This is a genomic window from Paenibacillus sp. fava2 (assembly GCF_058313675.1).
This window is the reverse complement of the sequence record NZ_CM177755.1, coordinates 4,089,024-4,146,055: the sequence shown is the minus strand read 5'-3', so window position 1 is coordinate 4,146,055 and position 57,032 is coordinate 4,089,024. Positions and strand designations below refer to the sequence as shown.

At 50.4% G+C, this 57,032-nt stretch carries 61 protein-coding genes and 1 riboswitch (2 of these 62 cut by a window edge); of the genes, 46 read left to right on the top strand and 15 right to left on the bottom strand.

The window, feature by feature from the left end; translation table 11 throughout:
• On the top strand, positions 1–669 hold the 3' portion of the coding sequence (locus AC4G46_RS17950; RefSeq protein WP_491123928.1) for a 3D domain-containing protein. It extends 6 nt beyond the left edge of the window; only the last 669 of its 675 coding nucleotides appear in the window; its start codon lies beyond the left edge, outside the window; the stop codon is at positions 667–669.
• Positions 670–737: 68 nt separating this feature from the next.
• On the opposite strand, the gene AC4G46_RS17945 is transcribed toward AC4G46_RS17950, so the two are convergent.
• A complete protein-coding gene (locus tag AC4G46_RS17945) occupies positions 738–1,622 on the bottom strand; it encodes a polysaccharide deacetylase family protein (protein ID WP_491123927.1) in 885 nt (294 codons plus the stop codon).
• Between the two features lie 194 nt (positions 1,623–1,816).
• On the opposite strand from AC4G46_RS17945, the gene AC4G46_RS17940 reads away from it, so the two are divergent.
• From AC4G46_RS17940 to AC4G46_RS17895, 10 genes are all read left to right on the top strand, one after another.
• Positions 1,817–2,857, top strand: coding sequence for an NADH:flavin oxidoreductase/NADH oxidase (locus AC4G46_RS17940; RefSeq protein WP_491123926.1), 1,041 nt, complete (start codon positions 1,817–1,819; stop codon positions 2,855–2,857).
• Positions 2,858–2,943: 86 nt separating this feature from the next.
• Positions 2,944–3,648: a dihydroorotate dehydrogenase electron transfer subunit gene (locus AC4G46_RS17935; RefSeq protein WP_491123925.1), complete on the top strand. Its 705-nt coding sequence runs from the start codon at positions 2,944–2,946 to the stop codon at positions 3,646–3,648.
• A 4-nt stretch (positions 3,649–3,652) separates the two neighbouring features.
• On the top strand, positions 3,653–4,585 hold the full coding sequence (locus AC4G46_RS17930; RefSeq protein WP_491128916.1) for a dihydroorotate dehydrogenase: 933 nt from the start codon (positions 3,653–3,655) through the stop codon (positions 4,583–4,585).
• A 63-nt stretch (positions 4,586–4,648) separates the two neighbouring features.
• Complete coding sequence (gene lpdD, locus AC4G46_RS17925) at positions 4,649–4,987, top strand: prenylated flavin chaperone LpdD (protein WP_491123924.1); 339 nt, start codon at positions 4,649–4,651, stop codon at positions 4,985–4,987.
• 70 nt (positions 4,988–5,057) lie between these two features.
• Positions 5,058–5,726 carry a PspA/IM30 family protein gene (locus AC4G46_RS17920; protein ID WP_277469159.1) on the top strand — a complete coding sequence of 223 codons (669 nt, stop codon included), beginning with the start codon at positions 5,058–5,060 and terminating at the stop codon, positions 5,724–5,726.
• A 126-nt stretch (positions 5,727–5,852) separates the two neighbouring features.
• Positions 5,853–6,263: a DUF350 domain-containing protein gene (locus AC4G46_RS17915; protein ID WP_491123923.1), complete on the top strand. Its 411-nt coding sequence runs from the start codon at positions 5,853–5,855 to the stop codon at positions 6,261–6,263.
• Positions 6,264–6,319: 56 nt separating this feature from the next.
• Positions 6,320–6,826 carry a DUF4178 domain-containing protein gene (locus AC4G46_RS17910; RefSeq protein WP_090712033.1) on the top strand — a complete coding sequence of 169 codons (507 nt, stop codon included), beginning with the start codon at positions 6,320–6,322 and terminating at the stop codon, positions 6,824–6,826.
• 161 nt (positions 6,827–6,987) lie between these two features.
• Positions 6,988–8,274 carry a molybdopterin molybdotransferase MoeA gene (locus AC4G46_RS17905; protein WP_491123922.1) on the top strand — a complete coding sequence of 429 codons (1,287 nt, stop codon included), beginning with the start codon at positions 6,988–6,990 and terminating at the stop codon, positions 8,272–8,274.
• A gap of 14 nt (positions 8,275–8,288) precedes the next feature.
• Positions 8,289–8,954, top strand: a complete 666-nt coding sequence (gene mobB / locus AC4G46_RS17900) for a molybdopterin-guanine dinucleotide biosynthesis protein B (protein ID WP_491123921.1) — start codon at positions 8,289–8,291, stop codon at positions 8,952–8,954.
• 155 nt (positions 8,955–9,109) lie between these two features.
• The gene (locus AC4G46_RS17895; protein WP_491123920.1) at positions 9,110–9,457 is read left to right on the top strand and encodes a cupin domain-containing protein; all 348 of its coding nucleotides are present in this window, start codon (positions 9,110–9,112) and stop codon (positions 9,455–9,457) included.
• 25 nt (positions 9,458–9,482) lie between these two features.
• On the opposite strand, the gene AC4G46_RS17890 is transcribed toward AC4G46_RS17895, so the two are convergent.
• Both AC4G46_RS17890 and xerS read right to left on the bottom strand, forming a co-directional pair.
• Positions 9,483–10,358 carry a pentapeptide repeat-containing protein gene (locus AC4G46_RS17890; protein ID WP_491123919.1) on the bottom strand — a complete coding sequence of 292 codons (876 nt, stop codon included), beginning with the start codon at positions 10,356–10,358 and terminating at the stop codon, positions 9,483–9,485.
• 59 nt (positions 10,359–10,417) lie between these two features.
• Positions 10,418–11,500, bottom strand: a complete 1,083-nt coding sequence (gene xerS, locus AC4G46_RS17885; RefSeq protein ID WP_491123918.1) for a tyrosine recombinase XerS — start codon at positions 11,498–11,500, stop codon at positions 10,418–10,420.
• 124 nt (positions 11,501–11,624) lie between these two features.
• Between xerS and AC4G46_RS17880 the strand changes: the two genes are divergently transcribed.
• Together AC4G46_RS17880 and AC4G46_RS17875 are read left to right on the top strand one after the other, a co-directional pair.
• The gene (locus AC4G46_RS17880; protein WP_491123917.1) at positions 11,625–12,134 is read left to right on the top strand and encodes a GNAT family N-acetyltransferase; all 510 of its coding nucleotides are present in this window, start codon (positions 11,625–11,627) and stop codon (positions 12,132–12,134) included.
• Between the two features lie 116 nt (positions 12,135–12,250).
• Positions 12,251–13,354: an AbrB family transcriptional regulator gene (locus tag AC4G46_RS17875; RefSeq protein ID WP_491123916.1), complete on the top strand. Its 1,104-nt coding sequence runs from the start codon at positions 12,251–12,253 to the stop codon at positions 13,352–13,354.
• A gap of 385 nt (positions 13,355–13,739) precedes the next feature.
• Here AC4G46_RS17875 and AC4G46_RS17870 read toward each other — a convergent pair whose 3' ends face one another.
• On the bottom strand, positions 13,740–14,687 hold the full coding sequence (locus AC4G46_RS17870) for a Gfo/Idh/MocA family protein (protein ID WP_491123915.1): 948 nt from the start codon (positions 14,685–14,687) through the stop codon (positions 13,740–13,742).
• 285 nt (positions 14,688–14,972) lie between these two features.
• On the opposite strand from AC4G46_RS17870, the gene AC4G46_RS17865 reads away from it, so the two are divergent.
• From AC4G46_RS17865 to AC4G46_RS17850, 4 genes are all read left to right on the top strand, one after another.
• A complete protein-coding gene (locus AC4G46_RS17865) occupies positions 14,973–15,320 on the top strand; it encodes a hypothetical protein (RefSeq protein ID WP_491123914.1) in 348 nt (115 codons plus the stop codon).
• Between the two features lie 15 nt (positions 15,321–15,335).
• Positions 15,336–16,430, top strand: a complete 1,095-nt coding sequence (locus AC4G46_RS17860; RefSeq protein ID WP_491123913.1) for a glycosyl hydrolase — start codon at positions 15,336–15,338, stop codon at positions 16,428–16,430.
• 117 nt (positions 16,431–16,547) lie between these two features.
• A complete protein-coding gene (locus AC4G46_RS17855) occupies positions 16,548–17,510 on the top strand; it encodes a helix-turn-helix transcriptional regulator (RefSeq protein ID WP_491123912.1) in 963 nt (320 codons plus the stop codon).
• Positions 17,511–17,756: 246 nt separating this feature from the next.
• Positions 17,757–18,164, top strand: coding sequence for a zinc ribbon domain-containing protein (locus AC4G46_RS17850; RefSeq protein ID WP_491128915.1), 408 nt, complete (start codon positions 17,757–17,759; stop codon positions 18,162–18,164).
• Between the two features lie 96 nt (positions 18,165–18,260).
• Here the strand turns inward: AC4G46_RS17850 and AC4G46_RS17845 are convergent, their stop codons facing one another.
• A complete protein-coding gene (locus tag AC4G46_RS17845) occupies positions 18,261–19,490 on the bottom strand; it encodes an MDR family MFS transporter (RefSeq protein ID WP_491123911.1) in 1,230 nt (409 codons plus the stop codon).
• Positions 19,491–19,637: 147 nt separating this feature from the next.
• On the opposite strand from AC4G46_RS17845, the gene AC4G46_RS17840 reads away from it, so the two are divergent.
• The 3 genes from AC4G46_RS17840 (at position 19,638) to AC4G46_RS17830 (ending at position 23,613) form a co-directional block, all read left to right on the top strand.
• Positions 19,638–21,416: an ABC transporter substrate-binding protein gene (locus AC4G46_RS17840; RefSeq protein ID WP_491123910.1), complete on the top strand. Its 1,779-nt coding sequence runs from the start codon at positions 19,638–19,640 to the stop codon at positions 21,414–21,416.
• A gap of 122 nt (positions 21,417–21,538) precedes the next feature.
• On the top strand, positions 21,539–22,426 hold the full coding sequence (locus tag AC4G46_RS17835) for an aldo/keto reductase (protein ID WP_491123909.1): 888 nt from the start codon (positions 21,539–21,541) through the stop codon (positions 22,424–22,426).
• A gap of 191 nt (positions 22,427–22,617) precedes the next feature.
• Positions 22,618–23,613: a cation diffusion facilitator family transporter gene (locus AC4G46_RS17830; protein WP_491123908.1), complete on the top strand. Its 996-nt coding sequence runs from the start codon at positions 22,618–22,620 to the stop codon at positions 23,611–23,613.
• Between the two features lie 92 nt (positions 23,614–23,705).
• Here AC4G46_RS17830 and AC4G46_RS17825 read toward each other — a convergent pair whose 3' ends face one another.
• Positions 23,706–23,873: a hypothetical protein gene (locus tag AC4G46_RS17825; RefSeq protein WP_167347615.1), complete on the bottom strand. Its 168-nt coding sequence runs from the start codon at positions 23,871–23,873 to the stop codon at positions 23,706–23,708.
• A 151-nt stretch (positions 23,874–24,024) separates the two neighbouring features.
• Here AC4G46_RS17825 and AC4G46_RS17820 point away from each other — a divergent pair, with 151 nt between their 5' ends.
• Complete coding sequence (locus AC4G46_RS17820; protein ID WP_491123907.1) at positions 24,025–24,600, top strand: histidine phosphatase family protein; 576 nt, start codon at positions 24,025–24,027, stop codon at positions 24,598–24,600.
• A 72-nt stretch (positions 24,601–24,672) separates the two neighbouring features.
• On the opposite strand, the gene AC4G46_RS17815 is transcribed toward AC4G46_RS17820, so the two are convergent.
• Both AC4G46_RS17815 and AC4G46_RS17810 read right to left on the bottom strand, forming a co-directional pair.
• On the bottom strand, positions 24,673–25,089 hold the full coding sequence (locus tag AC4G46_RS17815) for a hypothetical protein (protein ID WP_491123906.1): 417 nt from the start codon (positions 25,087–25,089) through the stop codon (positions 24,673–24,675).
• Positions 25,086–25,289 (bottom strand): helix-turn-helix transcriptional regulator, encoded by a 204-nt coding sequence (locus AC4G46_RS17810; protein WP_068725123.1) that lies wholly within the window; start codon positions 25,287–25,289, stop codon positions 25,086–25,088. The genes AC4G46_RS17815 and AC4G46_RS17810 overlap by 4 nt, the downstream gene beginning before the upstream one ends.
• Positions 25,290–25,639: 350 nt before the next feature.
• Between AC4G46_RS17810 and AC4G46_RS17805 the strand changes: the two genes are divergently transcribed.
• Complete coding sequence (locus tag AC4G46_RS17805; RefSeq protein ID WP_491123905.1) at positions 25,640–26,863, top strand: aminotransferase class I/II-fold pyridoxal phosphate-dependent enzyme; 1,224 nt, start codon at positions 25,640–25,642, stop codon at positions 26,861–26,863.
• Positions 26,864–26,912: 49 nt separating this feature from the next.
• Here the strand turns inward: AC4G46_RS17805 and AC4G46_RS17800 are convergent, their stop codons facing one another.
• The gene (locus tag AC4G46_RS17800) at positions 26,913–27,662 is read right to left on the bottom strand and encodes a DUF4184 family protein (protein WP_491123904.1); all 750 of its coding nucleotides are present in this window, start codon (positions 27,660–27,662) and stop codon (positions 26,913–26,915) included.
• A gap of 24 nt (positions 27,663–27,686) precedes the next feature.
• Positions 27,687–29,045 carry an outer membrane protein assembly factor BamB family protein gene (locus AC4G46_RS17795; RefSeq protein ID WP_491123903.1) on the bottom strand — a complete coding sequence of 453 codons (1,359 nt, stop codon included), beginning with the start codon at positions 29,043–29,045 and terminating at the stop codon, positions 27,687–27,689.
• 179 nt (positions 29,046–29,224) lie between these two features.
• On the opposite strand from AC4G46_RS17795, the gene AC4G46_RS17790 reads away from it, so the two are divergent.
• Entirely contained in the window at positions 29,225–29,581 is a 357-nt protein-coding gene (locus tag AC4G46_RS17790) for a hypothetical protein (protein ID WP_068725133.1), read from the top strand.
• 138 nt (positions 29,582–29,719) lie between these two features.
• On the opposite strand, the gene AC4G46_RS17785 is transcribed toward AC4G46_RS17790, so the two are convergent.
• A complete protein-coding gene (locus AC4G46_RS17785) occupies positions 29,720–30,670 on the bottom strand; it encodes an alpha/beta hydrolase (RefSeq protein WP_491123902.1) in 951 nt (316 codons plus the stop codon).
• Positions 30,671–30,885: 215 nt separating this feature from the next.
• Between AC4G46_RS17785 and AC4G46_RS17780 the strand changes: the two genes are divergently transcribed.
• The gene (locus AC4G46_RS17780) at positions 30,886–31,431 is read left to right on the top strand and encodes a hypothetical protein (protein ID WP_491123901.1); all 546 of its coding nucleotides are present in this window, start codon (positions 30,886–30,888) and stop codon (positions 31,429–31,431) included.
• A 94-nt stretch (positions 31,432–31,525) separates the two neighbouring features.
• Here AC4G46_RS17780 and AC4G46_RS17775 read toward each other — a convergent pair whose 3' ends face one another.
• On the bottom strand, positions 31,526–32,839 hold the full coding sequence (locus AC4G46_RS17775; RefSeq protein WP_491123900.1) for an amino acid permease: 1,314 nt from the start codon (positions 32,837–32,839) through the stop codon (positions 31,526–31,528).
• Positions 32,840–32,958: 119 nt separating this feature from the next.
• On the opposite strand from AC4G46_RS17775, the gene AC4G46_RS17770 reads away from it, so the two are divergent.
• The 3 genes from AC4G46_RS17770 (at position 32,959) to AC4G46_RS17760 (ending at position 36,027) form a co-directional block, all read left to right on the top strand.
• Positions 32,959–33,873, top strand: coding sequence for a LysR family transcriptional regulator (locus AC4G46_RS17770; protein ID WP_491123899.1), 915 nt, complete (start codon positions 32,959–32,961; stop codon positions 33,871–33,873).
• Complete coding sequence (locus AC4G46_RS17765; protein ID WP_491123898.1) at positions 33,870–34,802, top strand: tyrosine-type recombinase/integrase; 933 nt, start codon at positions 33,870–33,872, stop codon at positions 34,800–34,802. Before AC4G46_RS17770 ends, AC4G46_RS17765 begins: the two co-directional genes overlap by 4 nt.
• A gap of 253 nt (positions 34,803–35,055) precedes the next feature.
• Positions 35,056–36,027, top strand: coding sequence for a glycoside hydrolase family 113 (locus AC4G46_RS17760; protein WP_491123897.1), 972 nt, complete (start codon positions 35,056–35,058; stop codon positions 36,025–36,027).
• 232 nt (positions 36,028–36,259) lie between these two features.
• Here the strand turns inward: AC4G46_RS17760 and AC4G46_RS17755 are convergent, their stop codons facing one another.
• Positions 36,260–37,186, bottom strand: coding sequence for an L-lactate dehydrogenase (locus tag AC4G46_RS17755; RefSeq protein WP_068725145.1), 927 nt, complete (start codon positions 37,184–37,186; stop codon positions 36,260–36,262).
• Between the two features lie 230 nt (positions 37,187–37,416).
• Between AC4G46_RS17755 and bcaP the strand changes: the two genes are divergently transcribed.
• The 8 genes from bcaP to gerQ all read left to right on the top strand — a co-directional run bounded on the left by bcaP (position 37,417) and on the right by gerQ (position 43,957).
• Positions 37,417–38,799 carry a branched-chain amino acid transporter BcaP gene (gene bcaP / locus AC4G46_RS17750; protein ID WP_491123896.1) on the top strand — a complete coding sequence of 461 codons (1,383 nt, stop codon included), beginning with the start codon at positions 37,417–37,419 and terminating at the stop codon, positions 38,797–38,799.
• A 24-nt stretch (positions 38,800–38,823) separates the two neighbouring features.
• Positions 38,824–40,119: a WD40/YVTN/BNR-like repeat-containing protein gene (locus AC4G46_RS17745; protein WP_491123895.1), complete on the top strand. Its 1,296-nt coding sequence runs from the start codon at positions 38,824–38,826 to the stop codon at positions 40,117–40,119.
• A gap of 139 nt (positions 40,120–40,258) precedes the next feature.
• Positions 40,259–40,891 carry a pyridoxamine 5'-phosphate oxidase family protein gene (locus AC4G46_RS17740; RefSeq protein ID WP_491123894.1) on the top strand — a complete coding sequence of 211 codons (633 nt, stop codon included), beginning with the start codon at positions 40,259–40,261 and terminating at the stop codon, positions 40,889–40,891.
• Between the two features lie 162 nt (positions 40,892–41,053).
• Positions 41,054–41,230: a hypothetical protein gene (locus AC4G46_RS17735; protein ID WP_167360582.1), complete on the top strand. Its 177-nt coding sequence runs from the start codon at positions 41,054–41,056 to the stop codon at positions 41,228–41,230.
• Between the two features lie 242 nt (positions 41,231–41,472).
• A complete protein-coding gene (locus AC4G46_RS17730) occupies positions 41,473–41,865 on the top strand; it encodes a DUF2500 domain-containing protein (RefSeq protein ID WP_491128914.1) in 393 nt (130 codons plus the stop codon).
• 151 nt (positions 41,866–42,016) lie between these two features.
• A complete protein-coding gene (locus AC4G46_RS17725) occupies positions 42,017–42,772 on the top strand; it encodes an SDR family NAD(P)-dependent oxidoreductase (RefSeq protein ID WP_491123893.1) in 756 nt (251 codons plus the stop codon).
• A 188-nt stretch (positions 42,773–42,960) separates the two neighbouring features.
• Positions 42,961–43,383, top strand: coding sequence for a cell wall hydrolase (locus tag AC4G46_RS17720; protein WP_491123892.1), 423 nt, complete (start codon positions 42,961–42,963; stop codon positions 43,381–43,383).
• A 94-nt stretch (positions 43,384–43,477) separates the two neighbouring features.
• Positions 43,478–43,957, top strand: coding sequence for a spore coat protein GerQ (gene gerQ, locus AC4G46_RS17715; RefSeq protein ID WP_491123891.1), 480 nt, complete (start codon positions 43,478–43,480; stop codon positions 43,955–43,957).
• 89 nt (positions 43,958–44,046) lie between these two features.
• Here the strand turns inward: gerQ and AC4G46_RS17710 are convergent, their stop codons facing one another.
• Positions 44,047–44,406, bottom strand: coding sequence for a winged helix-turn-helix transcriptional regulator (locus AC4G46_RS17710; RefSeq protein WP_491128913.1), 360 nt, complete (start codon positions 44,404–44,406; stop codon positions 44,047–44,049).
• Positions 44,407–44,558: 152 nt separating this feature from the next.
• Between AC4G46_RS17710 and AC4G46_RS17705 the strand changes: the two genes are divergently transcribed.
• From AC4G46_RS17705 to murB, 10 genes are all read left to right on the top strand, one after another.
• Positions 44,559–45,293, top strand: a complete 735-nt coding sequence (locus tag AC4G46_RS17705; protein ID WP_491123890.1) for an NADPH-dependent F420 reductase — start codon at positions 44,559–44,561, stop codon at positions 45,291–45,293.
• 284 nt (positions 45,294–45,577) lie between these two features.
• Complete coding sequence (locus tag AC4G46_RS17700; protein ID WP_491123889.1) at positions 45,578–45,778, top strand: hypothetical protein; 201 nt, start codon at positions 45,578–45,580, stop codon at positions 45,776–45,778.
• Positions 45,779–46,337: 559 nt separating this feature from the next.
• On the top strand, positions 46,338–47,654 hold the full coding sequence (locus AC4G46_RS17695) for a hemolysin family protein (RefSeq protein ID WP_491123888.1): 1,317 nt from the start codon (positions 46,338–46,340) through the stop codon (positions 47,652–47,654).
• A gap of 173 nt (positions 47,655–47,827) precedes the next feature.
• Positions 47,828–49,744 (top strand): ATP-binding protein, encoded by a 1,917-nt coding sequence (locus tag AC4G46_RS17690; RefSeq protein WP_491123887.1) that lies wholly within the window; start codon positions 47,828–47,830, stop codon positions 49,742–49,744.
• Between the two features lie 92 nt (positions 49,745–49,836).
• On the top strand, positions 49,837–50,589 hold the full coding sequence (locus tag AC4G46_RS17685) for a DsbA family protein (RefSeq protein WP_491123886.1): 753 nt from the start codon (positions 49,837–49,839) through the stop codon (positions 50,587–50,589).
• Positions 50,589–51,020, top strand: a complete 432-nt coding sequence (locus AC4G46_RS17680; protein ID WP_491128912.1) for a disulfide oxidoreductase — start codon at positions 50,589–50,591, stop codon at positions 51,018–51,020. Before AC4G46_RS17685 ends, AC4G46_RS17680 begins: the two co-directional genes overlap by 1 nt.
• 228 nt (positions 51,021–51,248) lie before the next feature.
• Positions 51,249–51,408: riboswitch (cyclic di-AMP (ydaO/yuaA leader) on the top strand.
• Between the two features lie 135 nt (positions 51,409–51,543).
• On the top strand, positions 51,544–53,361 hold the full coding sequence (locus AC4G46_RS17675; RefSeq protein ID WP_491123885.1) for an APC family permease: 1,818 nt from the start codon (positions 51,544–51,546) through the stop codon (positions 53,359–53,361).
• 209 nt (positions 53,362–53,570) lie between these two features.
• Entirely contained in the window at positions 53,571–54,377 is an 807-nt protein-coding gene (locus AC4G46_RS17670; RefSeq protein WP_068725166.1) for an ABC transporter ATP-binding protein, read from the top strand.
• A 35-nt stretch (positions 54,378–54,412) separates the two neighbouring features.
• A complete protein-coding gene (locus AC4G46_RS17665) occupies positions 54,413–55,231 on the top strand; it encodes a (2Fe-2S)-binding protein (RefSeq protein ID WP_491123884.1) in 819 nt (272 codons plus the stop codon).
• 156 nt (positions 55,232–55,387) lie between these two features.
• Positions 55,388–56,299, top strand: a complete 912-nt coding sequence (murB, locus tag AC4G46_RS17660) for a UDP-N-acetylmuramate dehydrogenase (protein ID WP_491123883.1) — start codon at positions 55,388–55,390, stop codon at positions 56,297–56,299.
• Between the two features lie 86 nt (positions 56,300–56,385).
• Here murB and ymzB read toward each other — a convergent pair whose 3' ends face one another.
• Positions 56,386–56,727, bottom strand: a complete 342-nt coding sequence (gene ymzB / locus AC4G46_RS17655; protein WP_491123882.1) for a protein YmzB — start codon at positions 56,725–56,727, stop codon at positions 56,386–56,388.
• 181 nt (positions 56,728–56,908) lie between these two features.
• Here ymzB and AC4G46_RS17650 point away from each other — a divergent pair, with 181 nt between their 5' ends.
• Positions 56,909–57,032 carry the 5' portion of a ZIP family metal transporter gene (locus tag AC4G46_RS17650; protein WP_491123881.1) on the top strand. It continues 617 nt past the right edge of the window, so the window shows 124 of its 741 coding nt (coding positions 1–124); it begins with the start codon at positions 56,909–56,911; the stop codon falls past the right edge of the window.

Sequence of the window (57,032 nt, the reverse complement as noted above, 5' to 3'; positions counted from 1 at the left end):
AACAAATCCAAAGCTTTTGCCATTTTTGCAGCCGCTCTCGGGATCAGCACGATGCTACATACAGCCCCCGTTCAGGCAGACAGCGTACATATTGCAGGCGCGACTACAACTTATTATACTCTATCTACTTATTATGGCATTAACATCAGTGAAATTATGAATGCCAATCCGGATGTAGCTGCGGGTAATATTTATCTCGGCCTGAGCCTTACTATCCCCGGTGTTACAGCACCCAAGGATACGGTATCGATGAAAACCTCCGCCGTTTCCGAGGCCTCCATTATCACAGCGAGCCTGAACGTCGAGTCTGCTACAAATACAGTAGAGGCATGGGGCAAGGCATTCAGCTATGAAAAAGTGATCCAGGTAAAAGCCTCCGCTTATTCCTCTGCGGCAAGCGAGAATGGTGGATGGGGCGCCGTCGATTATTTTGGAAATCCGCTGAAGCTCGGAACCATTGCTGTTGATCCAAGCGTCATCCCGCTCGGCACCAAGGTTCTGGTGACCGGCCACTCACACCCGGGTCTGCCCAAGATGGCCTTCCTGGCCACGGCAACGGATACAGGCAGCGCCATAAAGGGTAACCGGATCGATATCTTTATTCCGGGCAGCCAGAGCTCGGTAGCAGAATTCGGATTCCAGTATGTAAACCTGTTTATCATTGACTAGACCAGCTGTATAGATCCTCTCACAAGCAAAACGGATACCGACCTGTAAAGGAAGGTATCCGTTTTTTGTTATTTGTTTTTAGACACCTGCAGCATATGAGGAACGGTAACGAAGATGTAGCCTCTTTTACGCATGATGGTAATCACCTCGGGCAGTGCCTGGATCGTGCCTTGCAGATTGCTGCCTTTACCGCCGCCTCCGTGCTGCAGAATGATGGCTCCTTTGCCCGCGTGTGCCACAATATTATTTCTGACCTGTGACTTGGTCAGGCTCCGCCAGTCCAGAGAATCCACATTCCAGTTCACCAGCTTGTAGCCGCGCGCCTTGGCCCATTTAAGCTGGACCTCGCTGATATCCCCGTAAGGAGGCCGGATCAGGCGCGGCTTGTAACCGGCGAGTGCCGAGATGATATTTTCAGTACGGATGATCTGGGTACGGAATTCTTTCATGCCCAGCTTGCCGAATTCTGGATGGTTGTAAGAGTGGTTACCGATAACATGGCCTTCACGTATAATTCGTCTAACAAGCTCCGGATGCTTCTCAGCCCTGCTGCCAACGACGAAGAATGTAGCCTTAACCTGATATTTGCGCAGAACATCCAGCAGCTGCGGAGTGAACCGCGGGTCAGGCACATCATCGAAGGTCAGCGCGATCATCCGGGTTCTCGGACCCTGTGTGAGGATGGTTTCCGGATATTTGCGGATCAGCTGGCTGAGAGTCAGGCTCTTGCTGCTCTTGCTGCGCTTGTTGCGCCGGGCTGCGGCCTGGAGCGAAGAGCCTGCGGGGACAGACTGCTCCGGTTTTTCTTTCATTTCCTGCTGTTGTCCGGGGCCGGTTGCCTGCGCGAATAATGCTCCGGAAGCTGCTGCAGACGGGGGAGTGCTTTGAGTAACAGCCGCTATCAGCAGACAGAGCAGAATATATATTTTCCTGTACCTTAGCAGATGCTCCATGCCGCATTGCCTCCTTATAAAACAGCCTTCAGCCAATGACTGGTTCTCTTGTTATCCCCCGCCCGCAGCGGATTTATGCCGGACTTTTGTCCGGCGGACAAAATTACAACACCATCAAAAATCCGTGTATACTAAACATATTCGGGAGATTAACCCGGCCAACAAACATAGCTCAGTGAAAGAAGGGGACGGAAATGTCTGAATTGTTTACGCCATATGAAATAAAAGCGCTGGTTTTGAAAAACCGGGTTGTCATGCCGCCAATGTGCCAATATGCGGTTGAACAGGAAGACGGCGTACCCGGTGACTGGCATTTCGTGCATTATGTCAGCCGGGCGGTCGGCGGGACCGGCTTCATTATTGTAGAGATGAGCGGCGTACATCCGGATGGGCGGATCACCAAGAAAGATACGGGTATCTGGGACGACGGGCAGATCCAGGCTTACCGCAGAATAACAGATGCAGTACATGCCCATGGAGCCAAGATTGCGATTCAGCTGGGTCATGCTGGACGCAAAGCGCTTGATGCCAATCCGCCTGTTGCCCCTTCGGCTATTCCCTTTGATGAACGCTCCAAAACGCCGCAGGCACTCAGTGCGGAAGGCATCGCTGAGATGATTAATGCATACCGTGAGGGAGCAAGAAGGGCAGTGGAGGCCGGCTTTGATACGGTTGAGCTGCATGGTGCGCACGGTTATCTGATTCACCAGTTCCATTCACCGCTTACAAATATCAGAGATGATGAATACGGGACGGACCCGATCCTGTTCGGAGAACAGGTGGTGCAGGCTGTCAAGGAAGTCCTTCCGCCGGAGATGCCGCTGATCATGCGCGTGTCAGCCAAGGAATATGTGGCAGGGGGTTACGATGAGTCCTATGCGCTGGAATTTTGCCGCCGTTACAAGGCTGCCGGAGTGGACATGTTCCATGTCTCCTCGGGCGGTGAAGGGCCGATTGGTTCGGGAGGTGTCCCTAACGCAGGACCCGGATATCAGGTTGACCTGGCAGAGCATATCCGCAGCGGGCTTCAAATCCCGGTAATCGCAGTCGGCCGGCTGGATGATTATAAGGAAGCTGAGGCTGTAATCGAGGAGAAAAAGGCAGAGCTGGTAGCGGTAGGAAGAGGTTTGCTGAGTGATCCGTATTGGGCGCTGCATGCAGAAGAAGCACTTGGCGGAGTGGATAAAGCAAATGTGCCTGTGCCGTATGAACGCGGAGTATGGAAAAGAAAATAGATCGTTCATATTGTGAAGTATGTCACAGATTTTAGGCTCCTTCTAAGGCATGGTTAATAAGATAAAATTTGAAGGAGCTTGATAACGTGGCGACGGTAATAAGTAACGAGCGGCTGGCTAATGGAGTGTACCACCTTCGGGTTCAAGGAGATTACGGCGGTAAAATGGGTCAATTCTACATGTTGCGGGCATGGGGAGCCTATCCGCTGCTGTCAAGGCCCCTTAGCATACATCAAGTGAATGATGATGGTGTGGAATTTCTGTATCACGTTGTAGGTGAGGGAACCGAGCTCTTTGCGGAGCTGAACCCGGGAGATAAGGTTCAGCTGGAAGGACCTTTCGGCAACGGATTCCCTGAAGTGGAAGGGAAGATTGCCCTGATCGGCGGGGGAATCGGAATTGCACCGCTGTATTATTGCGCCCGGCAGCTTCCGGACAGTGATGTGTATCTGGGCTTCAGCAGAGAGGCCTTCCGGACAGAAGCCTTCCGGCCGCTCGCTGCAGAGCTTACCGTTGATGTCGGCGGACTGATTCTGGACAGCGTAGACTTTGACAGCTATGACCATATTTTTGTCTGCGGCCCGCAGCCGATGCTGAAGGCGGCACAAAGGAAGGGAGCCGCTGCAGGTGCGGGCGGCAGACGCCCGAATGTGTATCTGTCGCTGGAAAACCGGATGGCCTGCGGCATCGGAGCCTGTCTGGTGTGCAGTGTATCCTGTCTGGACGGCCAGCGCAAAGCCTGCGCAGACGGCCCTGTATTTCTTGCCGAGGAGGTTGTTTTCCATGATTAATACTATGGTTAATACTACAGCGACAATCGCTGGCGTTCATTTCAAGAACCCGGTCGTAATGGCTTCGGGTACGTTCGGCTTCGGCAAAGAATATGGCAAGCTGTATGATGTATCCATGCTGGGCGGCATTTCCGGCAAAGGCCTTACGCTGCAGGCCAAAGCGGGAAATCCGGGAATCCGCGTTTACGAGACTGCTTCCGGGCTCCTGAACAGCGTCGGTCTGGAGAATCCGGGGGTGGAGGCATTTCTGAGTAAGGAGCTGCCTTACTGGGAGACCCTGGATACGGCACGGATCGTGAACCTGGGCGGCAATACCCTGCCGGATTATGTGCTGGGCGCGGAGCTGATCCAGCGTGATGCCGATGAGCGGGCGCAGGCGGGCAAGCAGGCTGTAGATATGATTGAACTCAATATCTCCTGTCCTAACGTCAAAGAAGGCGGTATCGCCTTCGGGGTGAAGACACCTGCCGCGAGAGAGGTTGTACGGGCCGTGAGAGCTGCCACCCGTCTGCCGCTGGCCGTGAAATTGTCCCCGAATGCAGAGGATATCGCAGAGATGGCAGAGATGTGCGAGGCGGAGGGAGCTGATGCCGTATCGCTGATTAACACGATCTCCGGGATGAAGATCGACGTGCGCCGCCGCCGCAGTGTCTTTAATAACCTGTATGCCGGCCTGTCCGGACCTGCCATTAAGCCGGTGGCACTGCGCATGGTGCACCAGGTAGCACACAGGGTGTCTATTCCTGTAATCGGAATGGGCGGAATTACCTCCGCCACGGATATCATTGAATTTATTATGGCTGGTGCAACGGTTGTCCAGGTAGGAACCTACAATTTCATGAACATGCGTGCGGGCAGTACGCTGGTTGAGGAGCTGCATCAGTTCATGCTGGAGGAGAGTATCACATCACTTGATGAGATTCGCGGAATTGTCTAGAATTCTTGCCTGCCTGAGATACTGGTATGTACCGGGGTTAATATAAGGTAGGGAGGGATCGGTTTGTCTTTGGAAGATGCGGGATTTGAGGATATTGAGCTGTCAGCTACGGATGTTGGTAATGATCTGCTGCTGGTCATTACCGGAGGTGTCCGTCATATCGGTGCTTCAAGCACAGCTTATCTTGACGGTGGAACTGTCCATGCATCAACAACGGCGGTTCCCCACCATAAGGAGCATACGATCAGCGAGAATATTGCGCTCAGAGCCGCCGCTGCACTAAACCGGACGGTCACAGTGGTAATGGGTATTCATTATGACAATCTGAGTAAAGAAGGTATTATGCAGATTGTCACAATTGTTAATAATAAAGTGGATCAATATTTGGCGCAACAAAAATGAAACGATATTGGCACTCCCTGCGTAAAAGATACTAAATGAGCAGTTAACTTTTATTTTGGAGGAATGAACCATGTCTATTTTTAAAAGATTGCGTGATTTGACCATGTCCAACGTAAATGCGATTATTGACAAGGCTGAAGACCCGATTAAGATGACCGACCAATATATCCGGGACATGACCGAGGATCTGGAGGATGCCGAGAAGGCCGTGGCCGCCCAGATTGCCATTGAGAAGAAATTCAAGCAGCTGTATGAAGAGCAGGAGGCGCTTGTAGCCAAACGTAACCAGCAGGCCCACACTGCCGCTCAGGCCGGTAACGTTGATCTGGCCCGCAGAGCGCTGGAAGAGAAGAAATCTGCCGAAGCCAAGCTGGTTGAATACAAAGCAAGCTTTGACCAGAACAAGGCATCTGCTGACAATCTGCGTGCCAAGCTGGATGAAATGCGCAAGCAGCTTACCCAGATGAAGAACAAGCGAGAGACGCTGGTTGCCCGTTATAACGCGGCTAAGGCGCAGACTGAGATCAACAAAGCAATGAGCGGATTCAGCTCCGATTCGGCGTCAGCCGGTCTGAAGCGCATGGAGGAGAAGATGCTCGCCGCAGAAGCACAGGCTGAAGCGAGCAACGAAATGAATTCCGGCAACAAATCGCTGGATGACGAATTCGAGAAGCTCGGCAAGGATCAGGCTGTTGAAGATGAGTTGGCAGCCCTGATGAAGCAGTACGACAAGCAGTAATATAGCAGAGTTCACCGGTTTCTTGGCCGGTGCCTACAGGCGGAGGAGAGACAGAAGCGTTTCTCCTTCGCCTTATCTATGCTTACTGTACCGGTCAGGAAAAATGAACAAGCGGGGGCTAAAGGAATGGATTTCCATACTCTGGTGTCCATGGTTGTGTGGACGGTGAGCGGCGCAGTGCTGCTGTTTGCGCTGATGTTCGTGGATTCGCTGTTTACCCGTTATAACGATCTGGAGGAGTTAAAGGCAGGCAACATGGCTGTGACAGCCCGTTTTCTGCTCAAGCTGCTGGCACAGGGCTATATCCTGTCCTGTTCCATTGCATCTTCCAGCAGTCTGGGAGACGCACTTGTCGTATCCATCGTCTCCTTCTGGCTGCTGTTTATAGTAGAGAAGTCTGTGGAGCTGCTCCTTAGCAGATGGGGCAAAATTGATCTGGATCACGGAACCCGGCTTGGCAAAATCGGCTACGGTCTGCTGGCGGGCTCCCTGCATCTGAACGGAGCTCTGATTATCGCCGCATTTATCCGGGGATAAAGCGGATGGGTCAACGATGGAAGGTACTAATATCTTTTCAAAAGGAATGATGGATAGTGAGCATCTGGAAAAGAATCGGCAATATCTTCTCCAAGCCTCCGGCACCGCAAGCGCCCAAAAGTATGCTGAATCTCGCGCCCGGGGATATCTGCGAGGTTTCATTGGTTACCTATGAGGTAACCGGACGGACAATGACCAGCGGACGGAATGCAGTCGTTCTGACGCTGCGCGACGGCAGCCGGATCGCATATCTGCATGTAGAGGAGCGGGAGCAGCTGCAATATGCGCTTTACGAGCCTATAGATGGACGTCTGGACAATCCGGCTGAGGTGCCGGCAACTCTGGAGCTGGATGATTATACCTTTTACCTGGAAGAAGAATACGAAGGCTATGCTGCAGTTACAGGCCAGACTCCGTACATGAACGGGGGAACCCAGCATGTCTGGCAGTACCAGTCCGATAATTACCGGCTGCTGCGGGTGGAGTGGCAGAACGGACGGTTTATGCTGTACGAAGGGGAAAAGATTATTCCGGGCGATGTCCGGGTCATCCGGGCTTCTTAGAATCACTCGCTTTTTTTAAATTTAAAGAATAGGATGCCTGTGCGGCTTAGCGCGGGTGTCCTTTTTTTGCGTTTTATGAGCTTTTGTGACAGTAAATTTAACTTTACAACGCCTCATGTTACTATAGTGTAAGTAAATCATCATGGTTAACGGAGGTATACATGGACAGACATCGCGATAATGCAGACCAGAAATTCCAGCGCAAAGCGCTGCAGGTACAGGAAGCCCAGGCACGGGTTATGCAATATGCCAAGCCGCTTGGTACAGAGGAGGTGCCGCTAGGCCAATGCTGCGGACGTGTTCTGGCGGAGCCGCTCCGTGCACCGCATCCGTTTCCGGCGTTTAAACGTTCAGGAATGGACGGTTATGCGCTTAGGGCGTCTGACACTTTGTCCAGTAATACCGGGGAGCCAGTCTGGCTGGAGGTTATAGACAATATTCCGTGCGGAGCAGTAGCATCTGCAGAGATAACGGAAGGGACGGCAGCGCGGATCATGACCGGGGCACAGGTACCCGAAGGTGCAGATACGGTAGTCATGATTGAAATCACGGAATCCAGAGAGTCTGACGGGAAAACCTTTGTGGGCCTTCGTAAGCCGCAGCAGGCGGGCAGCAACATTACACCTGTTGGCTTTGAATTACAGGAAGGTGAGCTTGTCCTGCCGGCCGGACGCACCATTGCTGCAGGCGATATTGCCGTGCTGGCCGCATTCGGGTTCCCGGTTGTAAAGGTGCAGCGGCGGCCGAAGGTTGCTGTTTTTGCCACCGGGACAGAGCTGCTGGAAGTCGATGAACCGCTGCAGCCGGGAAAAATCCGCAACAGCAATTCCCCGATGCTTGAAGCGCTGGTAAGAGAAGCCGGAGGAGAGGCGGTAATGCTAGGCGCGATTGCTGATGATCTGGAGCTGGCCCGCAGCAGGGTGCAGATGGCGCTGGAAAACTATGATTTGGTGATTACGACCGGTGGAGTCTCAGTCGGTGATTACGATATTATGGGAGATTTGGTCCGGGAAAAAAGCGGGGAAATGCTGTTCAACAAGGTCACGATGCGTCCGGGAAGCGTCACTACGGCTGCTGTACGCGGTGGCAAGCTGCTGCTTGCATTGTCGGGTAATCCCGGAGCCAGCTTTGTAGGTTTTCACCTGTTTGCCCGCCCGGTTATTTCGCTGATGCTGGGAACGGAGAACCCGTTGCTGCCGGAAATGAGCGCTTTTATGGGTACGGATTATAGCAAGGTTAACAACTATACCCGGTTTGTACGCGCCAGACTGGCCATCCGAGACGGGATGATCCATGCCTATCCTGCGGTAATTGATGAATCCTCCGTCATGGTAACCATTAAGGACAGTGACTGTCTGATTGTTGTTCCGCCGGAAGCACGCGGATTAAAGACCGGGGACAAGGTGAAGGTGTTGAAGCTGCCAGGTGAACTCCGCGGGCAGGAATGAGAGGGGGTAGGTTGATGCGCCACTTGAATAACCGCACCGTGAGAGGAAGGCTGCGCCCGCAGAAGAACTCTAGTCGGCGCGTCGCCGGAGAGCAGAGAAGGAGTGTAAGTCCGCCTGTAACTCCGGGAAGAGACAACGACCGGTCCGCATGCAATAAACCGGCTGTCTGCCAGATCGTCGGCTATAAGAACAGCGGCAAAACATCACTGGTCTGTGCGCTTATCCCTTTACTGAAGCAGGGAGGGAAGCGGGTAGCAATTATCAAGCATGACGGGCATGATTATGACATGGATCATCCCGGGACGGATACGTGGAAACAGCGTCAGGCCGGCGCCATGGCGGTTGCCATTACAAGTCCGGTACGAACGTCTGTAATTGAAGAACGGGGCAGCAGCTTATCCGAGCTGATTACGGGTTTTGCCGGTTACGATTATGTTCTCGTGGAAGGATTCAAGCAGGAGGCTTACCCGAAAATTGTGCTGATCAGAAGGCCGGAGGATCTTGAATTACTGCAAATTGCCCCGAATATTGCGGCAATTGCCGCATGGGAACCAATGATCCCATATATCCATTCGGCAGTTCCGCAGCTGCAGGCACAGGTTTTTGAAATCAACGATACCGCAGAGCTGGCTAACCTTTTACACCAACAACGATCAGATTTTCAAAATTTCAACATATGAAAAATTCATAATAGAATGCTATTAAATTACAGACATGCTTATCAGCGGCTTTTTTAATACAGGGATAAAGGACGGGCGGCGCCACACCCTAAGGGGAGAAACGGCGCCGCCCGCACTGCGTAAATGAGGCGTACATAGAAAGGAGAGAGCTGCAATTGAAAGTAAGCAAACATAATGCAGAGCACTATATTTGGGGAGATCAGTGTGACGGCTGGCATCTAGTCCAGGATGAAAAGCTCAGTATCATCCATGAGCGGATGCCGGCCAATACTGCAGAAGTAAGGCATTATCATGAGAAGTCCCGGCAATTTTTCTTTGTGCTGTCCGGTACGGCTACGCTGGAGGTTGCTGGCGTTGAATATACCCTTAATTCACAGGAGGGAAAAGAGGTGCAGCCGCTTATTCCGCATCAGATGCTAAATAAATCTGATAAAGACGTTGAGTTCCTGGTTACTTCCCAGCCGCCCAGTAAGGGCGACCGTATATTATCAGTAAAACTATGAATTAGTAAGAACGGCGGACCAGAGGCTAGTGCGGTTTCCGGCCGGACCAGTGATCAGGCTTTGTCAGCGTCGCGGGCAGCCTGGTGGCTGCATCCCCCTTGGCGGCATTCACCTGAAACTGGGTCAGGAACAGGCTTGTAGAAAGATCTGCGCCGCAGATCTTCGTGTCCCGGAAATCGGCCCCGATCAAGTCGGCAGCGCGCAGGTCAGCTCCGCTGAGGTCGGCAGCGATCAGGTAAGCGCCGCGCAGGCTGACACAGCGCAGATCGGCTTTTTTCATCCGGGCGCCGATCAGATCGGCACCGCGCCCGTAGTTTTTCTGGCGCGGCGGCGCCGGCTTCAGACTGTTGCGGACGGCCTGCCTGGTTAGCTCGCTTGCCTGCAGCAGCAGCTCATTGATTTCATAACGCAGGCCCGGTATATCGAGCTTTAGCACGGCCTCTGGCTCCTGCAGCGTAAGCTGCTCAGTTGTGTCCTTTGCTGCTGTTAGAGCAGCATGGACAGGAGCCGCTGCAGGCCAGCTAAGCGCCTCAGTTATATACCACAGCAATTCATGCAGCTGGCGCATTACAGGGAAGACTTCAAACATCCGGGCCGCTGTAGAAGGGGCCTGGCGCCAGTCAACACCGCTGTAGGTAATCATGGATACTTTTTGTCCTGCGCCAAAGCAATCATAGACGGTGCAGCCGCGCATACCGGAATCTCTCAGCCGGTTATGGATTCCGCAGCGAAAATCCTCCTTCAGGTTGTGACAGGGCTGACCGGCTGCTTTATCCATCGCAAAGTCGGAAGACAGGGCAAAAGGCAGAGCCGCACAGCATAGACCGAAGCATTGCCCGCAGTCTGCACGCAGGCGAAGCAGCTCATTTTCAGAATTTATATATTCTTGGTTATCAGACAACGAAAATTCCCTCCAGCAATAAAAATAAAAAGTACAGAGTGCTTACAAGTAACCTTACCTTAGCTATCCTGACGGCGCTCGATCGCTTCAGACATCGTTTTGTCAGTCAGATGGGCATAGACCTCAGTCGTTTCTGTTGAGGCATGTCCAAGCTGCTCCTTTGTCTTGTAGATATCATTCTGCAGATAATAGTCTGTAGCGAAGGAATGGCGCAGCTTATGTACCGTCAGGTAAGGCTTGCCAAAACGTTTGGCATATTTAATAATCATCTCCTGAATGGCCCGCTTGGTCATGCGCTTGCCTTCCTGGGCGCCGTTAGGGAGGGCAATAAAGAGGGCCTTTTCACGTTTTGGTGTTTTATAACGGGTCTGACGGAGGCTTATATACTGGGCCAGGTCATCTTTGGCTTGCTCCCGGAAATAGACGGGCGTCTTAAAGGTTTCATCGTTGTTGCCTTTACGGTACACGTAGAGCAGCTTGTTGTTTATGTCCAGATCGTCGATGTTCAGATTGACTACCTCGGATACCCGCAGGCCGGAGTTCAGAATAAGACTGGCAATGCAGGCATCACGCTCACGGTTCTGCTGGAACGAATAGTAAGCCTGTTTGTTGGATTCTACATCCCGCCCATAACCTTCATAAATGTATCCTACAAACTCCAGCAGCTCCTCTTCTTCAAGAATTTTACCTTTTAGCTTGGCGGCCGTATCTTTAGGCTTGTGGATGCGCTTGATTTCAACCTTGGCCATAATATTGCGCTTCAGCAGCGGATAAAAGTTCTCATCTTCGGCTATCTGGCTCAAATAATGGAACAGGGAGCGCAGGGCAGACAGCTTGCGGGACACCGTAACCCGGGAGTTGGCACTTTCAGCGCGGGTTGTGAGATACAGACGGTAACCAACTATACTGTCCATGTGCAGAGTCTCCAGCTCAAGCAAAGTAATGTTTATGTTACTGTCCGCAGCGGACAATCCTTCAGCCCGGAGCCAGCCGAAAAAGGATTCATAATCCCTTAGATACTCCAGCAGGGTGGAAGGGGAAAGATCCGGGCGTTTATAGTCAATGAACTGCTGGACAAACCATGGCATGTGGACTACCCGCTGATCCAGATGCTTGCGGTCGCTGTTTTTTTGTATGCTCATGACGTTCACCTTCTTCTGAGTTTGCATAATTAGAAAATATAGGCTGTATGTATACCGGCGTTTGTCTATTTTATCATAAAGTTATATGATGTGTAGTAAAACGTGAAGCACAGAGGTGAGCCTAATGGAACTTGGAATCGAGCTGGTTCCCAAGGAGCAGAAGCAGATTATCAGCAGGCTGATGCAGTTTTATCTTTATGATTTTACCCGCTATCTGGATATTCAGGTGGACCGTGAGGGCAATTTTCCGGCCTATCCCGGCCTTGAAGCTTACTGGAGCAGCGGTAACAATAAATTTGCTTATCTCTTTACTGCGGACGGAAACATCGCCGGCTTTGCGCTGGTGGACCGCCTGCTGCGGGACCCGGAAGGGCAGTTTTATATGACGGAATTTTTCGTAATGCAGAAGTATCGCCGCAGCGGGGTAGGCACATGGGCAGCACACAGGCTGTTTGATATGTTCCCGGGAGACTGGAAGGTCTCGCAGATCCGCGCGAATACACCGGCCCGCAATTTCTGGCACAGGGTAATCGGGGCGTACACGAACAATGAGTTCAAGGAACGCTTTAATTCGCGGCAGGGCAATCCAAGCCAATACTTCAGTACCGTTAATGCGGCCGGAGTCAAAAAATAACAAACATGCTGCGCCTGCTCCGAGAGCAAAGCCTGTCAGCTACGGCTGCAGGCTTTGCTTGTGCTGCCCATAAACGCTATACAGTTCAGGCAGGCTGAATGGAAGAGAGGTTTAATATGAAAGAATCAAAAATGGTTCCGGGTCCGCTTAAAATGGTGGTTACACTAGCCACTGCGCTTGCCGGCGGAGGTCTGTTTATACTGCTGGGCCTGCCGGTTCCATGGCTGCTCGGACCGATGATCGCAACTCTGATCGGTGCTAACCTGAAGAAGCAGTACTACACCTGGCCCGGCCCGCTCCGAAACAGCGGGATGATCATTGTTGGCTATACGATCGGCCTTTCGTTGACCGCACCTGCACTGAAGGAAATAGCAGGACAACTGCCGTCGATGCTGCTGCTTACGGGGCTGCTGCTGCTTTTTTGTGCTGGAATTGCTGTCATCGTCTCCAAAATATCAGGAATGAATTATAAAACGGTTCTGCTCGGCAGCATACCCGGCGGCCTGACGCAAATGATTGTGCTGGCAGAGGAATCAGATGATGTTAATCTCACGGTTGTGACCGTTATTCAGGTTATCCGCCTGATGATGATCATTATTTGCGTGCCTTTGCTGATATTCAGTCCGCTTTTTGGGCCCGGCACAGGTTCGGAAGAGGTTATACCTCTGGTAACGGCAGTCTCACCCTCATTGCGGGAGTTATACCCGAATTTCTTTATTTACGCCTTTGCCTGCACATTGTGTGCCGTCGCCGGACAGAAGGTGAAATTTCCCACAGCCTATCTGCTTGGTCCGGCCCTTGTTACTTCGGTCCTCCAGCTCAGCGGACTTACCGGCCCCATACTGCCAGACCTGATGCTGAATGCGGCCCAGCTGATGATAGGTGTGTTCGTAGGGCTGCTGCTCGATCCGCGCAGGCTGAATAATAAGCTGGTAACCTTGCTGCTGGCCGTTCTAAGCAGTGTGGCGCTGATAAGCGGTGCTTACATAATGAGCCTGCTGTTTGCTTATTTCGATGAGGTATCCGTTTCTACTGCGTGGTTAAGCCTGGCACCGGGCGGGATGGATCAGATGAGCCTGATTGCCCATGAAGTAGGGGCCGATCTGCCGACTGTGGCGGGTTATCAGCTGTTCCGGACGTTTTTTATCTTCTTTGCCGTTCCGCCGCTGTTTAAGCTGATTTTCCGTGGGAAGAAGAGGGAAGCTTCCACAACAGGTTAACATAGCTATAGTTATGTTAACCATCCTTCTGTTAATAGAGCTAATTGGAAATTGGAGGTAAGGAATAAACAACTTCCTCAATATTAGTTAACATAACAATAAATATGTTAACATGATTTTTTCGATGTAAAAACACCATAATATACCACCTTGGGACGCGACCTTCTCAACCGATTTTTCTCATTATTTACCTTATTTCAACATATGAAAAATTCACATTAATAAACCCCAAATATACAGTTCGCACTGCCACAAACTGCTCCACGGATAAACCTCTGCACTCCCTAACTACAAAAAACATGAAAAAGGAAGGGGATAACCCCTCCCGGAAATAACGAAACATTTGACAATGAAATCTAAATATCCAGATAAAATCGGTCGGCTGCTAATGGTGCAAGTCTGATAGGCGTTTTTTCAGCTCAATTGCTGTATTAATAGCAGACAGGGCGTGATTCAACGAAAGTACGGATTCTGTTCCGTCCCTGAAGCATTCCAGAGCATGCCGCAGGCTTTGTTCAAAAGGGTTGACTTTGTCCAGCGGGATCTCCTGACGGTCGGCCTGCCCGTATACGTAAAGAGCAGTATCTATGCCGCCCTGCATATCATCTTTTTCATAAAATTCCAGCTTGGCGTGCTCAAAATAAGCCTCATACCCTACAGTAAACGGATAGGCCGAAGGCATTAATGAGACTGCAGTAACCTGCGCATTAATCTGCGGTGTGTTGAAGGTGGCCTGTACCAGTGCCTGACCTGCTTCTGCGTCCTGAGTACCCCAGACACCCGTTGCAGAAGCGCCGTTCAGCAGCCAGTCTATAAAATCCAGCTCGTGAATCATCAGGTTGGTCGTAATGCTATCCAGTCCCAAATTGCCCCACAAAGGCGGGGTTTCTCGGATCAGGCTCACTTTTAACAGGCGGCCGTATTTTTTTTGCTGAACGGCTTCATACAGATATTGATAGGCCGGGTCAAATTTGATGAACTGGTTGACCAGTACTCTTTTTTCATAATGGGTTTCAGCGCGCTTCATGGCTAACGCATCCTCGGCCGTCAGGCAGACCGGCGTCTCACAGAATACATGCTTCCCGGCTTCAAGCGCCATCAAAGTAAACTGTTTATGTAAGGCTGAGGGCAGACATATGTCAATGATATCAAGGCCGGGGTCATTAATTACTTCTTCAATCGAGGTGCTGGTTTCCACGCCTAACTCTTCCTGCAATTTCTTCAGCTTTTCTTCATTTCGTCCAAAGACGACTATGCGTCCGGCAACTCCAGATTGATGTAAAAGGCTGGCATGGTAAGCACCAAACCCGGTCCCAAGTATTCCAATATTCATCATTAACAGCTCCTTTTGTGTTATACAACCATAATAAATAACTATTGTTGACAACAGAGTGGCATAAATGTACATGAACTTTTACAGATAGTTGTCAGAATTCCCTCTTAAAAATGGCGGGATAGATTACAAAGTTTTACTCTTGCTTTCAAGGATATATATGGTAAAATAAAAAATAAAACGAACAAACGTTCCCGTTATGGAGATGTTATCTAGTCTTCAGTATCCCAAATCCGGCGGTTCGGCAGCCTTTATATAGATATTTTCCGATGAGGAGTGGTGGGAATGGATAGAAACGATAGAATGTGGCAGATGATCAGTGCGGTGAAATCTACAGTTACGGACCCGGCGTGGACAGCCAGCTATAGGGAGCTGCTCAGGCAGCCTGTTAATCCTTGTATAAGTGATGAAGCAAAAGATCTGCTGGAATTGTTGTATTCGGTACAGGGCAAACGGATTTTAACCGGTCAGCATGAGTATATAGAAGACCCATATAACTATGGCGGACAAATTTATGACAAGACGGGTAAACGGCCCATGCTAAAGGGGTTTGAGTTTGGCGGCATCAGCGGCCAGAATGAAGCGCTTCTGGCTGAGCAGAGAGGAAATATTGTCACTGCGGCCAAGGCTTGATATGATGCCGGGGGAATGGTTACCGCTACCTATCATCAGGTGTATCCGGGAACTGCCCTGACATGGCCCAATGTTCAACGTGACACCACCCCGGCTGAGTTTGACCAGATTCTTACACCGGGGACGGTTCTTCATACAGCCTTTCTTGCTGCCATTGACGAGGTGGCTGTCTATCTAAAGCAGCTTAGAGACTATAAGATTCCGGTACTCTGGCGGCCTTATCATGAGATGAACGGTGACTGGTTCTGGTGGGGAGACAAAACGAATTTCAATGCTTTATGGGAGCTCATGTATCAGCGGTATACCCGTTATCATGGACTTAACAACCTCCTGTGGGTATGGAGTGCAAATGCCAACAATGAGTGGACCAAGCCTGCCAGAGATTACTATGTCGGGCACAACCGGGCGGATGCACTCGGATTTGATATCTACGACAATGCTTATTACTATTCCAATTACGACGAGCTGCTCTATCTGGCAGAAGGTAAGATTATCAGCGTAACAGAGAATGGGCAGCTGCCGGACATGACCCGGACAAGCCTCCGCCAGTTCAAATTATCGTGGTTCATGACATGGGGCAGTTATCTGACAGACAAAAATACCGATGCAGTGATTCAGACAGTCTATAATCATCCGTTTGCGCTGAACCGCGGGGACTCTTTTACACCGGTCGTTGTTCCGCCTATCACAGCGGCTGACGGTATATTAGGAAACTACTATTTCGGCCAGAACTTCAATACGCTGAAGGTTACCAAGGTCGTGCCGACTGTTCATTTCAATTGGACATCCAGCACTACCATTAATTCATGGAACATGACAGTAAGATGGACCGGTTTTGTGCAAGGCATCCATGATGAGGAGTATACGTTCTATGTCCAGTCGTCTGATGGGATCAGACTTTGGATTGATAATATATTGATCATTGACGACTGGACGGTACATGGAACACAGGAGGTGTCCGGAACTGCAGTGCTGGCCGCCGGTAAGCAGCATCGCATCAAGCTGGAGTACTTTAACAACCAGGATACACAGGCTAATGTTAAGCTCTCCTGGGAAAGTGCAAGCACGGTAAAAGAAGTGATCCCGCAAACTCAGCTCTACAGTGTATAAAGGCTCCGGCCGGAAGCTTTGCCTGAAGTTTGTTTACAACCGTTCTTTTGGTCTGATACATTGAATATATAAGCTCTTATTGACAGAAGAACGGCAAGAACTAAGGTTGAGAGGCTGATGGCTGTGCGTGTACACCGGTTAATTGCTATTATGCTGCTGATTGAATCCCGGGGGAAAATCAAGGCAAATGAGCTGGCAGCTGCTCTGGAAACCTCCGTTCGGTCCATATACAGGGATATCGATGTGCTGGCGGAAGCCGGAATACCTATCGTGACCACTACCGGACCGAACGGAGGGATTTCCCTCATGGAGGGCTATACAGTCAATCTGCGCCAGTTGAACGGGGATGAGCTGATCCATCTTTATTTAACCGGTCTGGGATTTCATCAGGGCATTCAGAAGGAATCCACGCTGAAGCTCAAGAACGCATTATTGAAGCTGGAAAAGATAATGCCGCCGGATTACCGTGAGGATATTACCAAGGCCAAAAATGTCTTTTACTTCGATGAAACGCCGTGGTGGAACGAGCGTCCTGCAATTCCTTTTCTGGAGAAGCTCCGTGCCGCTCTGTGGCACTCTCATAAGCTCAGAGTGGAATACCGTAAGGTTAACGGAGAACGTTCCAACCGTACGCTGCGGCCTTACGGGCTTGTGGTAAAGCAGGGGGATTGGTATCTGGTCGGCTTCTGTGAAGCGGCTCAAGGATTGCGTACGTTTAAATGTGAACGGATTACGGCGGCAGAACAACTGGAAGAAGGATATACGATTCCTGCGGATTTTTCGCTGGAGGGATACTGGAGCGGTACGGAGAAGAATTTTAGACAAAACCGCAGAGCTGAGGAGAATTATCCTGTAACTCTCCGGTCGGACAAACCTCATCCTGAGCTGGTTAACCGGCTGGAGGTAATGAATAGCATGACAGATCAGAAGACTTTTATTCTGACCGTTAACATGTACAGCTATGAACAGGCTTGCGACAAGGTGATGCAGCTGCCGGGTGATATTGAGGTTTTGGAGCCCATAATACTGAGGGAATACATAATGGAGAAGATTAAGCTTTTGCAAAAAATGTACTTTTAGTAGTGGAAATTCCTGGACGGAAAAATGAATATCCGGATTGGTTAACATATATAATATTATGTAAACAATAAAGTGGCAACGTAGTGCCTTACCGGTGGCGGATCATGATTTCAAATATCTTTTGATTGATTATCCATTCAGACGGAGGTAAAATTATACATTGGTTGAAAAGTGCGGAACATGGATGGGTATCTATTCCATTTCACGGTTTGGTTAGCAAGTTTGAGACGAGAGGAGTGACTTCCGCTGAAAAGCATTAAGCCTGGCCGCGGCCCTTCCGGCATGAATGCAATCGGGAGTATTGCTGTAGGAGTTTTTGGCGTCTTCTGGACGATAGGAGCAGCGCAGATGGGTGCGCCGGTATTTTTTGTAGCATTCGGTGTTATCTTTGTAGGGCTGGCTGTAGTGCAGGGGATATATCACTTTAAGAACGCGACCGGGAAGAACCGGATGTCACTGATGGACATTACAGACAGAAATGAAGAGCCTGATCCTCTGGACACCTTTTTTCAAAAATCAGCAAATTCGGATCACCCTAACCATGAGTCCCATGAAAATGATAACGCCCTAAGTTATTGTCCTTATTGCGGCAGTAAAGTGACTAACGCAGCGTACCAGTTTTGCCCGAGATGCGGAAAAGCTTTGGAGTCCTAAAGCTCATATGAACGGAATCTATTTAACGCAAACAGCGGCAGCCCCGGACCATGAGGTCCTGAGCTGCCGCTGTTTTGTGTGCGGTGAATTTCCGGGTTATGCACAGCTTTTGGCCTCTGCCAATTCTCTGGCTTTCAGCCTTTTATGGGCGGTAACCAGAAACGGCAGACCGAGAGCGGTGGTCAGTGCCAGCGGGACAAATACAGCGGGGCCGCTGGAAGCGCCGAACTGATCCAGCAGCAGGCCGCCGAGAATCGGGGCCATAACACCGCCGAGCCCGTTGAAGCCGATTGTTCCGAAATAGGTGCCTTTCCATTCCGGCTTGGCAATCCGGTCAATCAGCATATCCATCATCGTGAACAGCAGCACTTCGCCGATGGTGAACAGAATTACTCCGGTCATCATAAGACCGACTCCGCCGGCAACGCCGAACAGCAGCATGCTAAGGGCTACGCAGATATTGCCTAGAATCAAAGGAACAATTGGCGAAAACCTGCTTGCCGTGCGGACAATCGGATATTGGACGACCAGTACGGTGACCGCGTTGAGCGACAGCATATAGGAGAAGACCTTGCCGCCGTCTGTGAAATGAGTGTTCATCGCCAGATACTGCGCCAGTGTGGAACTGAAATGCCCATAACCTAGTACGCAGAAAATCGTGCCGAGCAGCACAGGCAGGAAGACCCGGTCCCGGCCAGTGACGGCCAGCGCTGTGCTGAGTTTGGGTGCTGTGACCTCTGAACGACCTGGCAGTGTGTTATGGTGAATCCGGAATTGCAGAAACAGCACCAGCCCGTAGGCGATATAGACGATTCCTGCGATCACGAAAGGAAAGGTCGATTCGGCAGAGCCGAGCTGCAGGCCGATAATCGGGCCGAATACCACGCCAAGGTTAACCGCGGCATATCTCAGGTTGAACACAAGCAGCTTATGCTCAGGCGGAGTAATATCTGACAGCATGGCCCGTGAGGTGGGCTCAAACACTGCACGGCAGATCCCGTTCAAGGTATTAACAAGGAAAAAGACCCATAAATGCTGGGCCGCGGCAAAGCCGAAGAAGACACAAGCCCATCCGAAAACGGAGACCAGCATAACGATTTTGCGGCCGATCACATCGGAGATATAACCGCCGTAGAAGCTGATCATCACGCCGGCAAGTGAGCTGACCGCTACGGTAAAACCGGTCTGCGTAGGTGAAGCTCCGAGCACCTGGGTCAGATAAATAGACAAGAACGGAATACTCATGGAGGTAACCAGCCGGCCGAACATCGTCCCGATAATAATGGTCCAGGCGAGCGGATGAATGTGCTGTAGATATTGTTTCATAAGTCAGGGGATCTCCTAATCTGCTGGATGAATTTTGAGGACTGCCTATTTCAGGCGGTGTCATATATAATGATTGTAATATTAAAAGGGGGAAAGAAAAGTGTAAGGTTTCCCCCTATCCTTTCACCTTTAACAGGAGCATACCCAATGGATAACCATATCGTACACTATCTTCGCATATCGGCCGGGTTCAACAGCCTCTCCAGACTGCAGGAGCCGCTTCCGGCAAGCATTGAGGTGCTGGCGGAGGTGCTGTGCTGCACCCCGCGCAACGTCAAGTTCATATTGCGGAGGCTTGAAGAGAAGGCGCTGATTCAGTGGCGGCCCGGCAGAGGCAGAGGCCATTTCTCGGCTATTACCTTTCTGCGCAGTATGGAAGATGTACTGGAAGAGCAGCTGCTGGAGCTGATCAATAACGGAAAAATCAAGCAGGGGATCGAGCTGATCGGGCTGCCCGAGGTGAATAGTCCGCTGAAGGAACGTCTTCTGGCCGTTCTGAACAAGCAGATGGGCTACCACAGTGAAGCGGAATCTACAACCGGTCTGGACGTCCTGCGGATCATCAGCAACCGGCAGATGGAGGAGCTGGACTCCGCTTCTGTGTATACCGCGTTTGAGGCTTTTTTGCTCGGGCAAATATACAGTACCCTGTTGTCCTACGAGGCTTCCACCGGCAGCTTCACCCCGGGCCTTGCCCATATGTGGGAAACGAATGAGGAGTATACCAGCTACATTTTCTATCTGCGCAAAGGGGTCCGGTTTCATCACGGCCGGGTTATGACATCCAGAGACGTAAAGGAAACGCTGCTTCGGCTTAAGGATAAGAACAGCCCGGCGATATGGCATTTCCGCGACGTAGCCGGTATAGAGCTGCTAGGAGATCACCGTATACGGTTTGATTTGACGCGTCCGAACCATTTTTTTCTGCATACACTTAGCTCCGTTTATATGTCGGTTCTGCCGTACGACCAGGAGTTTAATGCTGCCCGTCCATCAGGAACCGGACCTTACCGGGTAATCAATCTGAGCGATGATGTGCTTGAGCTTGCAGCATTCGATGATTATTACGGAATCCGTCCGCTGCTTGACCGGGTAGAGATATGGTCATTGCCGGATAAGTGGGCCAGTGTACGCCAGTACCAGCTGCCTGAAGCAGGGGAGATCCGACCGTCGCCGGCGCTTTGTACCAATAACAGCATTGACTATCCGGCTACAGGGTGCAGATATATCCTTACGAATTTCCGCAAAGAAGGGCTTCAGCATGACCCGCGTTTCCGTCAGGCCATGAGTCTGCTGTATCATCCGCTTGCCTTGATTAATGAGCTGGGCGGGAACCGGCTTACTCCGGCTGCCAGTTTTTTACCCTGGGTAAGCCGCCGGACGGACTGGACCGAACCCGAGATGGCTCTAATCAGGGAACAGCTGCAGTTAAGCAGCTACAACGGCGAAGTCATCACAATTGCCCATACAGCCAAGAAAGAGGAGCGTGAAGAGGCTGTATGGCTGCAGCAGCGTGGAGCCGCCGCCGGTATAAGACTAAGTCTCTTGGAATATAAGGATTTTCAGCTGGATGAAATTATCGGGAGGGCAGACTTTGTTTTTGCGGAGGAGGTGCTGGAGGATGACTGGCAGTGGGGAATGATTAATTATTTTGTTAACCGGTCAAATCATTTGCACAGACTGCTGCTGGAGCACCAGCTTACGGAAATCCGGCAGGCCGCCGACTGCTTTGCAGGACTGGATGAAGATAGCAGAAGCAGTCTGCTGCAGCAGACAGAATCCATTCTCCGGGATCAGGCATGGGTGCTGTACGGCTGTCATCTGAACAAAAGAGCCCAGCTTAATCAGAGCCTCTTTGGCCTGCATACCGGCTCCTTCGGCTTCCTGGATATCTCCAAATTGTGGGTTAAGTCAAGCTTTCCGTAGACTGGCGGCCGTCCATAACGTTTCCTTTTTGCACCGGGGGGTATAATGTATAAGATGTGCCAGCTTCATAGACAGTTCCCGGCTCCCCCAATTCATACCCACCGCTAAAGGAGGAAACTACTATGGAAAAACGCAAATACGGCAATACGGACATGGAAGTAAGTGTACTGGGCTTCGGCGGCTCTGAAATCGGCAGCTCGGACCAGAAAACGGTAGACCGGCTGCTGGGAAGCGCAGTGGACGCCGGGCTTAATCTCATTGACACAGCGGAATGCTACGGCAACAGTGAGGAGCTTATCGGTAAAACGCTGGGCTCACGGCGCAGCGATTATTATCTGTTCACCAAATGCGGCCATTCCGCCGGTATGGATTATCCGGACTGGGATCTGGTTCTGCTGGAAAAGAGTATTGACCGCAGCCTCCAGCGCCTTCAGACCGACTATGTTGATATGATTCACCTGCATAGCTGCCGGGAAGAGGTGCTGCGCGACGGGGCGGTCATTGAACTGCTGCAGCGGGCCAAGCAGGCCGGCAAGACCCGTTATATCGGCTACAGCGGTGACCGGAAGGATGCGCTGTATGCGGTGCAGACCGGCGTATTTGACAGTCTGGAAATCTCGGTCAATATCGCCGATCAGGAAGCCATTGACCTGACCTTGGGCGAAGCGGCTAAACGAAACATGGGCGTAACCGCAAAACGTCCGATTGCCAATGCAGCCTGGATGTTTGAGAGTATGGACGAGAGCGAATACCCTTTTATCTACTGGAACCGGCTGCGTGAATTGTCTTACGGCTTCTTGGCCGACCGTGAGGAAAGTGTGGAGACGGCCCTGCGCTTTACGCTCAGCACACCCGGTGTGCATACCGCTATCGTCGGAACCACCAAGCCGGAGCGCTGGCAGCAGAATGCCGGATTGCTCAGCAAAGGCGCACTGCCTGCTGACCAGTACGAGGAGATCCGCAGCATCTGGCGAAGCATCGCGGGAGAAGACTGGGTAGGACAAACCTGATCAGCCTGTACTATCGCACCGAATAATAGAATGGATAATCCTTACCTTCTGAAGCCCACGCCTGATTTGGGTGTGGGCTTTATGAGTTTAGAAAGAAGAACCAAACAAAGGCCAGGCTAAGCCTGATAGAAATCTGACCCTTTAGGTTAAGTAAATACATATGCAAAACGTGTGAGGAGGCATCATGACCTATGGCAGAAATTTCGGAAAGTCTGGCAAGCTTGATCAAGAAAGGAAATAAGTCTTCAGGCTCCGCAGCAATCGGCAATACCTGCATCGCTGTTGTTAAAGGAGTAGCCTTTGCGCTGACCGGCAGCGGTTCGATGTTTGCCACGATGATGCATTCGATCGCTGATGCTGTTAATCAGCTGTTCGTTTTTACCGGCAGTGTACTCGCAGAGAAGCGGCCGACCCGCCGGTTCCCGGACGGCTTCGGGCGTGTGATTAACCTGTTCTGTATGATAGCGGTAATAGTCGTTACTATTATGGCTTATGAAACGATGCTCGAAGGCTTCCATCTGCTGCGGCATCCGGCTGAAGAGGCAGGCGGCTACTGGATCAATGTTCTTGTACTGGTGCTGTCGATCGGAGCAGATGCCTTTGTCTGGGTGAAAGCGATGAATGAAGTGCTGCACGATGCCCGTGTGGAAGCCAAAGGCTTCCGCAAGTTTACAGCCTCACTCAAAAACGTTAAACGGGCCGCACCGCCGACCCGGCTTGTTTTTTACGAGGACCTTGTTGCAACAACCGGGGGATTCCTGGCGCTGATTGCTGTACTGGTGACTGCGCTGACCCGTTTCCATCTGCTGGACGGGATCACAAGCATCCTGATTGCGTTTATGATGATCGGGGTAGCCTTCCGTGTCGGTTATGACAATATGGTTGGATTGATTGGTGTAGCGGCTCCGCCGGAAATAGAGGAGAAGGTAGCGAAGATTATTTTTGAAGAGCCCCAGGTTACTGACATTTTCCAGATGCGTATTCTGCAGGAAGGCCGGTACTACCATGTTGAAGGCCTGATCGAGCTCAAGACCGGGCTGACGCTGGCTGATGCCGATGACATCAAATTTAAGGTGAGGGACAAGCTGCTAGCTGATCCGCATATTTCGGATGTGACCTTAGGGATTCTTGAGGATAACGGTGTCCGTAACTGGGTTCCGCGGAGAGAAATGCAGGACTTGACCTGACCGGATAAAGAAGAGGGGAGTGCCGTACGAGACGGTGCTCCCCTTTGTTATAAGTGCTTTTTTACAGCTGGCATCATATTCGCGAAAATGTGTTAGACCGCCTGCTTGCCGTCACACTTTTTGCAGACATCCAGCTTGCCGCCGTCGGCGCTTTTACCGATATAGAGCAGCTTTATCCGTGTGCTTCCGCAGATTGGACAGGTTCCTCTGCTGCGGGACGGCATCCGCCAGAGTGCTTTGCCGCGTTTGTTCTTGGACATAAGTATTCCCACCTTCACTCGTAATACCCTATCCTATGCCTGTCCCTTGCGGACTATTACTTCGTATATTTGACATTCCAGTTATTTCTAATATAGTGTGAGGGTTGTAATTCATTAATTATCCGGAAAACTGGAGTACTGGAGGAAGAAAATGCACACTTCGATTTATATGGTAAGACATGGTGAATCACCAACGAAAGAGGGGAACCATAACGAAAGAACCAGAGGTTTAACGGAAAAAGGAAAGAGGGATGCGCTGCAAGTTACGGAAATCTTGAAACCAGAAGCGATAGAGGTTTTTGTCTCGAGCCCTTATTTAAGAGCCGTTCTAACCATTGAGGATTTGGCTGGGGCCAGTGGCCAAGAGGTGTTATTATACGAAGACCTTAAAGAAAGAATCTTCCTGAATGAAGACAAGCGCTTGCCTGATGAGGAGCTAATCCCGTTATTGGAGCTGTCTTTTGTCGATCCTGATTTTGCTTTGCCGGGCGGGGAGTCTAATGCAGATTGTCAGGGCAGGGCTATAGCCGTCGTAAAAGAGTTATTGAAAAATTATAACGGACGAAAGATAGCTTTAGGGACACATGGGGCCGTAATGACTTTGATCATGAATCATTATGACAAAATATACGATTTGGATTTCCTGCTAAACATGTCCAAACCTGATGTGTACAGGCTGGATTTTAACGGGGAAGAGCTGGTGAAGGTGATCCGGTTATGGAAGTAGCGGCTTAAAAATTGAAGTAGAGCAGCGCCAGCCGCAGGACTATCTTTCATTTGCGGGCTGGCGCTGCTCTGTTCACATGCTTTTCTGGTAATGGACCATCAGATAATGACTCATGAAATGGTAGATCAGAAAAACAACAACTACAGCAAGTGTCACCCATAAAGGAGCTGAAATAAGGATCGTAACATAGGCGATCGCCATGATCAGCCACTGGGTAATATCTGCGGCCTTGGCTTTGGCGCGGTTGCGGATTACCGTATTCCGTTCATCGTGATAATCAATGATGGCCTGCTTTTCAAGCCCGGGGTTTTTGCGTGCTGCACGAATCATGAACAGATTGGATATACTGACCCCCGCACTGCCGGCCCCGATGCCGATCAACGTACCCGAGACAGCCTTAAATTCCTCATTGTTAAAAAAGAAACTAGCCGCAATTGCGCAGATCCCGACGAACAGCAGTATTACGTAAAAAGCTGGTGATCTTCTCATTTCTCTTCCTCCTCGTAGATGAAAATCTCCTCAACGGACAGATTGAAAAAACGGGCGATTTTGAAAGCCAGAATGATGGAAGGGTTGTATCTTCCGTTTTCGAGTGAGCCAATCGTCTGTCTGGATACCTCCAGCGCTGCGGCAAGCTCTTCCTGTTTAATGCCATGCTGCTTGCGTATTTCCTCCAGCCTGTTTTTCAAAGGATCACCTCACTGTGAAAGGATGGAAAGTATACTTTCCATAATTAAAATATCATTAAAGCTGCTGAATGTAAAGCCTGCTTTCCATTTTTTTGAGGAGTTTATAGGAGAATCACTTTGCTTAAAAGTACGTCTTTTGGGTCAAAAAGCAGGCAATTCCGGCCTGAAAAAACAGCGTATAACATAAATTATACGCTGTTTTTGTTTAAATCGATTTTAATAACCGTTCGCGGACAACATTCCAGCTTAAATCAAGTGTTTTTTTACCATTATCGACCAGTTGCAATGCACTGCATCCTTATCTGCACCCCGCATGCTATAATGATTCAAAAACAGACAGGTGGAGAGATATGACAACCAGCAATTCAGGCTCCGTCCAAAAGTGGAGATCGGACAAGCTTTCCCATTTAGGCTCATCCATTTTTGCAGAGGTGGCAGAATGGAAGGAGCAGGCACGAAAGTCCGGACTCGAGGTTATTGACCTTGGCATCGGCAGCCCTGACCAGGCCCCGGCCCCGGAGATCCGTGAAGCATTGAGTGCAGCCGTGCTCCGGGATGACAGTTATTCTTATCCTGCTTCCAAAGGAAGCGCAAAGTTCCGCGAACAGGCTGCAAAATGGATGAACTGGCGGTTTGGCGTAGAAGTGGATCCGGAGGAAGAGCTGGTATCTTTGATGGGTTCCCAGGACGGGCTGGCCCATCTGGCCTTAGCCGTATGCAATCCCGGGGATCTGGCAATTGTGCCTGACCCGGGGTATCCGATTTATTCAGGCTCACTCGCTATTGCCGGTGTGAAGGCCTGGCCGCTTCCGCTGCTTGCAGACCATGATTTCCTGCCCGATCTGGACAGCATTCCGGACGAGGTATGGCAGCAGGCTGTGTTTATCCTGCTTGCCTTCCCGGGGAATCCGATTTCGGTTACGGCGGACTATGCTTACATGGAGAAGCTGGTAGGGCTGGCTCTAAAGTGGGAGGTGCTGATCATCCATGATCTGGCCTACTCAGAGATGGGCTTTGACGGTTATCGGCCGTTAAGTATTCTGCAGGTGCCTGAAGCGATACATACGGCAGTGGAGTTTCACTCTTTTTCAAAAAGCTTTAATATGGCCGGCTGCCGAATTGGGTTCATGACTGGTAACCGTGCAGCGGTAGGGGCGCTCCGGGAACTCAAGAGCAATGTGGATTACGGTGTATTCAACCCGGTGCAGGAAGCGGCAGTTCTTGCCTTGGAGCTGGCGATGCAGGGGGATGAACGGCTGGAGGTTGCGCCGCTCTATGAACACAGACGGAATGTGTTCGTCCAGGCACTGGTTGAGGAAGGGTGGGCTGTACCTAGCCCGAAGGCTACGATGTTTATCTGGGCGCCGCTTCCGGAGAATTATTATGCCGGTCAGACGGGGCGGTCGCGGCGGTTTGCACAGGAGCTTCTGCTCAAGACCGGGGTGGCGATAATTCCGGGGGATGCTTTTGGCGTACAGGGCGAAGGGTTTGTGCGGATTGCGCTGGTGGAGGATGAGTCGAAGCTGGCGGAAGCTGCCCGGAGAATCGGCGGGTTCGTGCGGGCGCTAAGGTAGAGAGAAGCAAAACAGGGCTTCCCTGAGGGAAGTCCTGTTTGTGTTGGTTTTATGTGCTGCTGATCCGGTTCTGGCGGTATTTGGGAAACAGGCAGACACCGAGCAGACCCAGGCACCAGGTATCAACGATCCTTACCACATGTACGCCATAGCTTGATAGGGACACTGGTGCAGCGAAATACCAGAGGAGCAAAAGGAAACCGGCCAACAGGCATACAGCGGACCAGAAAAGATATTTTTGCTTAGCGGATTTGCTGGAAGGCTCCTGCCTACCGGAACGGCTCCTGAGAACCAGGTATCCGAAAATCAGACTAAGCCCAAATACTGTGCTGCCATGCTGCAGGAATTTGTATAAAGGAATATCATGGCCGTAGACGCTGAAGATATGGTTGAACAATCCCGGGAATTTAGCCACCATAACCCCCTGCTTGTGGGTGAAGGAATCCCAGGCCACATGCGTAAGCATGCCGAAGAGTGCTGAATAAATGAAGACGAATATCCGGGTTACAGAACCTGCAGTTGTCCTAAGTGTGTAGGTGTCTTGAAGAAAGTGCGGCAGATGGCTCATCAAAGTCCGGTGTACAAAATAATGATAGACCAGACAGATGACCGCAACCAGCGGCAGATTGAACACAAGAAATCCGGTAAAGGTATGCCCAATTTCGGCGACAGGCCTGCCTCTGACAAAATACTCGAAATCCGGTGACATGCTTCCGAGGACCATGGCGGAAAAGTGTACATAAGTGCTTTTGCGTGAGAAAGGTAAAATGATTGCCGGGTGTGCAAAGGTTAAGGGCATATTATAAGACTCCTGGTTTGTTTATTATGATAACAACGATTTGGGCATTTCCAGTGCAAAGGTTTTGTTCTCAAAACGCACCAGCGCGGTTGCTCCGGAGATGATGATATCGCCGAAATAGGTGTAGGTTAACCCGGTATCTAATTTACCGGCTATGGCACCGGTACTGGCATCCATGATGATGAAGCTGCCGTTATCATAGCTGGCAAATACAGCATTCTCGTGCTTTTGAATCAGAGTCAGCCCCTTGGCCGGAGCTGCAAAGGTAACGGTCCGGTCATCCGCCAGATGAACACCGGACAGCACATTGTTTTGCCTGAAAAAGGCCATGCCATCAACAGGACCAGCTACCCATGTGCCGTAATTATCATAGGTTTTGACGCCTGAGCCATTGATTTGACCCAGTGTAAACCGGGTAAGATAGCTTTCCGCTTGATCCTGCTTGCCGTCAACCGTATAGATATAGGGCTGCTCAATTAGGGCCAAGCTGCTACCCATCATGCGTACATCCTCCAGCGGCTGAACTTTTTCTTGTCCGGTCAGTTTTCCTGTTGCAGAATCCAGCCTTACAAGGCTCAGGAGGTGACCGGATACCGGTGGTTCCCCGGGGATGTATTGCTCAGCAGCCGTCTCGCGCAGTATCATGTCATCTTCGTGTGTTGCAACCGGGCTTAAGATGCCTTCCGTGCGCCACAGCTGCTGTCCGGTCGCCGGGTCCAGACCAAAGTATTGCGAGCGTATATTATCAATGGTACTGGACACGATCAGTACCCCATTATGCTCACCGTGAATAGTGCCGGCATACATCGGAATCTCGGGATTTGACCACAGCTGCTTGCCTGTTTCAGCATCGTAGGCGGCTACACCGCCGCTTTCATTAGCAAACAGGATTGTCTTACCGCTCAAGCGGGCGTGTCCGCCTACTTCCATAGGCTGCTTGGCAACTTGCGTACTCCAGAGCTGCTTTCCGGTGTCCGCTGACAGCTTAACGAGGTGATCACTGCCGCTTATAGTATAAATAGCTTTATCAGTGATGATTTCTGGCGTTCTGACGTTCTCTAAGGTCCAGGCGATTGTCCCGGAGGAGATGCCGGCGGCGTTTAGAGTATTATTGTGTGAATAGTAAAAAAAGCCGTTTGAGACAGGCGGATCATCCGAGTACATGCCGGTGCCGTCCGTGTCAGCTTCCCATAAAACCTGAAGGGGTGTGACAGCTTCCGGAGACGGTGTTGGCATTATTTTTGCCGAAGCTGCTTCTTCTGTAAATTCATTAGGTTTCTGGGTGTTCTGGCTGGAACTCTTTTCATGCGCAGCTGTGACAAGGCCGTATGTAAGCAGGCCGGCGGCCAGCAGCAAAGCGAGCCCAAGAGTGGTTTTGGACACAGGGATCAACTCCTTGATAGATATTATACTTTATTGACCCCCGGATACGGCGATTAGTTGCTGTTTGATTATGAAATAAATATATTTAAAGTTTACATAACAATATATATGTTACCTATTTTCGCAATTAACGGAATGGGGTAATTAAAAAGCAACTACAACTCAGAGGAGGAACAATCATGAGCTTTAATCTCGGAGGACTGGGCGATAAGGTTCAGGGCCTTATGAATTCAGTCAAAGACGGTAATATCGGCGAGCTTCTGCAAAAGCTTCCGCTTGACCAGCTTCCGCTGGATCAGCTGTTACAAAAGCTTCCGGTCGACCAGCTGCTGTCCAGCTCGTTCCTGCAACAATTCACTCCGTTTCAGTCTCTGAAGGAGCTGCTGCAGAGCGGCGGCTTTACGGGCTCCTCAGCGGAGGACCTGAAATCCCTGCCCCAAGATCAGCTGAATGAGCATGTGAACCAAACAACCTCCTTCGGTTCATTGAAGGATATGCTGGTGAAGGCTGCGGAGTTTTATACCCAGAGAAAGTAACGGCCAAAAATGTGGCAGTGGGGACGTATTTCGTTCTTGTTGTCAATCTTCGGCCGATTGCAACAAGCCCGCACGGATTATTCTCCGAATGCGGGCTTGTCTTTGTCCTGTATACGAATCACTTGTATAAAGAGAGATTTAGCTCTTCAGCCAGGCAGTTGCCAGCATCAAGGCGCCTTTTTTCGCTTCGGTATCTGCCAGTGCATTCAGCATCACGAAGTCATGGATGATGCCCTGGAACCGCACTGCTGTTACAGGCACACCGGCTTCGCGCAGCTTATTGGCATAGGCTTCGCCTTCATCACGCAGCACATCCGCTTCTCCGGTAATAATCAGCGCTTCCGGCAGACCGCTCAGCTGCTCCAGACTGGCCCGAAGGGGAGAGGCGGTGATCTGCGCCCGTTCTTCGGGGTCAGTTGTATATTGATCCCAGAACCATTGCATTCCTGTACGCTGCAGGAAATAGCCTTCTGCGAACAGATGATACGATTCCGTATCAAATGCTGCATCCGTTACCGGATAGAACAGCAGCTGCTTGGCAATCTTTGGTCCGCCGCGCTCCTTCGCCATCAGGGTAATGGCAGCTGTCATATTTCCGCCGACACTATCACCGGCTACGGTCACATTACCGCTGTCCAGCCCACTTTTACCGCCACTCTTTGAAATCCACTCCAGAACGGCATAGATTTCTTCAATAGCAGTAGGGTATTTAGCTTCCGGGGACAGGCTGTATTCAGGAAAAACGATTGCAGCTTCAGCACCGACTGCAAGCTCACGGATGAGCCGGTCATGGGTGTGACTGTTGCCGAACACCCAGCCGGCGCCATGAATATAGAGGATGACCGGCAGGTCGTCACCGACTCTGTTCAGCGGACGGATAATCCGCACGGGCACACTACCGCCGGGACCGCCAGAGACGGTAAGGTCCTGAATGTCGACCGCTGGTTTATCTATTTCGCCTGACTGAACACTGTTAACCGCTTCCCGGCCTTTTTCCGGACCAAGGTCAGGCAGAAAAGGAGGCTCCGAGTTATCATTCGCAAATTGCAGGGCAGCTGGCTCCAGTACGATTTTGTTATAATCAGACATATATTTATCTCTCCTTCTCGTTAAAAATATTGGTATGCTCTCTTCCATCCATAACCCGCTGCGAACAGTCTGAAACGATTCACACCGGCAGGAAACGTAAAAGGTATGTCAGGGAAAAGATATAAAGCAACTTTTTACCAATTCATTCGTCTATACAGGGTGAGGTGAATACTGTGAAAATATACCTGAAAATATTTTCTATTGCTCTGCTTGTCATGATGTTATCTGCATGCAGCAGGCATAACACAGCAGATAATCCAATACATAGCACGCCGGCACCAGAGCCGGAGCAGACAACCAAGCCTGCTGAACCTATTTCGTCGGCTAAGCCAGCGGATACATCTGCTGTTGAGACATCGACCAAAGCAGATAGGTCCTACAGGGCAAAGCCGCCGTTACCTGTAATAACGGCTGGAGCTGCGGGGATTCCGGCTGTACAGGCCAGCTATTGCTGGGATTATCTGGGCTGTGCAGATACTGCCATTGGTGAGCAGATGTATAACGGCCAGACACTGACCGTTGTTCAGCCGGGTGAAAGAATCGATACCGTCCTGAATTATGAGCCGCAGCCGTCAAGTGTTGTAGTAGCCAAAGTCACCGATGGTAATGCATATGATCCGGTTACTTTAACAGATGGCGTGTTTACAGCACCCGGAGAGAAGGGCGTTTACTACTATCTGTATACTGCCAATTGGACCACGGATGACGGGGGATACATGCTGAATCAGACCTCGGCGGTGTTTGCTGTTGAAGTTAGATAGCTTGGGACGAATATTAAAGGCCGCGATTCCTTATATAGATTAAGGGATATCGCGGCCTGTTTGCGTGTGACTATGGCACACATACACATCTGAATTAAATCACATTGGACTTTTTCTGTTGAGGTTCGTTCTCAGGCAGCGCAGGTAATGCGCTGCGGCTGTTCCGAAGCCAGACAATGGCCGTAAAGCATGCGACTATCACAATCGGGTAGCCAATTGCCCAGCCGGTAAACGGAAATACGGCCACAGTTGCGGTAAAAGAAATCCAGCTGATTGTTACGCCCATCCGGCTGCCTTTCAGCAGCCGGATGCCTGCGGCACAGCCCCCAATGTAGGTCAGAATGAAGGTGGCGTTCGGAAACTGGATCAGGGTGGTAATAGACAGCAATCCGCTTCCGTAAAGGAATAGTACCACTGCATAGCAGCCCATAAGGAACATCGTGGCACCTGATGGTGTCTGATACCGGGCGGACAACCGGCTCATCCAGCGGGGCGCATAGCCCTGACGGGCTAAAGCGAAGGCTACCCGTGAGGCTGCACTTGTATAGGCGATGATGGTCGCAGTACAGATAAACATCCCCGTAAGCCCCGCGATAAATCCGCCCCATGCTCCCAGCGGCTGGCTGATGATCCAGACCAGCGAAGAATCAGCTCCGCCGCGCAGATAGCTTTGTGTGCCGACTGTCGCCAGCGCAGAGAGGAAGTACAGGACGCCTACAATGACCGCTGCGACGGTTACGCCTTTGATCGCAGCCCGCTGTGGGTCTTTAAATTCTTCGGACAGATGGGACACGGCTTCCCAGCCGATAAAGCACCAGAACAGAATCGCCGCGGCCTGCCCGATGCTGGTCCAGCCATGCGGAATGAACGGAGTAAAATGTGTGCTTTCCATCCGTGGCAGCGCCGCGGCAAACGAGAAGACCAGCACGGAGACAATTGCAATCACAACGGCGATTTGCACTTTGCCGGCGACCTGCATCCCGATCCAGTTCGTGATCAGTCCAACTGCCAGCATAGCGGAGGCCAGGGCAATTCTTGACCCGTCACCCCAGCCCATCGCGGCAGTCATATAGCCTGCTCCCGTCAAGGCAGCAACCGGTCCGCCGATCGGGACGGACATCAGGAAAAACCATCCGACCATTGCCCCGGCCCGCGGCCCGAAGGCCAAAGTGACGAAATGAGAGACTCCGCCAGCGTTTGGATACTTGGCCGACAGCAGACCCATCGACAATGCCAGCGGAAGAATGAGCAGGGTCATGAAGCCCCAGGCCAGCAGGGATGCCGGTCCGGCCATTTCTGCTGCCAGGCCCGGCACGATCAGCACCCCTGATCCGAGCACGGCTCCAATATAGAGGGCAATGGCCTGCGGCATGCCGATATTACGTTGTAAGGAATGATTTTGCTTCATCTAATTGTCCCGCTTTCCTTGTATTTAAGTATAGAGTATCAGATAATAGATCCATTGGAAAAACGGAATTATCGAATACCATCCATTCAAAAAACCGATAGGAGGCCGGCAAGCGAATTATGGAATCGCGGCATTTATTTACTTTCCTGGTTGTCGTCGAGGCTGGCAGCTTTACGAGGGCCGCCCAGAAGCTGGACTATGCGCAATCAAGCATAACGGGACAGATTCAGGCGCTGGAAGCAGAGCTCGGCCAGCCTTTATTTGACCGGATCGGCAAAAAAATTATTCTGACCGATGCCGGGCGCCGCCTGCTGCCCTATGCCCAGGAAATCTCCCGGATGCATGCCCTGGCCCAGGATGCGCTACGCTCCGAAACAGAGCTGTCAGGCGTGCTGCGCATCGGTGCACCGGAATCGCTGGCTGCCTTTCGCCTGCCGGGAATTATCAAGGAATTCCGCGGCAGCCATCCCAAGGTGCAGATAACCCTCAAGCCGGGGGCCTGCTGGGAGCTGACCGAGTTCGTCCGTACCGGCGAGCTTGATCTTGCTTTTCTGCTCCAGCCCGAAACAGAATATAAGGACTTAATCTGCGAAACGCTGATACATGAAGCTATGACCCTGGTTGCACCGCTCGATCATCCGCTTGTACGTCTGAAGGAGGTAGTTCCGCTTGATCTCAAGGATCAAACGATCCTGCATACAGAGACAGGCTGTACCTACCGTATATTATTTGAGCGTCATCTCAACAGCCATGGCGTTTTTCCTGATCCGAATCTTGAATTCTGGAGCATTGAAGCGATTAAGCAGTGTGTGATGTCCGGTCTGGGCATTTCCTTTCTGCCGCTGATTACGGTCCGAAACGAGCTGGCAGAAGGCAAGCTGGCGCGGCTTAACTGGAATGATGAATCCCAGCGTGTAGCTACACAAATCGTTTATCATAACAAAAAGTGGATGTCACCTGCACTGGAGCAGTTTTTGCAGATGGTTCAGAACCATGCGGCCAAATGGCGCAATAACGGAGGTGAACAGCAGTGACTGAATGCGAGAATGATTATGAAGAGGAGCTGGAGGCTTTTCTGATCTGGATGAAGGATGCCGGATTTACGGCATACACCCAGAAATCCTATCTGGCGGATGTGCGGGAGTTTCTGAACGGGCTTAACGGCAAGCGGCTGGAATCCGTCAAAAAGCTGCATGTGGTCTCGTATCTGACCTCCGTACGTGAGCGGGGAGTCAGCGACTCAACACGTAACCGCAAGCATGCGTCAATTAACTGCCTGTTCCGGGCGCTGATTGAGCTTGAGCTGCTTACGGTTAACCCGGCGGCAGGCATCAAAAAATCCAAAACCGAAAAAAACCGTGAGCCGGTTTATCTGGATGAAGGCGATCTGCAGCAGTTTTTGTCAGCGGTCAGCGGTAAATACCGCAGCCGGAATCTGGCTGTCTTCCTATTGATGTCGTATATGGGGCTGCGGGTAGGGGAAGTACATACCCTTAATCTTAATGATTACAGTCCGGATCGCCGCTCGCTCCGTGTGTTTGGTAAAGGGCGCAAATGGCGGAATGTCCCGGTTCCGGATGCTGTCGCACCTTATCTGGAGGAGGCGATCGCCGGGCGGTTGTCACCGTGGCGCAGCAAGGAGGAGGCGATGTTTATCTCGCAAAAAGGCCGGAGGCTATCGATCCGCGGGATTCAGGGCATCGCAGCCGGTACGTTTGAGCGTTTCCAGCAGAGTGTGCCCGAAGCGCACCGCCGGCCGTATTCCAGCCATAAGCTGCGTCATTCCTTCGCTACCATGCTGCTGCGCAAGGGTGCGGATCTGCGCACGGTTCAGGAGCTGCTGGGTCATTCTTCGATTCAGACAACGACTGTCTATACGCACATTACGAGCCGGGAGAAGGAAGAGGCGATGGCTAAACTTGAGATTAGCATGCCGGAAAAGGAAGCAGCATTTAGGGAGTAACTAAATGCCTGATTATGCACGGCAGAGTACAGATTATTTTTCGCTCCAACCCTTATTTTTATCAGCCGGAGGACGTGTATGTCCACGGTTTTTTTGCATTCCTAAAACATAAGATTTTGTTAGTATAAAGTTTTCTTTAATTATAACTTGTTATTATTTTGTTTTTCAATTATCCTAACAAAAGATAGACAGTAATTATAAATGTTATACAGCGGAGAGAAGCTGATGACTTTATCAATGGGAGGATACAGCGGTGAACGAAACATTTTTTAAAGGAATGACTTATGGCTGGGAATCAACCAGAGGGGCGTACAGACAGCCCTATGCCGAGGATTCTCTTAGAAAGCTGGCAGAAACGGGAAGTGAATGGATTGCGCTTTCCTTTTGGACATGGCAGGATACGGTGCATTCCACAGAGATTTATTTTGACTACGGATATACGATGACCGACCGGGATATTGAGCATACCGTGAAGCTTGCTAAGCAGCTGGGGCTGAAAGTCTGCCTTAAACCTGTGGTTAATTCCAGGGACGGGATCTGGCGGGCGCGGATCGGCTTTCCTGAGGATGGTGACGTTTACTGGGCAGCCTGGTTCAAATCCTATACGAACTTTATTAAGCATTATGCTGAGCTGGCGGAGGAGCTAGAGTGCGAGCTGTTCTGCATCGGCTGTGAGATGGTGGCTACAGAGTCGCGGGAGACAGAATGGCGCAATCTGATCAGTGAGGTCAAAAGCTTATACACCGGACCGATCGTATACAATGCCAACCACGGAAAAGAGGAAGGGATCGAATGGCTCGACGAGGTGGATTATATCGGAACAAGCGCCTATTATCCGGTAGCCTCTGTTCCGGGGGATACCTTCGAGAATATGCGGGCCTCCTGGGAGCGGCAGAAGCCGCGGCTTAAGGCACTATCTGACCGGTTCGGCAAGCCGCTGGTCTTTATTGAAATCGGCTGCCGCAGTGCGCTGGGCTGTGCGACCATGCCTTGGGATTTCTCGCATAAGGAGCTTCCCGTTTCCCAGCAGGAACAGGCCAATTTCTACCGGTCGGCGCTGGAGACATTCTGGGACGAATCCTGGTTTGCCGGCTTCTTCTGGTGGGACTGGAGCACAAAGCTGTACCCGGCGGAGGAAGCTGCAGCTAATGTCGGCTTTGATATTTACGGCAAGGAAGCTGAACAGGTATTAAGAGACTATTACAAGCGTCCTGTGGTCCGGTAAACTGGTATTCGCAACCATGATATTAATATCATTGTCAGGCAAAAATGTTTCATGTTATATTAACAAAATGACATGGTAAGTAAACTCCGTCCTTTGGCTGCGGCGATTCACGATCCCCGCTGAAGGACGGATTCTGTTGTGTGCGGGGCTGCATACAACAAGGGCTATCTTCCGGTCCGAGTAATGCGACCGGGAGATAGCCTTTTGTTTGTTAGTAACCGGGGATATTAACTTACAGCTCAAGCTTGGAAATCTCTGATTTCAGCTTGTCCGCAGATTTCTGGAACAAGGCCTGTTCCTCCTCATTGAGCGGCAGGTCCAGAACTTCGCGTACGCCGGAGCGGTCGACGACACATGGCGCACCGAGGAACACATCGGAAACTCCATTGTAATTGTTAAGCAGGGTCGAGACGTTGAGCACAGCGCCTTCGTTATCAAGAATGGAAACGACAATCCGGTCCAGCGCCAGCGCAATCGCGTAGGACGTAGATCCTTTGGCGTCTATAATTTCATAGGCGGCATTTTTGGTGTCTTCAAATATATCCTGGCGTTCAGCTTCATCGAAGCCCAGATCGGTCCCGGCAATATTGGCGAGACTCCAGACCGGCAGCTCGGAATCCCCGTGCTCACCGATAATCTGTCCGTGAATGCTGCGCGGATCGATTTCCTTATGCTTACCGATCAGGTATCGGAACCGTGCGCTGTCCAGCACTGTACCCGAACCGATGACGCGTCTGCGGTCAAAGCCGCTGATCTTCAAGGTGGCATAAGCCAGAATGTCCACCGGATTCGTGGCAATCAGCAGGATGGCATGATGATTGTATTTGGTGATTTTTTGGATGATGTCTTTGAAAATGGAGATGTTCTTGCGCAGCAGATCGATCCGGGTTTCACCCGGCTTCTGCGATGCCCCGGCGGTTACGATAATGATATCCGCTTCCCGGCAATCTTCATAGGTTCCTGCCCATAACTTCACGCCGCCGACAAACGGCATGCCGTGATTCATGTCCAGCGCTTCTCCAAGTGCCTTCTGATGATTGACATCTATTAGTACTAATTCTTGCATACGTCTGCGAAGCAGCAGGGTATAGGCAGTTGTTGTTCCTACTGCACCGGTGCCGATGACTACGACACGATTGGGCTTAAATGGGGGGGCCATTGATACATCTCCTCCGAAATTCGAATTTTTTGTGTCCAATCTTAACCATCATAATCGTTAAATGTAGTGTTTTCAAGCATCCTGTTTTTAATCCATTACCCCGGAAGCGGGCATGCTAACAACAACTTTTGGCAGAAATGAGTCTGCTGTCCGGCTGAGGCTTAGCTATTAGCCTGCTGACCGCTCGTCACTGAGCTACATCATTATTATTGACAGGAGAGAAAAGAAGTATGGATTTATTCCGCAAGAAACCGCTGGCTGCACCCCTGAGTGACGATGCCGGCAAGCTCAGCAAAACCCTGGGAGCCCTTGATCTCACTGCCCTGGGGGTCGGTGCAATCATTGGTACCGGTATTTTTGTTATGACAGGGGTTGCTGCTGCAGAGCATGCCGGTCCCGGACTGGTGCTTTCCTTCGTGCTAGCGGGAATCGCCTGCGTGCTGTCCGCACTTTGCTATTCCGAGTTCGCTTCCACACTTCCGGTATCCGGGAGTGCGTATGCTTACAGCTATGTTGCATTTGGAGAGCTTCTGGCCTGGATTCTCGGCTGGGATCTGGTGCTTGAGTACGGGGTCGCGGCGGCGGCGGTCAGCAGCGGCTGGTCCGGTTATTTTCAGGGGCTGCTTGACGGCTTCGGAATCCATTTGCCCACGGCGCTGTCCGGGGCTTATAATGCGGACAAAGGAACTTTTATCAACCTGCCCGCCGTGGTTATTATTCTGCTGATATCCTATTTGCTGACCCGCGGCGTCAAAGAAACGGCACGGTTCAATGCCATTATGGTTGTGGTGAAGCTGTCGGTAGTCCTTCTGTTTATCTTTACCGGCATGTTCTATGTTAAACCGGAGAACTGGACGCCCTTTCTTCCATTCGGTTTCCACGGGGTAGTGAACGGGGCGGCAACTGTATTTTTTGCCTACATCGGCTTTGATGCCTTATCGACTGCTGCTGAGGAGGTTAAGCGGCCGCAGCGCGATTTGCCGATCGGGATTATTTCATCTCTGGCCATTTGTACAGTCCTCTATATTTCAGTATCGCTTGTGCTGACCGGTATTGTGCCTTATCAGAATCTCAATGTCAGCGACCCGGTATCCTTTGCTCTGCGTTTTGTGGATCAAAACATGATCGCCGGCCTGATCTCTGTCGGAGCCATAGCAGGGATGACTACCGTTCTGCTCGTTTTACTGTTCGGACAGACCCGTCTGCTGTTCGCTATTTCACGCGACGGGCTACTTCCCGAAAGTCTGGCCAAAGTTAATCCCAAAACACAGACACCGGTGCGTAGCACCTGGATGGTCGGCGGAATCATCGCCGTGTTTACCGGCCTTGTCCCGCTTGACCGTCTGGCCGATTTGACAAGCATAGGTACGCTGTTCGCATTCCTCGTCGTCTCACTGGGCGTTATTATGATGCGCCGTACGCATCCTGATCTGAAGCGGGGGTTCAGAGTGCCTTGGGTACCGGTCATTCCGTTGTTAAGTGCGGCGGCCTGCGGGTATTTGATGTATAATCTGGGCAGGGAAACCTGGACTGGCTTTATCATCTGGCTGATCCTCGGACTTCTGATCTACTGGCTGTACGGATACAAAAACAGTAAACTGTATAAGAAATAAAGCTTTACGAAAGGAGAGAGGGCGTTGTCATCCAAAACTGCAGGCTACGGAACGCTGAGAATGGCCGCTGCTTTTCTCTTCATCCTGCTGATTCTCTCGGCCTGCTCTTCGTCACCGGCACCAATGCCTACTCTGCCACCCCAGCCGACCGAAGCACCGGAGGAAGGGCAGACGATCACGCTGATTACACCTGGCGATGCCAAAAATGTAACCAATGAGAGCACACCCAAATATCAGATCCAGACCCGGCTGACGGATTTCCGGCTGCTGAATGAATCGGTAGGGCTTGCCTGGGGAGTGACCAAAAAGGAACTGCGGATCTACATGACCATGGACAATGGTGGAACTTGGGTGAACATCTCGCCATCGACCAATGTCCAGTTTATGGCTAATCCGGTCTACGGTGAAGAAATCTTTTTCACCGATCCGGATAACGGCTGGATTATCCGCAGCGCCTTCGGTATGACGGAAACGGTTGTCCTGCGGACAACAGACGGCGGCCAGAGCTGGAAGGTATCTTCTTTTCCGGATTCCAATACGGTGTCGTCCATCTATTTCAGCTCTCCGCAGTCCGGCTGGCTGATGACCTCCTGGGACGCCAATACCACGAAGTCCAGCAAAGCACTTTATGCCACCAAGGATGGCGGGGCAACCTGGACCATGGTTATGCAGAATGAACAGTATAATCCGAACCTGCCGAACAATACGATTCCGATGGCCGGAATTGTGACTGGAATGATCTTTAAGAATTCGACCCACGGACTGGTTACCCTGCAGACCGGTGCGCTGCCCAAAATCTTTATGACCAGCGACAGCGGGGCGACCTGGCATCCGGGTCAGGAGATTCTGGTGAATGAAGAGTGGAAAGGCTGTGACAGGGTTATTACCGGAGAGCCGGAGTTTTTCGGCGGTGACAATACAACCGGCTTCCTGCCGGCTGCCTGTCAGACAGACAAACAGAACAGCGTCTCCTATAACGGTTACTTTACTGCAAACGGGGGAGATAACTGGAGATTTGTTGATTTTGCGCTGAACAGCCAGACCGGCATTAACCGTTATCTTCCGCCCGTCTTTATTAATGCTTCAACCGGATGGATGCTGAACGGGAACCTGATTTACAAGACCCTGAATCAGGGCCAGACCTGGACCCCGCTTCCGGCCAGCAGTGTTCTGCAATCCAAGCTCTTGGAATATCCGGAGATTGTAAAGCTCCAGTTCATTTCCGCTGATGTGGGCTGGCTGCTGATCCAGAAAGAGGAGGACCGCAGGTCAATCCTCCTGCAGACTACCAATGGCGGGATTAGCTGGCGGGTGATGTAATGCTTTTTTGAATGGTAGGTGAGAGGAAGGCTGCTGCGTGCAGTCTTCTTTTTTTGTAACCGGAGGCTCATATGAAAGCAGGGGTGTGATACAATGGGGGCAGATTTGGCTGTGGACTATATACATATGGAGGAAGCTTATGGCTGACTACAACTATCAGAGAATTGAAACGGAAGCGGAGCTGCGCGATTTACTGGGATTTCCCGGAGAGCTGGTACAGCACAAGGTTATTGGTGTTATTGATGAGCATTGCCGGCGTTTTATTGCCCAGTCACCGATTCTCATGCTGGCGACTTCGGATCGGGAGGGGGATACGGATGTTTCACCCCGAGGGGATGCCCCCGGATTTGTATTGGTTCTGGATGAGCACCGTCTGGTTATTCCTGAACGTCCCGGTAACCGCAGGATGGATTCCCTGATCAATCTGTTATCCAACCCGCGGGCCGGTCTTATTTTTATAATACCTGGGCTTGAGGAGACCTTGCGGGTAAATGGGCGGGCAACGGTTATCCGGGATGAGCAGCTGCTTCAGAAAATGGAGGCACATGGACGTACGCCGCTGGTCGGCATCATGATAGAGGTAGAGGAATGCTACACCCACTGTGCAAAAGCGTTCAAGCGCTCCAGCCTGTGGAATCCCGAATCCTGGCCGGCCAAGGATAGTCTGCCTAATATTCCGAGGATGATAGCGGATCATGTAAAGCTGCCTGGCATCGGTGCGGAACAGGTGAAGACCTCATTAAACGAGAGCTATACTAAACGGTTATATTAGAAGAGGCTTTGTCTAAAAAATGAACAAAATCACGTATTTTAAATTTTCCTTAAAAATGTGAAAAAAATCACATGACAAACAATAATGCTTGTGATATATTTAACACATAGAAAACAAGTTCATTTTTTCACAAACTTTCATCCACGAATAGGAGAGATTATAATGAAAACTTTTGAAACGGATTATGTGACTAGAAACCTTCTGCAATTGTGCTATAACTGCGACGACGCTCACCTGTGTGAAACAGAAGAACAATGCAGAGCCTGCTGGGCTGAGAACGGTATGATGCCGGCTGAAGAGAATGAAACCAAACAATTCCTTGATCTCGTACATGCATAATAGAATAGAGAGGCAAGACGCTGTCAAAGACCACATACGTTCTCATAACTGAGGACATAGTGGTCTTTTTTGCTGTATTTTGCTGTGTGAGTGAGAATGGATAAGGGCAAGCTGTCGGATACAATTGTGTTTTTTTTGTGATGCTGTAATGACAAGATGAGGCATATACATGTACAGAAGCATCCGGCAGGAATGCCGGGCGCGGCAAGTATCTGGGGAATAAGGGGGAATAAGTCATGGGAATGGGCTCGGATCCTTCTTGGATGTTCGATCTTACCGGGACGGTAATACCGATCTTCCTCGTGGTTATGATTGGAATAGTCGCGGTATCTGCAGGCAGAGGCTTGTTTCAGTGGAGCCGGAACAACAGCTCTCCCCTGCTCACTATCCCCGCCCGTATTGTCAGCAAGCGCAGTGAAGTCCGCCAGCAGCAGCTGCAGGATGACAGCCAGTCCAGCCGGACCAGCACGACTTATTATCTGACTTATGAGCTGCAGGACGGGGAACGAATGGAGTTTAAAGTAGACGGCAGTGAATTCGGCATGAGCGCAGAAGGTGACAGAGGTCTGTTAACCTATCAGGGAACCCGGTACCATGGCTTTCAGCGCCATCCGCATTACTCAACCGCAGAGTAGGCATTGATTGTATGCTAAAGGGACTTATGCTCCGGCAACAGCTTGTTTACTATATAACATGCTTTAATGTACAATCCCCTTGTTTCCAATACCGGAACAGGGGGATATTTATATTATGCGCAAATTACAATTACAGAGAGGAGAAATATTAATGAAGTATGTGGATAAAACCGTTATTGTCACCGGAGCCGGACGAGGGATCGGGAGGTCGGTTGCGGCTGCCTACGCGGCTGAAGGGGCAAAGGTAGTACTTGCTGAGCTGGATGCCGTTCTAGGCCAGGCAGCCGCAGAGGAGATCACAGCAGCAGGCGGGCACGCCGAATTTGTGGCCTGTGACGTCAGCAGGGAAGAGGATATTGTAGCGCTGGTAGCCCACACGGCGGACTGCTACGGCACCGTCGACATATTGATCAACAATGCAGGTATTGCCAATCCGCATTCTGCCGGATTCTATGAGCTGTCTGCCGATGTATGGGACAAGGTACTGAATACAAATGCCCGCAGTGTCTTTCTTGCAACCCGGGAAGCGGCCAAACATATGAGGAAGAATCCTGACGGCGGGTCTGTCGTCAATCTGTCCTCTACACGCTCTATGATGTCTGAGCCGAATACTGAAGCTTATGCGGCTTCCAAGGGAGCCATCTCGGCACTAACACATGCCATGGCAGTTACTTTAGGGGAGGACGGGATTACAGTGAACTGTATCAGCCCTGGGTGGATTGAGACCGGGGATTACGATGAGCTGCGTGAGATTGACCACAAACAGCATCCGGCAGGCCGGGTTGGCAAGCCTGAGGACATCGCCCGGGCTTGTCTTTATTTGACAGCACCTGAGAACAACTTCATCACCGGGGCACAGCTGGTAATCGACGGCGGTATGACACGCAAGATGATCTATGAGCCTTGATCTACTGTAACGGTGGGGGGGAAGAAATTAGGCGCTGACTGTCACCTCTTGGGCGGATGCACATACAATACAGCGAGCAGTACAGAAAAGTGGAGACTTGCGGAGCGGGTTGTGACTGCACGCCGGCATTAAAACGGTGCTGGCCGCAGAGCCTGACCAGAGCTCGGTAAGTGCAAGGAGGAGAAAGCATGGCCGTCATCAAAACGAATTCGGAAGATGTGAGGGTGCTGGCACGGCTGATGAGGGCGGAAGCTGAGGAGGATGGGGATTCCGGCATGCTCATGGTCGGCAATGTCGGTGTGAACCGGATTCTCGGGAATTGTCTGGACTTCAAAAACATCCGGAATGTGAATGATATGGTGTATCAGAGTCCGGGCGGCTTCGAAGCCCCGCAGAAGAGTTACTTTTACCAGCGTGCCAGGGAGTCAGACATCAGACTGGCTAAACGGGTTATAGCAGGTGAGAGAACCTGGCCGGCCTCTAATGCATTATGGTTCTTCCGTCCTGTCGGCGCCTGTCCGGATCAGTGGTATAACCAGCAGAATACCGGACGCTACAAGGCCCATTGCTTCTTTACCCCGACCGCTGAGGATTGTCCGGCTGTATATTAGGCATCGCGGGCTGCAGGAGACAGACTGGCTGTGCGAATACGAATTGCCGCTACTGTCTCCTTGAGCCAACATTTACTTAGGAGGTTTTTTACAAATGATTAGTCAACCTTACCGTCCCGTTACTTATATGATCGGCAGCAATCCTTCCGGCAATATGATGCCGATGGGTACCATGAATCCGATGAGCGGCATGACGCCAGCAGGAACCATGAACCCGGTGAGCAGCATGCCGCCGCAAGTTACCAGCGGAAGCCCGATGACACCTGGCGGAGCCGTAGTGCCGACTACTGCGCCAGTATTTGAGCAATCTTACATCGAAAATATTTTCCGGCTGAACCTCGGCAAGATCGGAACGTTCTACTACACATACGAAAACAACAAAGAATGGAATGCTAAGGTGTACAAAGGCGTGCTGGAAGCCGCAGGCCGCGATCATATCATCATCAGTGATCCGGTTACCGGACAGCGCACCGTCCTCCTGATGATCTACTTCGACTATGCCACCTTTGATGAGCCGCTCGCTTATCAGTATCCGGGTGTTATCGGCAATCCGCCTACACGTAACTGCCGCTAAAATCCAAATGCCATTAACCATAAAAAAGACAGTTCTCCGGCAGCGGAGACTGTCTTTTTTGGGTGCTCAATTTAACAGCGTAGGCCTGGTTAATCAATCTTATCCCCAAACTTATCTCCGAATTGTTCCATTAAATCAATGATCGGAATCAAATGCTCCCCTTTTGAGGTTAATGAATACTCAACACGCGGAGGCACCTCGGGATAAACTTTGCGGTTAATTAAGCCATCCGCTTCTAATTCTCGAAGCTGCTTTGTTAGCGAACCTTGCGAAATTCCCCATAAACGAGTCTTAATTTCATTATATCGACGCGGGGAAAATTTTAAAAACCAGAGAATGATATACTTCCATCGTCCCGAAAGTACATTTTGCGTGTAGGCGATGCCATATACCTCTCTATGATCCTTCTTGCATTCTTCGCTGAAGCCCTCTTCATTTATTCTGGACACCTTATTCAACTCATTTCTGTGGTTAGGTACAAAAAAGGGTACTATGTCATTTTTAATTGCCTTCTTCAAAAATAGTTGCAACATCATTATATTAGTACATGTATACAGATTACTCAATCAGGGACCTGAGATAGGATACAGGAGGAATGGAAATGAAAGTTGGAATTATAGGTACAGGACCAATTGGATCAAACATTGCAAAAAAATTGGTTGAGAATGGACATGCTGTTAATATTTCTGATGCTCGCGGGATTGAACACCTGGAAGGAAAAGAACTTAAAGGAACACCTGTGAAGGTAGAAGATGTGATTGAAAATATTGATATTCTTATAACATCTGTTCCATTCTATGTGCTGCCAAGCCTTCGCAACATTATGGATAAGGTGGGGCAGGAAGTAATCGTTGTAGATACTTCAAATTATTATCCGCAAATTAGCGGTAAAATCGAAGAAGTTGAGAACGGGATGGTAGAAAGCGTATGGGTATCTAACCATTTAGGTAGACCAATCATTAAAGCTTTCAACAATTTGTTAGCCCATACCTTAGAACATCGTGGAACTCCCGAGGGCACTGATGGCCGGATTGCCATAGCAATTGCTGGTGAAGACCTAGCCTATAAACAAATAATCATGGGTGTGGCAAACGATTTAGGCTTCGATGCGGTAGACAGTGGTTCTTTAACCGATTCTTGGAGACAGCAGCCAGGAAATCCTGCCTATTGCACGGAACTGACGAAAGAAGAACTAACCGAAGCATTAACGAAGGCAAATAAAGAAAAAGCCCCGTTTTTAAGGGATCAGGCAATAGCAAAATTATCAGCGTCTGCTGCTAACGGATACACACATCAAGATGTTGTTCATTTAAATAGAGAAATATATTATTCATAAGTTGTCGCAAAATAGGGTTGAAAAAGTATCTGGCCAGCCATGAGGCTTCCTGGCTTACCTTTGCCGGCGATTAATTGAGCAACCGATACTTTTAGTTTAAATAGCGACGGATCAGTTTAGAATTCGTCGCTATATCTGTGCGCTTTACATCGCATTTATTTCATGAAGTAAAGATTTTAAGCAGAGAGCGCAGCGCATTTGCTGCGGATGCGGAGCGGACACCGCTTTTTATGTTTACAGGAATTTTATCCCTGTTGTCGAATTACAGTTGCGGGAGGGATTATATGGATATATGGGAAGTTGCCGGACCGTTAATTATGACAATGCTGGTGCTGCTTGTTGTAGGTGTAACACTGGCAATAATCGTTAGAAGAATGGAACGAGGTTTGATGAGGAACATACTTGTTAAACTTACTCCAGTATTTTTAGCAATGTTCTTATTAGGTGCAATTACATACTTTAGTGGTGTATGGGGGAGTCGCTGAGATTCAGCGGCTTTTTTTTATTATGCCGAAAGGAGTAGCAGCCATGAAGTCGGAACCAGCTGAAAATCTCCTTCAGGATCAATTTCACGCTGAAGCGCCTCTGAAATGTTCTATCTCGAAGATCTGATGTGTACAACGACTGCAATCGTTGAACAGACCGTGCGAGTGTTTTGATCCCTGTCTCATAAACGGGGGCAGTCCCCTAACTGGTCGGTGTTTTTTTTATTATTGGAAAATCACACCATTTCTTAAACCTGATTTTCAGTGAAAAAATCACGAAATTCTTTTATTAAATTAACGTAGTTTATACTTTTAACCCTTATGTGTCCAAGACCGGCAAAAATAGATCATATTTTTACACCACTTAAGACCTGTTTTTATTTAGTCGTTAATAATATAATACAGTATATCTTTAACATTCGTGATTGTAGTCGGGAGATGAAGACATTGGGAAATTGATGATGAAAGGAACAGCTGAAATGACGCAGGCTGATACTCTGAACAAACGAAGGAGGTGGGCCTATCCGCCGAATAAGGACTCGGTGGGTAGGATGATAATTTGAGTGACCCTTTACCCGGTATATTACATGTAGGTCTCATTATTTTGCTTGTGCTGTTTAACGGCTTTTTTGTTTCGGTTGAGTATGCAATGGTCAAGGTACGCAGCGGCCGCATTGAATCTCTGATTGAAGAAGGCAGCAAAAGAGCGCTCGCAGCTAAAAAAATCGTGCACAATCTGGACGCTTATCTGTCCGCCTGTCAGCTTGGCATCACACTTGCCTCGCTTGCCCTGGGCTGGCTTGGAGAGCCGGCTGTTGCTACGATTGTTGGGCCGCTTGTAACAGGCTTAGGCTTTGGCGATGCAGCCGTTTATGTCATTTCACTTATTATTGCTTTTATGTTTATTACGGTTCTGCATATTGTCCTCGGCGAGCTGGCCCCGAAGACGATTGCGGTGAACAAAGCGGAAGCGGTACTTCTGCTAACCTCCGGGGTCATGAATGTCTTTTACCGGATCATGTATCCGTTTATCTGGATCGTGAACGGATTGGCCCGGGGACTGCTGCGTATCTTCCGCCTGTCACCGGCTTCGGAGCTGGCCACGGCGCACACCGAGGAAGAGATCCGCATCATCATGCAGGAGAGCAATAAGAGCGGGCTCATCGATAATACCGAAATGACCCTGGTAGACAATATTTTTGAATTTGCCGATACAATGGCTCGGGAAATTATGATTCCCCGGACCGAAATGATCTGCCTGAACAGCCATCTCCCGCTTGAGGAGAACCTGGAAATTGCCTTCGACGGCATGAGAACACGGTATCCGGTCTGTGACGGCGACAAGGATCATATCCTTGGATTCATTCATATCAAAGATCTGATCCGGGAGAATACGCCTAAGTATTCCGACTTGATCCGTCCTATCCTGACCGTTCCGGAGTCCATCCAGATCAGCGCCCTTCTGAAGGTTATGCAGCGGGCAAAGACGCAGATCGCAATTCTGATTGATGAATATGGCGGAACCTCCGGTATGGTAACTCTTGAAGACATCATGGAAGAGATTGTCGGGGAAATACAGGATGAATTTGACGAAGAACGTCCCGGCATCGAGAAGCTGGGGGAGGATGAATACTCCATTGACGGTCTCATGCTGATTGAAGAAATCAATGATTTGCTGGGACTTCACATGGAGACCGATGACTATGACACAGTCGGAGGCTGGATGTATTCCAAGCTTGAGGTCAATCCCCCGCAGAAAGGCCAGAACGTCGAGTTTGACAGCCATCTGTTTGTTGTGGAAGAAACAGAGAACAAACGCATTTCCCGGATCAAGCTGCTGAAGCTGCAGATTCTGTCCGAGGAAGCAGGAGCTTAAAACAAGTCTTATCAGGCATGGTGCATAGTTTGTGCACTATGCCCTTTTTTGTCTGTAAAATTCCTTGCGGGTGTAAGAATATACCATTTATTTGGCCGATTCGTACTGTTTCTTGGAGGGTATAAGTAGTGTAAATACATTAGTTATACTCAGTAAAGAAAGGAGAGGGGCGCATGCTGCAACACCCGGATCATTACCGTGACCTGCTGGTGCTCTTTTCTGTTGTTATAGCGCTGCTTTCCTGCTTCTCCTCTCTGGATCTGGCAGAACGTCTGATTAGGGAGAGAAGGGGCCATAAATTCATCTTTATGCTGTCTTGTTTTTTAGGCACAGGCATGTGGAGTATGCACTTTATCGGAATGCGGGCAATGCGGACGGAAATGACTATGGCTTATGATTTGCCGCTCCTGCTGTTGTCGCTGCTTGTACCGATTGCAGCTTCTTATGCGTTATTTCTGCTGTTCAGCAGCCCATTTACACGCAGCCGGTTTTTTTTGGCGTTCGGCGGGGTTCTGTTCAGCAGCGGTCTTGTGATCATGCACTATTGCGGCATTCTGTCGATGAAATTTTACGGAGACTACGAGCAGAGCCTGCTCTCTATCCTCACTTCCTTTGCCTTCGCCCTGGTTGTACCGGTGATCGCCTATTTCTATAACCCTGGCTGGATCGCAGGTCCTTATAATATGTTCGCTCTCAAAAAAGTACTGCTTGTACTTGTGCTTACCGCGTGCCTGAGCGGGTCACACTATGCCGCCATGGACGGTGCATCGTTCTCGAATACAAGCGCTTTTAATTATACAGGAACTGTCCCGCTGCTGCCTGATTCACTTTTGGGCATATTGTTGGGAGGCTCGTTTTTATTGATTGTGACACTGGTTCTGGTTCTTCTGTACAGGGACCGGCAGCGTGTTCTGTTCTCTGCAAGCTTTAATGAGCAGCGCTATACGGCCTTATTCGAATCCAGTCCCGACATGGTGCTGTGCATTGATCCTGCCCGCAAAAAGGTTATAAGCTCCAACCCTTCACTTCAGCATATGACCGGTTACCAAATGGAAGAGTTAAGCGAGTATAAGAGCATTCTCAGTACTCCAAAGGATGAGGCTACACTGAAGGAAGCGGTGAACAGGGCAGTGGACGGGTATTCCTCCAAGCTTGAGCTGGAAATCCGTCTAAAGGACGGCGGCACCATGATCTGCAGCACAACCGTTTTCCCGCTTGTTCATGACACCCAGAAGCTGGTTTATCTGGTTGCTGAGGACATTACTGCCTTTATTCAATTCCAGCAGCAGCTGATTGTCGCCAAGGAAGCGGCAGAAAGCGCTGACCGGATGAAAAGCGAGTTTCTGACGACCATGAGCCACGAGATCCGTACGCCGCTGAACGGCATTATCGGCATCAATCAGCTTTTAGCCGAGGATATTGATAATCAGGAGCTGCAGGAGCTGCTGCGGCTGCAGTACAACAGCAGTCAGGCGCTGCTCAGTGTAATCAATGATGTGCTCGACTTTTCTCGGCTCGACTCCGACGGACTAAAGCTGCAAAACGAAATTTTTCCGCTGAAGGCACTGCTAGGTGAATGCTCCAATCTGTTCGAGGCGACTGCCAAGGAGAAGGGGCTGGAGCTGAAGCTCGGAATTGAGGCAAATGTTCCTGAAATGGTAAGTGGCGACAGTGTGAGAATCCGCCAGATTCTGGTTAATCTGATCGGGAATGCGGTTAAATTCACTCCCGGCGGTGAGGTGTCGATAGAAGTGGAATACAGCGGTACTCAAGCCGGTGAAGGTGAATATACATTTAAAATTAAAGATACCGGTATCGGCATTTCGTCCGATAAGCTGCCGCTGTTATTTCAGCCTTTTACGCAGCTTGATGCGGCGCATAACCGGCATTATTCCGGCACAGGCCTTGGGCTTGCGATCTGCAGGAAACTGGTCGAGCTGATGAATGGCCGGATTAAGATAGAATCCGAACCCGGGAGAGGGACAGAGGTTATATTCTGCCTTACGCTCAAGTCCGGCGACAAGAATTACAGCGGGGGAAGAGAGAGCAGCGAAGCGGCAACTAAGCCGTTAGAAATAGAGGTTGTCTAAGCTTGAGTTTGCCAAAGAGAGAAGTTTAATTATATAATTTTAAATTATATGATTTAAATTTATTGTCCCGCAGGACAGAAAGGAACTCTCACTTGGGCAAAAATAAACGTAAAAGCGCTGCTCTTCCCCAGAATAGTAAAAATGAGAAGCTTGTAGCGCAAATGGAACAGCAGAAGAAGAAAACATTGATAGTGATTGTTGCGACGATCGCCCTGGTTGTCATTATTTTTGTGGGATTATTTATGCTGGCCGCAAGAGACTCATCAACAGGAACTTCAGCCGAACCGGTTGAATTCAACTACAGTGAAATGACTAGACTTGGCAGTGAGGATGCACCTGTCAAAATCGTCGAATTCGGCGACTACAAATGTCCGGCTTGCGCCCAGTTCGCAGGTGCCATTAAGCCGCAGATTGTACAGGATTATGTAAATCAGGATAAGGCCGCGTTATATTTTGCAAATCTGGCCTTTATCGGGGATGACTCCAAAACTGCTGCTCTTGCAGCCTTGTCTGTCTACCATCAGAACAGCGATGCATTCTGGACATACTACGATGCTATTTATGCCAACCAGGGTGATGAGAATAAGGTGTGGGCGACTGAGGACTTCCTGGTTGAATTGGCGCAGAAAGAGGAGCTGCCAATCGATTATGATCTGCTCCGCAAAGACATTAAAGACAAGACCTATAACAGCCAGCTGGAAAGTGAGATTCAGCTAGCCTCGGCTTCCGGCGTTTCTTCGACTCCTACCCTCTTTGTGAATGGGGTAATGGTCGACGAGCCATTCAACATGGAGGCTATTGACGCTCAGATTCAGGCCGCTTCCGAAGCGGTGGTTGCCGAGTGATGAAGTTCACCGCCTTCTGCCGGCGCCATTGTCTGTATCTGGCCTGGTTTGTGTCGATCGTTGCTGTTGCAGGCAGTCTCTACCTGAGCGAAGTGCTGAAATACGAGCCATGCAAACTGTGCTGGTTCCAGCGCATCTTCATGTATCCTCAGCTGTTTCTGCTGGGAATTGCCACGTACCGCGGGGATAAAAAGATTATTCCCTACGTCCTGCCGTTAAGCATTATCGGCGGAAGCATCTCCATTTACCACTATGCTGAGCAGAAGATTCCTGCGCTGAGCAAGGTGCTTCCATGTACAGTTGGCGTTCCCTGCAATCAGGATTATATTAATCTTTTAGGCTTCATTACTATTCCATTGATGGCCCTTACGGCGTTTACCCTGATTACAGTTTTATTGTGGACAGGACGTAAAGATACAGACGGGGAATAGGCAGCAGGCAGGCGAAATTCCGAGCATCAAAAAATCCTGATTTTTTTGTCACAATTAACATCCAAAACACGCTAAAACCACGGTACAGAGGGATAATGCAAGAGAATGAAAGATCAACTTATCCCTTATCATGGAATTGCGTGTTTTGGATGTTTTTTCATTCCTTTTTCATTTGTTTCACTGCTTTACTGGGAATGCTTTGTAGACTATCATTAAGCCTTGTGAGAAGTTGAATACGCGCTGAATTTTCCGCAGGGAAATCGGGGGAACCAAACTCGGCCGCACGGCCGACGGGGTGAATCGGAAACAGGCCAAAAAGGCTGTAACCGTAGGGCTTTCCACAGTCCGAATCCGCCAGCTAACCTCGTAAGCAAAGGTGGGATAATGACCATGCTCATGGCATGCGGATCATTTCCGTATGCTTATTTTTGTGCCTGCATTTATGAAAATCCACCTATGAAAACGATGAAAACAGCGCACGGTATAACCGGTTCAACTAACAAAGAGAGGAACTGTTACAACAATGGTAAGCAAGGTAAAACGACTATTGATCGGACGTCCGATGAAGTCGAACGAACTCGATCATGAAAAGTTATCCAAGGTGAAAGCACTGGCTGTCCTGTCTTCTGATGCGCTCTCGTCTGTAGCCTACGGAACGGAACAAATTCTCCTGGTACTTGTGGCTGCAGGCTTTACTGCCATCTGGTACTCACTGCCAATCGCGCTTGCCGTATTGGGCCTGCTGGCCATACTCATTTTGTCCTACCGGCAGACGATCTTTGCCTATCCGCAAGGCGGAGGGGCCTACATCGTAGCCAAAAGCAATCTGGGCGTTCCTACCGGCCTGTTAGCCGGCGGATCTTTATTGGTTGATTACATTCTTACCGTTGCGGTTAGCGCCTCGGCGGGCACGGACGCGATTACGTCGGCTTTTCCAAGTTTACATGATCATTCGGTGCTTATTGCAGTGTCCGTCATTATATTGCTTACTATTGTCAATTTGCGCGGGGTTACGGAGTCTGCTTCTTTTATCGCAATCCCGGTATATTTGTTCGTTGGCTCGATCTTTTTCCTGATAGTTGCAGGGGTGTTCAAATACCTGACAGGCGGGGCCCATGCCAGTGTACCTGAAATTGGCTCGGCAGTATCCAATGTCAGCCTGTTCCTGCTGCTGAAGGCGTTCAGCTCCGGCTGTTCGGCCTTGACCGGGGTAGAGGCGGTATCTAATGCCATTCCTAACTTCAAGGCTCCTGCGGAAAAAAATGCCGCCAAAACCCTGATGATGATGGGATTGATCCTTGGTGTAATGTTTACAGGCATTACTCTGCTGGCTTACTGGTACGGTGTTACCCCGGATGAAAAAGCCACAGTAGTTTCCCAAATTGCCGAGTCGACCTTTGGCCGCGGCGGTTTGTACTTCTTCATTCAAGGGATCACAGCTGTCATCCTGTTCCTTGCAGCAAATACTGCCTACTCGGCGTTCCCGCTGCTCGCTTTTATGTTTGCCAAAGATAAATATTTGCCACATGCCTTCATGGTCCGCGGAGACCGGCTGGGTTTTTCTAACGGTATTATTTTCCTCGGAGTGCTGTCGGCAGTGCTGGTAGCTGCATTTCACGGGAATACGGAAGGACTGATCCCGCTGTATGCTGTCGGTGTGTTTATCCCGTTCACCTTATCCCAGCTTGGAATGATGGTGCACTGGTACAAAACCAGACCGAAGGGCTGGCAGAGCAAGTTTGCTGTGAATACGGTCGGTATGCTGACCACGCTCACCATTACGCTGATCTTTATTATTACGAAGTTCTCCAGCGTATGGATGGCCTTTATCTTCCTGCCGGTTGTAATGCTGGTATTCCACCGGATTCACCGCCATTATCTTAATACCGCTGACCAGCTGCGGATCTGCCCTTCGACCGACAAGCCTTGCATTAAGGGCAGTACAGTAGTAGTCCCTGTAGCCGGTGTTACCCGTGCTGTATTGCATTCCATCAGCTATGCCAAATCCCTGACGGACAATGTGGTAGCTGTATATGTAGGCTTTGACGAAGAAGAGATTCACAAAATGGAGCAGAAGTGGGAGGAATGGAATCCTGGCGTGCGCCTGATCGTCCTCCGTTCCCGGTACCGGAGCATCATCCGCCCGCTGGTCAAGTTTATTGATACAGTGGAGTGGAAGACCGCTTCAACAGACCATATCACGGTACTGATTCCGCAATTTATTACGAAGCACTGGTGGCAGGCCATCCTGCATAATCAGACCAGCCTGTTCATCCGTTCTTATCTGATGAACCAAAAGGATATCGTAGTAGCAACAGTTCCTTATCATTTGCACAAATAGTCAGGTGACATGATGAAGCGGCTGCTTCCGTTTACAACGGGGGCAGCCTTTTTTTGTGAATGCTTGTACAACTTTCATATATTTGCGATAATGATAATTGAGAACCACTATCAGTTGAGTGATAAACAATATCAGTCACTTAAACCCCGGACCCATGTGCTTAACGCCGCTGAAGTCATACATAGAATAACTATTAAGGAGTGGAGATTATGTCAGAACGTTTAAACACAGAACAGCTAAGTATCGGGTATGCCGAAGCAACGATTGTCAAAGGTCTGAACCTGTCACTGCCGACAGGAAAAATTACAGCGCTGGTTGGAGCTAATGGCTCCGGAAAGTCTACAATCCTCAAAACAATGGCGCGGATTATGAAGCCGAAGAGCGGAAGTGTGATGCTGGACGGCAAATCAATCCATACCCTGTCCACCAAGGAAGTGGCCCGCCAGCTGGCGATCCTGCCGCAGAATCCGACGGCTCCGGACGGACTGACGGTGTCCGAGCTGGTTGGTTACGGCCGGTATCCGCATCAGAAGGGCTTTGGCACAATGACGCCCGAAGACCGTGAGATTATCGCTAATGCAATCACGGTGACCGGTATGGAGGAATTTCATGACCGTCCGATTGACCGCCTGTCGGGCGGGCAGCGCCAGCGCGCCTGGATCGCTATGGCTCTGGCCCAGCAGACGGATATCCTGTTCCTTGACGAGCCGACCACGTTCCTCGATATGGCCCACCAGCTTGAAGTGCTGCAGCTGCTGCAGAAGCTGAACCAGGAAGAAGGCCGCACGATCATTATGGTGGTGCATGATCTTAATCATGCTTCCCGCTACGCGCAGCATATGGTGGCGATCAAAGCCGGTACAGTTGTCAGCGAAGGGACTCCGTCCGAGGTTATGACGCCTGATGTACTCCGCAAGGTCTTCGGCATTGAATGCGACATCGTTGCCGATCCGCGTACGGGTGTCCCGCTGTGCCTGCCGTATGAGCTGGCAGCTTATAAGGCCGCAGGATTGTAATCAACCAGGGATACTCATAAAGAGGAGGAAACGTAATGAACGATGCACAGCAAGAGCAAATACAGGACTTTGGCAGCAAGTTTGATCTGCATCCCGGCATTCCGGCAGGAACAGTGCATTCCTTTAATGCCGCTGAGATGGCAGATGAAAAGGGAATGAGCGCTTTTGTCGAGTGCTATAGGCCGCTTATCAAAGGGATGGATGACAAGGTGGCCGCCACCTACTTTGCCGGTGCCTTCGGTAATGTGGCCCTTGCAGTCCAATATGCCCTTTCTGTTTATTCTGCCAGTCCTGATGTCAGTCTGCCCGGCTTGTCTGTGCATCTCATACCAGCTCAGGGATATTGGCGTGTAGCCTTCTCCCTGAACGAATGGTCATTCACTCCGGCTCCTGCGGGCGCCAAGGAGCGCACGGACTGGCGTAATGAACAGCTGACCCGGTTTTACAGGGATACGGCCGCACCGCTGCTGGCTGTGTTATCCAGCGTCACCGGGCTTGCCGGGGGAGAGATCTGGGGCCAGCTGCCCACCAAGTTCAACTATTATCTGGAGGTTTTTACTTCCGGAGATGTTCCCGCAGGCATACTGGAGACTTTGCAGGAAGATTACCGGTATCTGCGCGAAGAAATGCCGGCAGCACTATTCGGTTTGAAGAGAAATCCGTTTCACGTTCAGGTGCGCAAGATTGAATCGCTGGCTGATCCGGATAAGACCGTAAATATGCGCAACCGCTGCTGCCTGTATTACCGGACAGAAGGCGGAAGCTATTGCTACACCTGTCCTCGGCTGAAGGAAGAAGAGCGGGCGGCACGCCGGACTGAATTCCGCAGTACTGCCTCTGCAGGTCAGGCTTAGATATAATTCGCCGGATTGCCGCATAAACTGGATACACGCAGCATCAGCAGCAGGCTCCCGTCATTGACAAGGGAGCCTGTTCGTTGTTACAGTTGGGGATGCCATTAATTCAGGCTGATAGCCGGCTCATGTATTGATTGTAAAGGAGCATGAAACATGAATATAAGCCAAGTTGAACAGGATTTGCAGCAGCTTCTTCCGGACGGAACGGTAAGAAGCCGGGAAATGCTGAAAACTTATGTGTTTACACAAATCGGCGGGATCGCCGACATTCTGGCTGTACCTGCAAGCTATGAGGAAATACAAAAGGTGGTTACATACGCCCGTGAGCGTAATATCCCGTTAACCGTGCTGGGGAACGGATCAAACGTCATTATACGCGACGGCGGCATACGCGGAATCGTACTGTATACATCGGTTTTGGATAAGATGTCCATTGAGAACGGGCTGCTGGTAGCCCAGTGCGGGGCCAAAATTATTGATGCCTCGGCCTATGCGCAGGAGCAGGAGCTGACAGGTCTGGAATTTGCCTGCGGTATTCCCGGAACAGTAGGCGGCGCGCTTTATATGAACGCCGGTGCCTACGGCGGCGAGGTCAAGGATGTGCTGCACAGTGCGCTGGCTGTTAACAAGGCCGGAGAGCTCGTTATACTACGCGGCGAAGAGCTGGAGTTTGGCTACCGGCACAGTATTTTTGCAGGCGGGGATTATATCGTGCTCGAGGCGCGTTTTGCCCTGCGGCAGGGAGATCCTGCGGCCATCAAGGCGAAGATGGATGAGCTGACCTATCTAAGGGAATCCAAGCAGCCGCTCGAATATCCTTCCTGCGGCAGTGTATTCAAGCGTCCGCCGGGCCGGTTCGCCGGGCAGCTGATTCAGGAAAGCGGACTGCAGGGCGTACGGATCGGCGGGGCTGAGGTATCCCGCAAACACGCCGGATTTATTGTAAATGCGGATAATGCAACGGCTAACGACTATATCGGGCTAATTCATCATGTCCGCGCTGCGGTAAAGGATAAATTCGGGGTAGAGCTGGAGACGGAAGTACGCATTATCGGGGAAGACTGAACAGGAGGCCGCAGACTAGTGCTGTGGCCTCCTGTTTTTAATATAGAACCTGATGTTTAAAGCTTAATGCAATTAACTATCACCGGTTAAGCTTCACCGATAGTAATAGTGTAACGGGCACGCTCAGTCTGCAGCTCAGCCTTATCTGCTTCCGCTGAATGCACCTGCAGTCCGCTGACCGCCAGTTCATAGCTTGGCTGCGGCAGGGGGACAAGTTCTCCGTCTCCATTCAAAGTGTTACCGGTGCCTCGTAGTATAAGGGCATCGCCCAGATAATCGTCAATCACATCCTCGGAGCTCCGGTAATCCACGCTTTCCAGGCTGAAATGAACCGTGTCCACATCCTCAAGCTCTTGCTTTTCAATGACAATTGTTTTACCCGCCTCTGAGGCTAGCCATTCTTGAAGCTGCTGTACCGCTTGTTCCATAAGCTGATCCCATCCTTGTATAGGAGATTATATTTTAAGTTACCCCTTTATGTACAATTGAATCCATCCCTTATAATCTGGCATCAGTCAATGGCCGGAATGTTTGCTGCAAGCATTAAAAGTGTACAATAAGACTATGCGTGCAGAGCGCAATTTCTTCTGACAAAAGAAGGTGAAGCAGATGTGGAATGCTCTGTTATGGGGAGCGGTATCCGGTTCGGCGGTGCTGATTGGTGCGCTGGCAGCCCTGTTCTTGCGTATCCAAACCAAGTGGATCGGCTTCATTATGGCGTTCGGGACAGGCG

Bases quoted from the DNA above. Each gene is read 5' to 3' on its own strand.
- AC4G46_RS17945 (WP_491123927.1), bottom strand. From the start codon at position 1,622: ATGGAGCATCTGCTAAGGTACAGGAAAATATATATTCTGCTCTGTCTG.
- AC4G46_RS17940 (WP_491123926.1), top strand. From the start codon at position 1,817: ATGTCTGAATTGTTTACGCCATATGAAATAAAAGCGCTGGTTTTGAAA.
- AC4G46_RS17930 (WP_491128916.1), top strand. From the start codon at position 3,653: ATGGTTAATACTACAGCGACAATCGCTGGCGTTCATTTCAAGAACCCG.
- AC4G46_RS17920 (WP_277469159.1), top strand. From the start codon at position 5,058: ATGTCTATTTTTAAAAGATTGCGTGATTTGACCATGTCCAACGTAAAT.
- AC4G46_RS17915 (WP_491123923.1), top strand. From the start codon at position 5,853: ATGGATTTCCATACTCTGGTGTCCATGGTTGTGTGGACGGTGAGCGGC.
- AC4G46_RS17905 (WP_491123922.1), top strand. From the start codon at position 6,988: ATGGACAGACATCGCGATAATGCAGACCAGAAATTCCAGCGCAAAGCG.
- mobB (WP_491123921.1), top strand. From the start codon at position 8,289: ATGCGCCACTTGAATAACCGCACCGTGAGAGGAAGGCTGCGCCCGCAG.
- xerS (WP_491123918.1), bottom strand. From the start codon at position 11,500: ATGAGCATACAAAAAAACAGCGACCGCAAGCATCTGGATCAGCGGGTA.
- AC4G46_RS17880 (WP_491123917.1), top strand. From the start codon at position 11,625: ATGGAACTTGGAATCGAGCTGGTTCCCAAGGAGCAGAAGCAGATTATC.
- AC4G46_RS17875 (WP_491123916.1), top strand. From the start codon at position 12,251: ATGAAAGAATCAAAAATGGTTCCGGGTCCGCTTAAAATGGTGGTTACA.
- AC4G46_RS17870 (WP_491123915.1), bottom strand. From the start codon at position 14,687: ATGAATATTGGAATACTTGGGACCGGGTTTGGTGCTTACCATGCCAGC.
- AC4G46_RS17865 (WP_491123914.1), top strand. From the start codon at position 14,973: ATGGATAGAAACGATAGAATGTGGCAGATGATCAGTGCGGTGAAATCT.
- AC4G46_RS17860 (WP_491123913.1), top strand. From the start codon at position 15,336: ATGGTTACCGCTACCTATCATCAGGTGTATCCGGGAACTGCCCTGACA.
- AC4G46_RS17855 (WP_491123912.1), top strand. From the start codon at position 16,548: ATGGCTGTGCGTGTACACCGGTTAATTGCTATTATGCTGCTGATTGAA.
- AC4G46_RS17845 (WP_491123911.1), bottom strand. From the start codon at position 19,490: ATGAAACAATATCTACAGCACATTCATCCGCTCGCCTGGACCATTATT.
- AC4G46_RS17840 (WP_491123910.1), top strand. From the start codon at position 19,638: ATGGATAACCATATCGTACACTATCTTCGCATATCGGCCGGGTTCAAC.
- AC4G46_RS17835 (WP_491123909.1), top strand. From the start codon at position 21,539: ATGGAAAAACGCAAATACGGCAATACGGACATGGAAGTAAGTGTACTG.
- AC4G46_RS17830 (WP_491123908.1), top strand. From the start codon at position 22,618: ATGGCAGAAATTTCGGAAAGTCTGGCAAGCTTGATCAAGAAAGGAAAT.
- AC4G46_RS17825 (WP_167347615.1), bottom strand. From the start codon at position 23,873: ATGTCCAAGAACAAACGCGGCAAAGCACTCTGGCGGATGCCGTCCCGC.
- AC4G46_RS17820 (WP_491123907.1), top strand. From the start codon at position 24,025: ATGCACACTTCGATTTATATGGTAAGACATGGTGAATCACCAACGAAA.
- AC4G46_RS17815 (WP_491123906.1), bottom strand. From the start codon at position 25,089: ATGAGAAGATCACCAGCTTTTTACGTAATACTGCTGTTCGTCGGGATC.
- AC4G46_RS17805 (WP_491123905.1), top strand. From the start codon at position 25,640: ATGACAACCAGCAATTCAGGCTCCGTCCAAAAGTGGAGATCGGACAAG.
- AC4G46_RS17800 (WP_491123904.1), bottom strand. From the start codon at position 27,662: ATGCCCTTAACCTTTGCACACCCGGCAATCATTTTACCTTTCTCACGC.
- AC4G46_RS17790 (WP_068725133.1), top strand. From the start codon at position 29,225: ATGAGCTTTAATCTCGGAGGACTGGGCGATAAGGTTCAGGGCCTTATG.
- AC4G46_RS17785 (WP_491123902.1), bottom strand. From the start codon at position 30,670: ATGTCTGATTATAACAAAATCGTACTGGAGCCAGCTGCCCTGCAATTT.
- AC4G46_RS17780 (WP_491123901.1), top strand. From the start codon at position 30,886: ATGATGTTATCTGCATGCAGCAGGCATAACACAGCAGATAATCCAATA.
- AC4G46_RS17775 (WP_491123900.1), bottom strand. From the start codon at position 32,839: ATGAAGCAAAATCATTCCTTACAACGTAATATCGGCATGCCGCAGGCC.
- AC4G46_RS17770 (WP_491123899.1), top strand. From the start codon at position 32,959: ATGGAATCGCGGCATTTATTTACTTTCCTGGTTGTCGTCGAGGCTGGC.
- AC4G46_RS17755 (WP_068725145.1), bottom strand. From the start codon at position 37,186: ATGGCCCCCCCATTTAAGCCCAATCGTGTCGTAGTCATCGGCACCGGT.
- bcaP (WP_491123896.1), top strand. From the start codon at position 37,417: ATGGATTTATTCCGCAAGAAACCGCTGGCTGCACCCCTGAGTGACGAT.
- AC4G46_RS17740 (WP_491123894.1), top strand. From the start codon at position 40,259: ATGGCTGACTACAACTATCAGAGAATTGAAACGGAAGCGGAGCTGCGC.
- AC4G46_RS17735 (WP_167360582.1), top strand. From the start codon at position 41,054: ATGAAAACTTTTGAAACGGATTATGTGACTAGAAACCTTCTGCAATTG.
- AC4G46_RS17730 (WP_491128914.1), top strand. From the start codon at position 41,473: ATGGGCTCGGATCCTTCTTGGATGTTCGATCTTACCGGGACGGTAATA.
- AC4G46_RS17725 (WP_491123893.1), top strand. From the start codon at position 42,017: ATGAAGTATGTGGATAAAACCGTTATTGTCACCGGAGCCGGACGAGGG.
- AC4G46_RS17720 (WP_491123892.1), top strand. From the start codon at position 42,961: ATGGCCGTCATCAAAACGAATTCGGAAGATGTGAGGGTGCTGGCACGG.
- gerQ (WP_491123891.1), top strand. From the start codon at position 43,478: ATGATTAGTCAACCTTACCGTCCCGTTACTTATATGATCGGCAGCAAT.
- AC4G46_RS17705 (WP_491123890.1), top strand. From the start codon at position 44,559: ATGAAAGTTGGAATTATAGGTACAGGACCAATTGGATCAAACATTGCA.
- AC4G46_RS17700 (WP_491123889.1), top strand. From the start codon at position 45,578: ATGGATATATGGGAAGTTGCCGGACCGTTAATTATGACAATGCTGGTG.
- AC4G46_RS17690 (WP_491123887.1), top strand. From the start codon at position 47,828: ATGCTGCAACACCCGGATCATTACCGTGACCTGCTGGTGCTCTTTTCT.
- AC4G46_RS17680 (WP_491128912.1), top strand. From the start codon at position 50,589: ATGAAGTTCACCGCCTTCTGCCGGCGCCATTGTCTGTATCTGGCCTGG.
- AC4G46_RS17675 (WP_491123885.1), top strand. From the start codon at position 51,544: ATGGTAAGCAAGGTAAAACGACTATTGATCGGACGTCCGATGAAGTCG.
- AC4G46_RS17670 (WP_068725166.1), top strand. From the start codon at position 53,571: ATGTCAGAACGTTTAAACACAGAACAGCTAAGTATCGGGTATGCCGAA.
- AC4G46_RS17665 (WP_491123884.1), top strand. From the start codon at position 54,413: ATGAACGATGCACAGCAAGAGCAAATACAGGACTTTGGCAGCAAGTTT.
- murB (WP_491123883.1), top strand. From the start codon at position 55,388: ATGAATATAAGCCAAGTTGAACAGGATTTGCAGCAGCTTCTTCCGGAC.
- ymzB (WP_491123882.1), bottom strand. From the start codon at position 56,727: ATGGAACAAGCGGTACAGCAGCTTCAAGAATGGCTAGCCTCAGAGGCG.